Source organism: Vibrio sp. MM46, from assembly GCF_027587135.1.
Taxonomy (GTDB): Bacteria; Pseudomonadota; Gammaproteobacteria; order Enterobacterales; family Vibrionaceae; genus Vibrio; species Vibrio harveyi.
This window is the reverse complement of record NZ_JAPPTO010000002.1, coordinates 287,976-345,646: the sequence shown is the minus strand read 5'-3', so window position 1 is coordinate 345,646 and position 57,671 is coordinate 287,976. Positions and strand designations below refer to the sequence as shown.

The window sequence follows — 57,671 nt, the reverse complement described above, 5'->3', positions numbered from 1 at the left end:
GTCTAGAATATGTTCGTGTAAATATTAATGTACACTTTATAAGATGTTTGTGTGACGCTCTATGTATGGCAAGTAAAGCAGTTTAACTTTAAAATTGGAACCCCGAATAGCACATTTATCGCGCAAATGTATCATTGTTCACGCTAAATGCTGCTTTTTTGCGCAAAAGTTAAAGTTTCATCCAACTTTTCACACCTTAGTAACACATTACCCCGTTATAAAATCTATTTCACAACATAAAATCACCTAACCGTGTTGGTATGAAAATAGTTTCCCGTTACGTCATTTCCGCTTAATATCCATGTTGGGCTTATTACTTTTGGCGTATATGGACAAGTTCTATCACTTTCTCACCCTAGCTAGCATCGGGCTTTATTGGTTCCTAGTGGCTGGTGTCACTATTCGTGTCGTATTAAAACGTCGCGCTGTTAGCGTCTCTCTTGCATGGCTGATGATCATCTACATCCTGCCAGTGCTTGGCGTTGCCTGTTATTTCTTATTTGGTGAGCTTAACCTTGGTCGAAAACGTGCAGAACGGGCTAAAGTGATGTTCACACCGTTCCAACAATGGTTCACTCAGTTAAATGATTGTAACGCGCATGTTCCAGAAGCAATGGGGCGTCATATCTATCGCATTGACGAGCTATGTAACAACCGTTTGGGTCTTCCTGCATTAAGTGGCAACACACTTTCACTTCAGCAATCACCGGATGAAATCCTTCATTCCATCATTGAAGATATCGAAAACGCACAACACAGCATTCGAATGGTGTTCTACATTTGGCACCCAGGAGGCTTAGCCGATTCAGTCGCTTCTGCACTGATTCAAGCGGCAAAACGTGGCGTAGACGTAAAACTGCTTCTTGACTCTGCTGGTAGTCCGCGCTTCTTCCGCAGTCATTGGTATAAGATGATGAAGGATGCGGGCATCGATGTAGTACAAGCATTGGAAGTTAAAATGTGGCGTATCTTCCTGCGCCGTTTGGACTTGCGTCAGCATCGTAAGATCATCGTGATTGATGACGAAATTGCTTATACAGGCTCAATGAACTTGGTCGACCCTGCTTTCTTTAAACAAAGCAGTGGTGTTGGTCAGTGGATTGACATCATGGTGCGAATTACCGGTCCTACGGTCAACGTGCTAAGTGCCATTCACTGCTGGGATTGGGAAGTAGAAACAGGTGAACGTCAGTTACCTAAACACCCAGAGTGCCGCATTGACAACAGCGATGAGTTTCAACATCCAATTCAGGTGGTTCCATCTGGTCCGGGGATGCCGGAGTACTTGATTTACCAAGTACTGACTTTGGCGATCAACCAAGCGAATCGCTCGGTGAGGATCACCACACCTTACTTCGTGCCAAGCTCTGATTTACTCGAAACATTAAAAATGACCGCACAACGTGGCATCGATGTTGAGCTGATCATCCCGCACAAAAACGATTCCATGATGGTGCAATGGGCATCGCGAGCTTTCTACAGTGAGTTGATGGCTGCTGGTGTGAAAATCTACGAATTCTATGGCGGTTTATTGCACACTAAATCGGTGGTGATTGATGATCAATTCTGTCTGGTCGGCACGGTAAACATGGATATGCGCAGCTTGTGGCTCAACTTTGAGGTAACTCTGGCAGTAGATGACGAAGAGTTCACCAAGCAAATGTCGTGGCTGCAGGACACCTACATCCAACAATCACACACTGTTGACAAAGAAGAATGGGAGAAGCGCAGTATCTTCTCTCGTTTCTTGGAACGTGTTTTCTATCTATTTAACCCATTGCTATAACAAATGAGTTAAAGCTAATAAATCTCTACAAAACCGACAGTTCTATGCTGTCGGTTTTCTTTATCTGTTGCACTTTCTCACTATTTTTCGCTCTATGCTCTGACGAGTCGTTTCATTTCTACTTTTCCCTTGCAAACCACCCTTGGTCCATGTTTTAAATATTGAAAATCGTAATTTAGACAGGGAATTTTTATGTCAGAAGGCAAAAAGACCAAACTCGTTACCGCAGGTCGTGATAAGAAGTGGACAAATGGCGTGGTAAACCCACCAGTGCAGCGCGCTTCTACTATAGTGTTTGATACCGTCGCAGAAAAAAACCAAGCGATGATCAATCGTACGAATAAAACCCTGTTTTACGGACGCCGTGGTACAAACACACACTTTGCCTTTCAAGATGCTATGGTAGAGGTCGAAGGCGGCGCAGGGTGTGCCCTTTACCCATGTGGCACGGCGGCGATTTCTAATGCCATCTTGTCTTTTGTCGAAACGGGCGACCATATCTTAATGGTGGATACCTGCTACGAACCTACTCGCGATTTCTGTGACACCATCATGAAGAAGATGGGTGTAGAGACAACTTACTTCGATCCTATGATCGGCGCAGGCATTCGTGACCTTATTCAGCCGAATACTAAAGTGCTTTTCCTTGAGTCTCCTGGTTCCATTACCATGGAAGTGATGGATGTCCCTACCCTAGCAAGCATTGCACACGAACAAGACATCATTGTAATGTTGGATAACACATGGGGCGCGGGGGTGAACTTCTCACCATTCGAGCACGGCGTGGATATCTCTATCCAAGCAGCAACCAAATACATTGTTGGTCACTCAGATGTAATGCTGGGTACGGCGGTTGCGTCTGAGAAGTACTGGGATCAGCTACGCGAGCAGAGCTACCTAATGGGTCAATGTGTTTCTCCTGATGATGCATATCTAGGTCTGCGTGGTATTCGCACACTTGATGTACGCTTACGCCAACACGCGGAAAACAGTCTAAAAGTCGCGCAATGGTTAGCAGCTCGTCCTGAAGTTGACCACGTTCGTCACCCTGCTCTAGAGAGTTGTCCGGGTCACGAATTCTATAAACGCGATTTTACTGGTGGTAACGGTCTGTTCTCATTCGTGTTGAAAAGCTCGTACCCGAAAGCCACCACAGCATTGTTGGATGGTATGAAGCACTTCAGCATGGGTTATTCATGGGGTGGGTTTGAAAGTTTGATTTTAGCTAACGAGCCAAAGAGCTTTAATAGCTTGCGCACAGTGGCGAATCCAAATTTCGAAGGTACATTGGTACGTCTACACATTGGTTTAGAAGATGTAGAAGACTTAATCGCCGATCTTGAAGCTGGCTTTGCTCGATACAATGCATTAGTGCTAGAAAAAGAAGCCTCTTTATAAGCATTCAGAACAATTATTAAATAGCCTCGTACTGCGAGGCTATTTTTTTACCTCTCATTATAGAGTTACTAACTCATTGTCTTAATTAGAATTAACTAACATTCTAATATTCATCAATCCAATGTTAATTGAATCTGTTGATTTTCTTTTGAGTAATCACAGATTAAAACAATGTGCCACAAACGAACTTCTCAACCGCAAAACTTATCTCCTATTTTATAAAACTCATAAGAGGTCATACCACAAGGAGATAGTTTTGAAACTCAGATTCATAACAACAATGCTTTTCGTTTTAAGCACCCTACCTTTTGCATCTGCCAACGCCAGTGGTTACACAGAAACCAAATACCCCATCGTACTTGTCCATGGTTTATTTGGTTTTGATTCCCTTGCCGGAGTCGATTACTTCTATGGCATCCCACATGCTCTAACGAAAGATGGCGCGACGGTTTATGTCGCTCAAGTCTCCGCAACCAACAGCAGTGAAGCACGTGGAGAGCAGCTCTTGGCTCAAGTAGAAACGTTGCTTGCTGCTACAGGCGCGGAAAAGGTCAATTTGATTGGGCACAGCCATGGTGGACCAACAACACGTTATGTTGCTTCTGTACGCCCAGATTTAGTGGCGTCCGTTACCAGTATTGGAGGGGTGAACAAAGGATCAAAAGTAGCTGATATTGTGCGTGGAACGGTTCCTGAAGGCTCCATCAGTGAAGGTGTCGCGGTGAAGCTAGCAGAAGGGCTAGTGACTCTCATTAATCTACTTTCCGGTGGCACTGATCTCGACCAAGACCCACTAGCTTCCTTAGCGGCACTAACCACCGAAGGTTCTTTGGCGTTTAACCAGCATTACCCTGAAGGCATTCCAACCAGTGAATGTGGAGATGGAGACCTATTGGCGTCTAACGGTGTGCATTACTACTCATGGACTGGCTCTTCCAACTTTACCAACCTGTTTGATCCAACAGACGGCGCAATGGTGGTTTTAGGTTTGGCGTTTGATAGTCCAAATGATGGTCTAGTGGGCACGTGCAGCACTCACTTGGGGAAAGTGATTCGTGATGATTACAAAATGAATCATCTGGATGAAATCAACGGGCTGCTAGGTATCCATCATTTGTTCGAAACGGATCCAGTCACATTGTATCGCCAACATGCAAACCGCCTAAAACAACAAGGTCTATAAGAAGGAAGCCATTATGAAGAAAGTCGCTCTCATCACCTTATTCATCGTATCACTCATTGGTGTAGGAGCGGCTTATCTGTTTCCATCGTCTCCACCTTCACAACTTATAAAAGCTCAGTCACAACAGGACACCAGTATTGATCTCTCTTCTCAAAAAGACTTCTTTGAATACACTCTGAGCGGTCTAGGAGAACAAAGCCTTGAAGAAATCAAAGCCAACGTAAAAACTGGTGAATCACAACTAGATTCACTGGATATCAGCGCAGAACTGTTCGAAACTTACCTAGTCTACAAAGAAGCGTTATCCAAGCTAGAACCGTTCGAAGGAAATTCGTTGTCATTAAACGAACTGAAGCAGCTAAATGATGCAATCTTAGCGATGCAAAGCGCGTTTTTTACTGACGAACAAATTGCTCAACTTTTCGATGAAGAAAATCGCTTACGCCAGTTAGCAATAGATAAACTCACCATTCGAGAAACCGAATTAGACGCGGATTCTCAACAACAAATGTTTGAAGAAAACCTCGCCTCTCAACCTAAGTACATTCAACAAAGTGAGCGCAACAACGCGCTAGTGATTGAACTAAATCAGACCTCGGAAATGTCTGCACAGGAAAAGTATTTGGCTCGTGTTGATTTGGTGGGTGAAGAAGGCGCGGAACGACTACAAGCTCTGGATGAACAACGAGCCTCGTTTAACGCATCACTCAACGATTATTTAGAGAAACGTGCGGAGATCATCAACAATGATTTCCTCGGCGAAGAAGAAAAGAAAACAGAAATCGCCGGATTAAGAGAACAAAGCTTCGAGCAAAACCAATGGCGTCGCGTCGAAGCTTTAGAACGGATTCATGATAGTGAATCTAAAAACTAATTCAGTTTTTTAGGACAACCAACAATATGGTCATCGACCATACCTACTGCTTGCATGAAGGCGTAGCAAATGGTCTCACCAACAAACTTAAAGCCTTTCTTTTTGAGGAACTTACTCATCGCTTTGGATTGTTCTGTCGATACTGGCACTTGGCTCATGTCTGTCCAGTGATTCACGATTGGTTTGCCATCAACAAATTGCCATAGCGCCGCTGAAAGGCTTCCGTATTCTTCTATCAATTGCTTTGCCGCTTTGGCATTACTGAATACCGAATTAATTTTGCCGCGATGCTTAACCACGTCGAAGTTTTCAACGATGAATTCGGTACGCACTTCATCGCGTTGAATCAGCTTATCTAAGTCATAGTTTTCAAACGCTTCTCGATAACCTTCACGCTTTTTCAAAATCGTAATCCAGCTTAAACCGGCTTGCGCACCTTCTAGCGTGATGAATTCGAACAATACCGTATCGTCGTGTACAGGCACACCCCATTCAGTATCGTGATATTCGCGTTCAAGTGGATGGTTCATCGCCCATGCACACGTATTCTGTTCCATATTTAATCCTTATAAAAACGCCCCTGACGTTAGCCAGAGGCGCTCTAGAACGTTACTTAAACTAAGTCGTTACTTCGGCACTGCCACCTTGTGGAATAGACGATACAACACTGGCACGACAATTAGTGTCAGTACGGTCGCAAAACCTAAACCAAACATGATGGTTACAGCCATTGGTTTAAAGAAGATATCCGGTAGTAGAGGAATCATACCTAGAATGGTTGTGATTGCAGCCATGCATACTGGACGCACACGACTTACTGCGGCATCCACCACTGCGTCGTACGCTTCTTTACCCGACTTCATTTCAATCTCAATCTGATCAAGCAGTACGATACCATTTTTCAGTACCATCCCCGACAGACTCAAGAAACCCAGTAATGCCATAAAGCCAAACGGCGTATTCAACACCAATAGACCGGTTGTCACACCAATTAATGCCAAAGGTACTGTTAACCAAACAATAAGAGGCTCTTTGATTGAGTTAAACAAGAAGATGGTGATCAAGAACATAAACAAGTAACCCATCGGCATCGTGGTAAACAACGACGCCTTCGCATCACCTGATGACTCATACTCGCCACCCCACTCTAGTGAGTAACCTGGTGGCATTTCGATCGCTTCAATCTGCGGCTGTAGACGTGCTTGCAATGTTGCCGCTGTCTCTTCACCTAGGATATCTGGATCTGCCATTACCGTTAGCATGCGCTTACGGTTCTTACGCACAATGATTGGGTCTTCCCAACGCATGTCGTAACCCATAGTTACTTGTTGTAGAGGAATAAATTCACTCTGCGCTGGGCTCCAAATTTTCATGCCTTCGATGTTACGAATGTCGATACGCTCATCTTCCGGAAGACGCGCAACAATCGGCATCAGAGTTGTACCATCGCGGTATAAACCAATATTCATACCAGAGAAGGACATCGATAAGAAATCATCCACATCCGATTTAGTAATGCCGTAACGACGAGCTTGACTTTCATTAAACTGAGGCTCAAGCACTTGTGTACGTTCACGCCAGTCGTGACGAATGTTCGTTGCTCCCGGGTCGGCGTACATCACATCCATCACTTGTGCAGCAATAGTACGCAGCACCGTTGGATCAGAACCAATAATGCGCGCTTCAATCTTCGCACCGCCACCAGGACCTAATTCAATTTGCTTCAATTTGTAATTGATTTCTGGGTAGTTGGATTTGATGTGCTCTCTAAAGCGCTCCATAAGTGGTGCTAACGCTTCGTAGTTCTCGACACGCGTAGTGATCTCACCATAAGCCGCGTAGCTTTTCTCTGGGGCATAAGTCAGCATGAAGCGCTGCAAACCCTTACCTGCGGTGGTAGTGATATGTTCAACGTGATCTTGCTCAGCAAGCCAGCCTTCCAGTTCTTTCAGCGTATCATTCGTAGCTCGAATATCCGTACCCTCTGGCAACCAAACATCCAACTGGAAAATAGGGGTGGTTGAAGATGGGAAGAAGGCTTGTTTCACATAGGTGAAGCCGTAAACACTCGCCGCTAGACCTGCCACCAAGACAACAACAGTAAACCATGCTCGGCGCATACAGAAGCTTAAGAACTTCTTATACATAACGAAGATGATGCCATTGTATGGGTCATTGTCTTCGCCTTCACCACTCTTAATTTTCTGACCTTTGAAGAAAATATCAGCGAAGAAAGGCGTCAACGAAATAGCGGTAAACCAGCTCAGCATTAACGAGATAAGCAGTACGGTAAACAAGGTACCACAGTACTCACCCGTCGAGTCTTCTGATAGACCGATTGGTGCAAAAGCAGTAACAGCGATAACCGTCGCGCCTAAAAGCGGCCATTTGGTTTGCGTGACGATATCCGTCGCAGCTTGAAGTCTCGTTCGCCCTTTTTGAGTCCCGATGAGTATCCCTTCCACGACGACGATGGCGTTATCCACCAGCATACCCAGAGCAATAACCAATGCCCCAAGAGAGATACGTTGTAAATCGATGGCTAAGTACTTCATAAAAATGAAGGTACCTAGTACAGTCAGTAGCAAGATCAGACCAATAAGCAGACCTGAGCGTAAACCCATAAAGAACAATAGAACGATGATTACGATACCAACGGCTTGAGCCAAACTGATAACGAAGCCACTCACCGACTTATCTACTTCTTTTGGCTGATTGTAGATTTCTGAAATTTGAACGCCTACTGGCTGTTGGTACTTCAGTTCTGCAACTCGACGATCAAATGCCTTGCCAACTTCAACAACGTTGACCCCTTGAGCAAATGAAATCCCCAAGTTCAGCGCCAACTCACCATTGTAGTTAATGATGTTGGTTGGAACTTCTACATAACCTCGTTTAATTTCGGCAACGTCTTTTAAGAAAATCAGACCTTGTGCACCAGACTCGGTGATCAATAAGTCACCTAGCTCATCTACGCTTTGAAACTCACCGGTAGGTTGAATACGAATGTACTCATCACCGATACGGATCGCACCTGCATCAGAAACTACGTTTTGGGTCGAAAGTAAGTTAAAAACGGTTGTCGGAGATAGCCCCAAACTGCTTAACTTTTTCATCGAGATTTCGATGAACACTTGCTCTTGCTGTTGACCAGATACCGAGACCTTACTTACCCCATCAACCAGTTCAAGTTCACGCCTTAAATAATCAACGTAATCGAGCAACTCTTTATAACTGTATCCGTCACCAGTTACCGCAAGCAAAATCCCGTATACATCGCCGAAGTCATCAATCACCGATGGGTCATTGACACCCGGTGGTAATGTACCTTTTAGGTCATTAACCTTACGACGTAGTTCATCCCAAATCTGTGGTAAATCATCCGGACCATAGTTGTTTTTCATGGTCACTGTAATTTGAGATAGACCACGGCTGGAAATGGAGTTCACTTCATCCACGTAGGTTAATTGCTGAATCGCTTTCTCTATCGGATAAGTAACTTCTTCTTCCACTTGTTGTGGCGTTGCCCCCGGATAAGAGGTCACTACCATTGCGTCTTTAATAGTAAAGGCTGGATCTTCAAGACGCCCTAGTCCAAAGAACGCTGCAACACCACCAATCAAGAAGATCAGCGACACCATCCAACTGATTACGCGGTTTCTAATGAAATACGCCGCAATACCCGTTACGTTTTCATCATCTTGTTGAGGCGCAACGTTATTTTGTTCACTCATTGAGTTGCCTCCTGCTTAACCACTTCCACTTTCATGCCTTCTCTCAATCGAGCCACACCTGCGACAACGACTTTGTCATCAAGCTCTAGACCATCAAGAATTTGAACCGATGTTTTTGATGCTTTGCCCGCTCGTACTTGCTTGCGAGTGACGGTATTGTCGCCATTTAGCACCCAAACAAATTTGTTTTCTCGGCTTAAATCATCGCCATCAGCATTGAAAATCGCTTCAATCGGAACATTGATACCAACATTCAATTCCAAGCCAACATTCTCATCTTTAGACGTCACATCAACAGCCATACCGTCAAGAATGTACTCTTGCTCTGGCATAGGCAGTGATAAGGTGACGGTAAATGTGCCAGTATCTGGATCTGGTTCGGTCGTGAATTCTTTGATGTGGGCTTTGTATTCATTACCACTTGGTACACGAACCACCGCATCAATTTTGGCAAGATTTTCCGACGTCGGCGGCTGTTTGACATAGAGGCGATCCGGAAGTTGGATCAGCACTTCAACACGATCAACACTATGAATGTTCACGATGTACTGCCCAACTTGAATATTCTCAAACTGGTCAACGTTGACGCGTGAGATGATGCCGTCAACAGGCGCTTTAAGTTGAGTAAAAGACAGTCGAAGTTTGGCTAACTCCAATTCAGCAAGTGCGATTTGACGTTGTGCTGCAATCTCATCGAATTGAGATTTCGCTAATAAACCTTTTTTCACCAAAGGTGCAGAGCGACGATACTGGCTATCGACGACGGAAAAACGTGCCGAAGCATTATCAACATCAAGCTGATAATCCGTAGGATCCAGTGTGGCAATGACATCGCCTTTAATGACTTTATCACCCTCTTTCACCAGCACTCGGCTCACCTCACCCGCAACACGGAAACTCAAATGCGAACGGTCAGCCGCATTGGCAATAGCAGGGAAATAAAGATTATCATCGACTCGCTTTCCTTCCAGAGAAGCGACTCTCACACGAGGTGTTTCTAGTTCTCTTTCAGGTCCTTTGTCACCACAACCGGCGAGCAATACCGCAGAGCAAAGCGTCGTTAAAGCTAAGATTCCTTTCATGTTACAGCCCTCGCTCCTTAACCCATTCTCGAACCTTAATACCCGGTTCGATCACGTTCACGCCAGAGATAATGATTTGATCACCATCTTGCAGTCCTTCCTCGATTTGCTGCTTATCGTTTAACGCGACGGACACTTTCTCAACAATACCTTGGTCATTGACACGCCAAACACAGGTTTTGCCATCTTCAGTAAATATCGCGGAGCTTGGAATTCGGGTGGCACCTGCATTTTCAGAAACTAAATGCACGTTACCGGACATACCCGGCAATATCCCCACCCCTTCTGGTCGTTCCATTACCATGGTGACTTTGTAACTACCAGTTTTAGGGTCTGCTTCAGTATCAATTTCTTGGAAGGTTAACTCGAAAGAACGCTCTGGGAATGCATCAAACGTCATGGAGGCGTACGCATTTGCACCTTGAGTAAATTTACTTAACAAGTGATCAGGCAGTTGGAACAGTACCTTCATTACTTGGTTAGTCTGAATATTCATGACGCCTTCTTTTGCCGCCACATACTCATGGTTTTCTGCTGGGAGATAAGAAATCGTGCCGTCATAAGGGGCAACAAGTTTGGTGTATCTTAGGTTTGCTTTTGCCTGATTCCACTGGGCTTTGGCCGAGTTGTGATTGGCTTTTGCTGCATCAAAATCTTGTTCCGAGACCACTTGTTCTTTACGAAGCTTTTTCGAACGCTCGTATTGAACGTCAGCAAGGGTGTAATTTGCACGGGCTTGTTTTTCGAGTAGTGAATACTCATCGGGGTTGAGCACGGCAAGCACATCGCCTTTATTGACCATTTGACCTGCGTTTACTTCTATCGATTGAAGCAAACCAGGGACACGAAATGCGAGTACTGCTCGGTCACCAGCTTCTGTAGTGGCAGGAAAATGTCTTTCAAACTGAGCATTGCCTACAGAAACAGTGAAGAGTTTGGCGGGCCGAGATTCGGGTTCAGGGACTGGTGGCAGCTCTTTACCACACCCCGAAAGAACCGTCATGACAGCGATTGGAATGAGCGCTTTTCTCATGTGAATTCATCCATTTAACATCCATTCTTTTTAAGGTAGATGAATTTATGACATTCTTCTAGAGCATCTGAATCTAATTTTTCTTTAAAATGAGCTATTTGAGACAAAAATAAAGCAGACCGAGGTCTGCTTTATCAATAAATTCATAATTAATTATCAGAGCTTATTAAATTCTCTGTTTACGCGATAGGCATCAGAGGTGACATACGCTTCCATACTTCGAATCTTATTATCAAGACGACTGAAGTCGTTTTCTAGCACACTGAGCAACTGATCTGGGCTTTGCCCTTTTTGCCACGGTTTGCTCTTCAATGTATGTTCCTGTTGCGACTTAATGTTTTCGGTATAAGTCATTGGCTGCTTTTCTAACATGAAGGTCATCGCAATGTATGCCAACAAGACAAGGAAAGTACCACCAAGCAAGGCTGCGGAAATCACAACGATACGAATCAACCAAACTTCTGCACCAAAGTAGTTTGCCACTCCGGCACACACGCCGGAGATTTTACCGTTTACAGGGTCACGATACAGTTCTCGTTTACTCATACTTGCGTCTCCACGTTGGGGATTCTGCATCTAGGATACGCTCCAATGTATCAACTCGAGACTGCATCGCTTCCGCTTTCTCAGACAGCACCTGAAGACGCTCTAGATCTTGGCTCGACAGTGCACTATCTGCTTTGCGTTTGCTGCGATAGTGTAAGAAGAGCCATAGTGGAGCGACAAAGATTAAAAAGACAATCAATGGTCCAGTAATAAAAAATGTCGACATAAATGGCTCCTTTCTTATTTATTGTTCGATGACATCTGTTCTTTCAGTTTTGCCAACTCTTTTTCGATTTCATCTTGTGCTTGTAGCTCGGCAAACTCTTGGTCTAAAGATTTTGCGTTGCCAGTTTTTGCGTAAAGATCTGCTTCTGCTTCCATCTCATCAATTTTACGAGAGTACTGTTCGAACTTTGCCATCGCTTCGTTTGTGCGACCTGCATGCAGTTGTTTTTGAACATCACGACGGTTAGATGCCGTTTGGTTGCGAATTGCTAATGCTTGTTGCTTAGCGCGCGTTTCAGCAATTTTGTTTTCTAGTTTACCGATTTCACCGGTTAGCTTCTCGATGGTTTCTTCAACCAACGTTTGCTCAGTATGAAGACCTTTAATGACTTGCTCTAACTTTTGCTTTTCAATCAGAGCTGCGCGAGCCAAATCTTCACGCTCTTTCACTAAAGCTAGGCTTGCTTTTTGCCCCCACTCAGTGATTTGCTCTTCTAGAGCTTCGACTTTGCGAGCCAACTCTTTTTTATCTGCAATCGCTTTAGCCGAGTTAGTACGCACTTCTACAAGTGTGTCTTCCATTTCTTGGATGATAAGACGGATCATTTTTTCAGGATCTTCCGCCTTGTCTAGCAATGCACTGATGTTTGAGTTAACGATATCTGCAAAACGAGAAAAAATACCCATAACGGAACTCCTCTTTTTTCCTATTAAAACTCGACAAGGCGGTTATTCACCTTGTGTCTCCATTTAGATATTACAAGTAGCGTGCCAACTTTTATTTCCCTTAATAAACAGCAAGTTAAGCATTTTGTTGTTGTTGCATACCGTTATGCTATGATGGTTTTTACCAACTGTTGGTAAATTTCACCAACTCCAATACTGTAAATCATGGCAAGATAGAAAATAAGAAGGATTTTATGAAGCAAAACCTCATCGGTGAATCGCCTGCTTTTCTCGCCGTATTAGATAAAGTATCACAACTTGCGCCAATTGAGCGCCCTGTCCTCATAATTGGAGAACGAGGCACAGGTAAAGAACTCATCGCGCAACGTTTACACTATTTATCAATGCGTTGGGATAAACCACTGCTTTCCCTAAACTGTGCGACATTAAGCGAAGGTTTGATTGATTCTGAGCTTTTTGGTCATGAGTCCGGCTCATTTACTGGCTCTAAAGGCAAGCACAAAGGACGTTTTGAACGCGCAGAGGGTGGCACACTATTTCTCGATGAATTGGCGACCGCTCCTCTCCTCGTTCAAGAAAAACTTTTGCGTGTGATTGAATATGGGGAATACGAGCGCGTTGGTGGGCATACTGCATTAAACGCTGATGTACGTTTGGTGTGTGCAACCAATGCAGACTTACCAAAGTTGGCGGAACAAGGCGATTTCCGAGCGGATTTACTCGATCGCTTGGCGTTTGACGTCATCATGCTTCCTCCTTTGCGTGAAAGAAAAGAAGACATTCTCTCTCTTGCCGAGCATTACGCGATCAAAATGTGTCGTGAACTCCAACTTGAATACTTCGTCGGTTTTACGGAGCAAGCGCAGCAATCGCTCCTAGACTACGAATGGCCAGGTAACGTACGTGAACTTAAGAATGTCATTGAGCGTGCCATATACCGTCATGGATTGAACTCAGATCCGATTGAACACTTGATCTTTAACCCATTTGAAACGGGTTGGGAGAACGCATTGGGTCACTCTGCGAGTCAAGAAGAACCAGAAACAACACAAGCCGCACAAAAAGCAGAAATACACTTCCCGTTGGATTACAAGCAGTGGCAAGAAGACCAAGATATTGAATTGCTCAACCGTGCGTTGGAAGAAGCCAAGTTTAACCAGCGTCAAGCCGCAGAGCTGTTAGGTCTGAGCTACCATCAACTAAGAGGCATGGTGAGAAAATATGGCTTAGTTGGTCAAGGATAAACGTCCTTGCACCAAGTTAACTATCATTGCTCTCTAGCGATGTCTCACTCTATCAATTGATCACTATACCCAAGTGACTTCAAGATGCAGGATTCAGAGCGTTGTCTCTGGTTCCCTGTTTAATGAAAGTAAGCAAGGAAGACAACGCTGGATAATAATCGGCTCTTTCCTAGCGGTTTGACACAGCAGCCAGGTCAATAGCACGCTCTCGAAGGGCGAGTTGACTTGGGTATATAATGATAAAACGAACCGCGGTGCGAAAGGCGCTATTGCACGTACGTTGTGAGCAATTTCAAGAGGCAAAACAGGTCAACGACCAGAAATGATACGGTAATTTGATCTAACACCCTGCAGCTCAACGATTTTATGTTTGGAGCGAGTTGGCAAAAGTGATAAATTAGCGAGATCATTTTCGCTTGTCATACCCGATGCTATAACGCGCTGGGAGCAAGCAAAGTCCAATGACCATTTCATATTATGAATGCTTTTATAAGACTATCGCTGAGCCTAATTGGTATTAGCTTACTCACCGCCTGTGGTGACGAAATCGATCACAATGATATTCGAGAGAATGGCTTTGTGTTTTGTGGGCAAGGTAAGCCAACCACATTCAACCCTCAGCTAATTGACAGCGGCATTACAGCCGAAGCATTAAGTCCTCAGCTTTATGACACGCTGCTCACGCTCGATCCTAAATCTCATCAACCCATCGCGAACCTTGCTGAGAGCTGGTCGGTGAATGAAGAAGGCACCGAATATACGTTTAATCTTAAACGTGGTGTTCAGTTCCAAAAGACTTCATGGTTTACACCAACTCGACCATTCAACGCGCAAGACGTGGTATTTAGCTTTAAGCGAATCATTGATGTAGACCATCCGTTTCACGACGTCGGTGGTGGTTTTTATCCATGGTTTGCAGGTTTAGATTTCCAAAACCTAGTTAAAGATGTGATTGCGCTGGATGACCACACGGTTAAATTTGTTCTGACTCAACCTAACTTTGCTTTTTTGGCAAACATTGCCACCAGCCATGCTGTGCTTCTCTCTGCAGAATATGGTCAGCAGTTAGCAGCAAAGGATGAGAAAGCACAAATTGATATGCTGCCTATCGGTACCGGTCCATATCAACTAAAAGAGTATCAAGTGAACGACTTGATTCGTTTAGAGCGCCATCCTAAATACTGGAAATCGCCGGCAAAAATGGAGCAAGTCGTATTCGATATTTCCCACCGTGGTACGGGCACACTCGCTAAGCTACTGAGAAATGAGTGCGATGTCTTGGCTTCACCGATCTCTAGCCAAATCCCGATCATCCAAGAAACAGAAGAGCTGGAATTAACCGCAACACCTGCTAACAACGTGTCCTTTATTGCGATTAATACTGAGCACCCTGCTCTGCGCGATGCTCGAGTTCGCCAAGCCTTGAATCTGGCGATCAACCGCCAGAACATTCTTGACTCGGTTTATTACGGTACGGGGACTCAAGCTTATACACTGCTTCCACCAAACTCTTGGGCTTACCAAAAAGACAGCGTGAAAATACGTTATGACCGTAATTATGCTTTAGCCCTACTTCGAGAAGCAGGTTACGAGAAAGGTCTGCAACTGACGATGTGGGTCCCATTAGAGCCTCGCGCTTTCAACCCTAGCCCGCGTAAAACCGCAGAGCTTATCCAAGCTAACTTTGCCGATATCGGTGTTGAGTTACGCCTACTGACCGATGATCGCTTTGAGCGCACACAGCTCGAAACCATCAACGATGTTGATTTGCTCTTAACTGGCTGGATTGGTGATACTGGCGATCCTGACAACTTCTTCCGTCCGTTGCTTTCTTGTGAATCTGAGCGGGTGGGTTTAAACGTTTCAATGTGGTGTAACGATGATTTTGACTTCCTGCTCGATCTCGCATTAGAGACACAGCAGCAGCGTTACCGCTTGAACCTATACCGCCAAGCGCAGAATATTCTGAATGAAGAGTTTCCAGTTATCCCATTAGCTCACGGCGTTCAGTTCCGTGTTCACGATAAATCGCTGAAAGGTTTTAAATCGAGCCCTTTCAATGCGCAACCTTTTGATAGAGTTGAGAGAATTCATTAATGTTTTGGTACGCCGTAAGACGTCTTAATCTATTTGTCATCACTTTGATGATTCTCACTTTGGTGGGCTTTTCACTCTTGCGTTTAGATCCAACATCTCATTGGGCAAATGTAGAGTTTTGGTCGGGCTGGCAAAGCTACCTAGTCGAGTTGTCTCAGCTCAATTTCGGTATCAGCAAAAATGGCAACCCAATCTATGAAGAGTTAGCGGTCGTGTTCCCTGCAACGCTAGAGCTGTGCTTTTTCGCCTTTGTTGTGTCACTGCTGATCGGTATTCCACTCGGTACAATAGCGGGCATGAAACAAGGCAAATGGTTAGATACCAGCATCTCGTTCGTTTCTATGTCTGGTTATTCCGCCCCAATTTTCTGGGTTGCGCTGATGTTGATTATGGTCTTTTCACTTCAATATCATGTCTTCCCTGTCGCGGGACGCTATGATCTTCTTTACGAAATTGACCATGTGACAGGCTTCGCCATTATCGATGCATTTATGGCAAAAGGTGAATACCGAGCTCATGCGCTACAAAGCGTTATTGAGCATATGGTTCTTCCTTGTTTGGTTCTGGCTCTAACACCAACCACACAGGTCATTGGTTTGATGCGTGCATCAGTGGCAGAAGTGATGAGCCAAAACTACATCCGTGCGGCGCGAATCAAAGGTTTATCAAACCGTGAGATCGTGACACAACACGTATTACGCAATGCGATTCCACCCATCATTCCAAAGGTTGGGGTTCAGCTTTCAAGCATGATTACGTTAGCTATCATTACTGAGTCTATCTTCAACTGGCCAGGCATTGGGCGCTGGCTGTTGGACGCTCTTTCGAATCAAGACTATGCGTCAATTCAAGCTGGTGTCATGGTTCTGGCGACCCTTGTTTTAACTGCCAACATCCTTTCGGATTTGATTGGTGCCATGATCAACCCTCTGGTGAGAAAGGAATGGTATGCTAACAAATAACGTCTATCAGGAAGAGCGCATTCCGACTCAGTTCGAACGATTCTGGCGTAGCTACCGCGCGAACAGCTTGGCAATGTTTGGCTTGTGGTGCTTGATCTTCATTGTGCTGATCACCATTTTTGCACCTTTAATTGCCCCTTATGATCCTCAAGCTCAATCTGGCGAATTGCTTGTGCCGCCATCATGGGCACCAGCTGGCACGGTTGACTACTTCCTAGGGACTGACGATTTAGGTCGTGACATTCTTTCGCGCCTTATTATGGGCTCTCAACTGACGTTCGGAGCTGCAGTTGCAATTACGGCGATAGCAGCGTTGATCGGTTGTTTCATTGGTGTTTTAGCCGGCATGACTAAAGGCCTGCTCTCCAGTACCCTAAACCACTTGCTCGACACCGTGATGTCTATTCCATCACTACTGCTCGCGATCATTTTCGTGGCATTCTTAGGCTTTGGTGAGTTCAATATTCTTCTGGCCATCTGCTTAGCTCTGATCCCACGTTTTATCCGTTCGGTCTATATTGCCGTGCATACCGAGGTTGAAAAAGATTACATCATGGCAGCACGTCTGGATGGTGCGAACGATTTTTATCTGCTGTGGAACTCCATTCTACCTAACGTATTAACGGTTATCGCCGCAGAAATTACCCTTGCACTGTCAGTTGCTATTCTAGATATCACTGCGCTTGGTTTCCTCGGCTTAGGCGCTCAAGCACCAAGTACTGAATGGGGAGCAATTCTAGGTGACTCTGTTGAGCTCATTTACATTGCACCATGGACAGTAACACTACCAGGTCTCACCATTATGTTTACCGTGGTTGTTCTAAACTTAGTGGGTGAAGGTGTACGCCAAGCTCTCAATGCGGGGATCGAATAATGCCGTTATTAGATATTCGACATTTAACCATTGAAATTGAAACGCCCTCAGGTTTGGTGAAAGCCGTAGACCGCATGAGTATTACCCTGAATGAAGGGGAAATCCGTGGTTTAGTAGGCGAATCAGGCTCAGGCAAAAGCTTGGTGGCCAAAGCCATTGTAGGCGTTTGTAAAGACAACTGGAAAGTGACCGCAGACCGAATGCGTCTTGGCAATATTGACCTGCTTCAACTGACGCCAAAAGAACGCCGAAGAGTGATTGCGCGAGACATCGCCATGATATTCCAAGAACCTTCGACGTGTTTGGATCCCTCAGAAGAAGTAGGACGTCAGTTGATAGAATCGATCCCGTCTCGCTCTTTTGAAGGTAAATGGTGGGAACGCTTTAAGTGGCGTAAAAAACAGGCCATCGCCCTACTCCATAAAGTGGGTATCAAAGATCATAAACGCTTAATGGGCAGTTACCCTTACGAGCTAACCGATGGTGAATGTCAAAAAGTCATGATCGCAATGGCTATTGCGACTAAGCCAAAAATCTTGATTGCCGACGAACCGACAAACGACCTTGACCCAATTACACAATCGCAAATCTTGCGTTTGTTGAGTCGTATGAACCAACTCAACAATACCACCATTGTGTTGATCGGGCACGACTTGACGACCATTACACAATGGGCAAATCGCATTACCGTAATGTACTGTGGTCAATCGGTGGAATCAGCAGATACCGATAAACTCATCGAAGCACCTAAACACCCTTATACTGCTGCGCTGCTAAAAGCGATGCCCGATTTCAATGATTGGATTCCTCATAAACAGAAACTGCAATCGCTGCCAGGCTCAATCCCTCCGTTGCAGCACTTACCGATTGGTTGCCGTTTAGGACCTCGTTGTCCTTATGCACAAAGACAATGTGTCGAAATTCCGCATACCAAACGAATTAAGAACCATAAATTTAACTGCCACTTCCCATTGAACACGGAGAAACATTCATGAGTGCGTTGCTTGAAGTCGATAACCTATCGAAACAGTTTGTCACGCGCTCAGGTCTGTTCAAACGCACAGTCAAAGAGGCAGTAAAGCCGGTCAGCTTCAGTTTAGAGCCGGGGCAAACTATCGGCTTTATCGGACAAAATGGTTCAGGCAAATCGACGCTAGCACGTATGTTAGCTGGCGTTGTTGAGCCGAGTTCCGGTGAGATTCGAGTGAACGGTGAACGTCTCGAACACAAAGATTACTCGACGCGCTGTAAGCTGATTCGCATGATTTTCCAAGACCCAAACACCTCTTTGAACCCACGAATTCAGATAGGTCGAATTTTGGAAGGTCCGTTAAAGCGAAACACGAACATGCCGCCAGATGCACGTATGAAGCGTGTGAAAGAAACCTTACTTCGAGTTGGTCTGCTGCCGGAACATGCGTACTTCTACCCTCAAATGCTCGCAGCAGGTCAGAAACAACGCGTGTGCCTTGCTCGTGCATTGATCCTTCAGCCTTCGATCATTGTGGCTGACGAAGCACTCAACGGTCTCGACATGGCGATGCGCTCTCAGATCATCAACCTCTTCTTAGAGCTGCAAGAAGAGATGGGACTGTCCTTTGTTTATGTATCTCAGCATATTGGGATCGTAAAACACATTACCGACAAAGTGATGGTGATGCACGAAGGCGAAGTTGTGGAGTTTGGTGAAACTAACCAAGTACTTACCAATCCAGAGCACGCTATTACTCAACGATTGGTCGAGAGTCACTTTTACAAAGCGCCAAGCCACTAATCCTTGTCTCTCAGAAAATCGTAAATTACTGACAAAAATAACAAAGCCTGCATCAACGCAGGCTTTTTAGTATTACTGGATATCAAGACGCGACTCGACCCAATTAGCGACGGCTTTCTTGTTTGCGCAGTTCAAAATCAAATTCGTCAGGAAAAAGAACAACACCTTCCTCATTCTGGTTTGGGAAAACCACGACAGAGAGCTCATCGTCTTCTAGGCCGGACGTCCAGCGACTGTGCCACTTGTTCAATGAAATAGCTTCCGGCTCACATTCTTCCCAGTCACCCGTTGCCCATTGCTGTGCAAACTCTTCGTTTGGCCAAACTGGTACACAATCGTCATCTTCTGTGTTTAGCATGACACAACCGTGTTCGTCTTTCAGAATCCACACTTTGCGGTTCGCTACGATTTCTTTTACGCAGTATTTCAAACGCTGCTCTTCATTGTAGCGGTTAATGGTGTCCATCTGCTCTTGGGTTAATGCTTCAGACATAGTCGTCTCCTATTTCCCATAGAAAAATGCCCACCGAAGGGCGGGCATCTAAAGTATAAACTGGTAACAATGAAATTACGCAAGCTCAGTTTGAAGCCAAGGCCAACCTTGCTTCTTACGGCTTAGCGTGTTTTCCATCATTAGCATGCCATCTTTCTCATGCTTAACAAGCTTCTCAGCCCACTCACCTTTGTATAGAAGACGAGTTTGAGCAGTAGTGATGTCTGTTAGCATCACTGCCGCGAATGCTAGGTTGTCGTTTGCACAACGCGCTTCTAGATCAGCTTCTAGCGCATCGATCATGCCATCCACTTGCTCAAGAGTTGCAAGCTCGACCTGACCTACGACTACGTCACGACCGTTGAATGGGTAACCTTTCAGGTCTTTTTCAACAAGCTCAGCAGCAGATAGACCTTCGATGTTTGTCTTAGCAATTAGAAGATCTTTAGTGAATGCGTCAACATCTTGCACATCTGCGATTGCCGCTAGTTCAGCAACAGCGTCTTTGTCTTTTTGAGTACAAGTTGGAGAAGCAAAACCAACAGTGTCAGATAGAATAGCTGACATCATTAGCTTAGCGATTTGAGGTGTGATCTCGTGACCTTCAATCTTGAACATGTTGAATAGTACTGTGTTAGTACAACCAACAGGCCAGATCCATGCTTCCATTGGGTTTACTGTCATCACATCACCTAGACGGTGGTGGTCAACGATACCCGCGATTTCAGCTTCAGCGATGTCGTCTGGTGCTTGCGCTAGATCTGAGTAATCTACTAGCCAAACTGTTTCACCCGCAACTGAAGTACGTAGCTCAGGAACTTCTGCGCCAGCTACTTCTAAGATGTGCTGAGTTTCACGGTTAATTTCGCCCTGACGAATTGGCATTGCTTCAACACCACGCGCCTTTAGAAGTTCAGTTGCAACTAGTGCACTACAAATACTGTCACTGTCTGGGTTCTTATGACCTACAACTAGAATCATGTCTCTTCCTATTCAAGTCAATTTGATGGCTTCCTAACGGGGTGAATTACGTAACGAATTGCACCAAGGAAGCGAGTTTGCTCACAAAGGCGGTTACTTTACCTGAAATTTTGCTTTTGTCCTAATTTCAAAACGTAAAAAAGACTCAATAAATTCACCCGACAAGCACAACACACAGGATTCATTCAATAGAGGTCGTTTATACCCAAGTGACTTCAGGATGCAGGATTCAGAGCGTTGTCATTGATTCGAGAGCAAGGAAAACAACGCAGTGTAATAGCCAGCTCTTTCCAAGTTGTTTGACGCAGCCATTTGTTTGACTAAAAAAGCGAGTCAAAGACACGCTCCCAAAGGGCGCTCCTTGCAAATATAAGGGCCTTGGCTTGTATACTTTGTTGCCGATTCTTGATTTAGACCCACAAAACCTTTAAATCGCCGCCGCGTCTACAAACCAAGTCAGTCTCGCTGAACCTAGCATCTCGAAGTTACTTGGGTATAGTAGTGACAACGAAAAAAGCCCAAGCAATTCAATACTTGGGCTTTGATGAAAAGTCTGGTTTAAAACTGTTCTATCGTGTCGCCAGATTTAAACTCCACTTTCCTATTTTTATAACTGGTGTAGCAGAAGACAATAATAAACTTCAGCGTCATGATGAGAATGATGGTAGGCGCTGGTGCACTGTCAATGAAAAAGCTCAAGTACACACCAAGAAAAGCACTCAGCAGTGACATACATAAGGCAAGCAACACCATGCTGTGGAAACGGCGCGTTAGTAAGAATGCAGTTGCCCCGGGAGCAATCAGCATCGCGATAACTAAGATCATCCCAACAGCCTTAAGTGCAGCGACAATGGCTAACGATAGTAACGAAAGCAAACCATAATGGAGAAACTTAACAGGCAGACCAATTGCTTGCGCGTGTTGGTAATCAAATACGAAAACTAACAAATCTTTTCCTTTGAACACCGCAAACAGCACAACAAGTAAAGCGACGATTGCGGCTTCAATGATGTCCGCCCAACTCACACCTAGTGCATCACCAAACAAGATATGATCTAGGTGGACGCCTACTTCGATTTTGGTCATCAATACGAGACCAAGCGCGAACATGGCAGAAAAGACTACGCCCATAATGGTGTCTTCTTTGATACGGCTATTTTCTTTTAAGTAGCCTGTTGAAAGCGCACAAAATATACCCGCAGCAAACGCGCCAACGGTGTAAGGGATAGCAAGGATATAGGCAATCACCACACCAGGAAGAATCGAGTGCGCGATGGCGTCCCCCATCAACGACCAACCTTTCAACACAAGGAAGCAAGACAATAAAGCCGTTGGAATTGAAACAAGCAAAACAATCAAGAATGCTTGCTGCATGAATGTGAAGGTAAAAGGCATAAGGAGTGTATCAAGCATTTTTGTGCTCCTTATTCATCATAGGCATTGAAGACGCTGATTCACGATTCTTTTTTGCGATTTGTTGCTTGCTTTTACGTCTAATCGCAATTTGACCATGCTTAGGTGCGAAAACAAATGCCATCAAGAAACAAGCTGTTTGCAGTAAAACGATGATCCCGCCAGTCGCGCCATCAATGTAGTAACTGACGTATGCACCAACGAATGAACTTAGAGACCCAATTGCAACAGCGTAAACAATCACGCGTGAAAATCGGTCAGTCATTAAATACGCTGTAGCCCCTGGAATAACAACCATCGCAATAACCAAAAAAGCACCAACGGTCTGTAACGCTGCGACAGTACATGCACTTAGAAGCGTAAAAAACAACACTTTCAATCGGGTCGGGTTCAGTCCGACACTCTTGGCATGGTTCTCATCGAAAAAAACCACCATTAGGTCTTTCCATTTGACGAGCATAACGGCAAGCGAGATACCACCAATAATAACTAACTGGAATGTATCGGTCGGCGTGATGGCGAGCACATTACCTAATACAATAGTTTGAATATTCACCGCGGCAGGGAAAAGAGAAACTAAAAATAACCCCAGACCAAAAAAAGACGTAAATATCAAACCAATGATGGCATCTTCTTTTAATTTGCTTCTTTGGCTCAAGAACAACATTCCAGCGGCAGCAAGACCACCAGACAAAAACGCGCCAAAGGCAAAAGGTAAGCCGAGCATATATGCACCAGCAACCCCAGGAACGATCGAGTGAGAAAGTGCATCACCAATGAGTGACCAGCCTTTCAACATTAGGTAAGTCGACAGAAAGCCGCAGACACCGCCAATCAATGCACTCACCCACATGGCATTCACCATGTAGCCATAGTGAAAAGGTTCGAGTAAATAATCCATAAAAATGAACTCCTTACTTGTCTGGACGCGAAACCGGAACAGCTTGCTGCTCACCATACATAACAACTGGACGTTCGTGGTCAGACAATACTGTCAACTTACGCTCATCATCATCTTCATGAAGATCTTTACCGCCAAGGATGAAGTGTCGAAGGACGCCACCAAATGCAAGTTCGAGGTTTTCAGGAGTGAAGATTTCGCTAGTCATCCCGGAAGCAAGCACTGTTCGATTGATCAATACGGTGCGGTCACAAAAATCTGGCACACTACCTAAATTGTGCGTGGATACCAGCATGACTTTGCCCTCATCACGTAAGTCACGCAGCAACGCCATGATTTGTTCTTCCGTTTGAACGTCGACACCAGTAAAAGGTTCATCCAGCAAAATAACGTCACTCTCTTGCGCCAATGCTCGCGCAAGAAAAACACGTTTCTTTTGTCCGCCAGAAAGTTCACCTATTTGGCGTTTTCTAAACGCGGTCATGTTCACGCGATCAAGTGCAGCCGTCACCATGTCATGATCGGTTTGCTTTGGAATGCGGAGTAATCCCATATGACCATAGCGCCCCATCATGACAACATCTTCAACCAGAACAGGAAAGTTCCAATCGATTTCTTCGCTTTGCGGTACGTACGCGACAACATTCTGTTTTAGAGCTTTTTTTGCCGGCATACCAAGGATCTCAACCGATCCTTGGCTAACCGGTACAAACCCCATAATGGATTTGAATAACGTCGACTTACCGCTGCCATTCACACCAACAAGAGCCGTAATTGATCCTTTTGGAAGAGAAAAACTTGCATCATATAGCGCGGTATGACCGTTGCGATAAGTGACACTAATGTCTGATACTTTAATTCCTGCCATTACTGTTCTAGACCCTCTGCGATTGTGTTTGAAGTCACTTTCAGTAAGTCTAAGAAGGTTGGCACTGGACCGTTTTTACTGCTCAATGAATCCACGTACAAGACACCTGCATATTTAGCCCCTGTTTCACGCGCAACCTGCTGTGCTGGCTTTGCCGATACCGTGCTTTCACTGAATACCGCAGAGATCTGATTTGCACGAACTTCATCAATAACGCGTTTAACTTGTTGTGGCGTACCTTGCGAGTCTGCATTGATTGGCCATAGGTAGAGTTCTTTAAGACCGAAGTCTCGAGCCAAATAGCTGAATGCCCCTTCACTTGTTACCAACCAACGTTTGTCTTCTGGGATTTGAGCCACTTTTTCACGAATAGGCTGAACCATATCCATGATCTGCTTTTTGTATGCTTCAGCATTCTTTTGGTAAGTCTTTGCATTAACACTGTCGTATTTCACTAGTGCATCACGAATATTATCGACGTATATCAGAGCATCACTTGGAGACATCCAAGCATGGGGATTAGGTTTGCCACTGTAAGGACCTTGAGCGATGCTCATCGGCTGCACACCCTCGGTCACAATCACACTTGGCACATCATGAAGATTTTTGAAGAACTTTTTGAACCACAGTTCTAGGTTCAAACCATTGTACAGAATAAGATCCGCGCCTTGAGCGCGTCGAATATCACCAGGGGTCGCTTGATAGTTGTGAATCTCAGCGTCAGGCTTAGTAATCGACTCAACAACAGCCGCATCACCAGCTACGTTTTGAGCCATATCCGCAATAATGGTGAAAGTTGTCACTACTTTAAATTTCTCGGCTGCCATTGCTGCCGTGCTTAATCCAAGTGACATCATAGACAAAAGTACAACCGCAGGTTTGGCAAAAGAACCAATTTTTAATCTCATCCCTGTTTTCTCCAGAAGGCAAATAGTTACTTTGAAAAGATAGAAGGATTCTACCTTTCATTAGCATTACTGTAAATGATAATAGTTATCATTTACAGTAATTTTAGCCTTTATTTCTGAAAAGGACGAGATTGGCTCACTTTTCCAATTACATTGCTGTCACGACAGCCTTAGCATTTAACCCTTTATCTAAGCTGACTAGCAATAACTGACATGGCTCTTGATTGAGCTTCTCCCCGGTCCAGTAATCATACCAATCTGTTGGTTGGTCTGCGGTAAGCGTAAATTCTGTCGCATCATCGTTCGCGTAGTTGAACAAACAGTGCAGATCATTCTTAGATGTTAGTGGCAGAAAAGCATGGTTCAAACCTAATGCGGTAAACTTAGCCGATTCTTGATTACGGCGTTGACGCAGCATCAGTTTCGCTAGCGTCTTACTCGCAAATGGGGTGATTTCTGGTAGAGGGTCACCGGAAAGCAGTAGACCGCCACACGCTAGCAGCACGTTACGATGGAATTGATAATCTTCACGCGAGGCTGCTTGGTTAGGTAATGAAGTGAACGTTGCGCAATCTGGGTCGATTTGCCATAACTTGCGATGCTGCCAACTGCGGAAGAAGGTCTCTTTAGCAATTTGCTCAAAGCGATGGCTATGGCGCTCTACATCGTCAGACACACGCATGGCATCGACTAAGCCCAGAGAAGGCCACATTGGTGCGTTACAACCCAATAGCCATGCATCTCCTGCCCCTTTAGCGATCGCTTCCATACCCATACGGTAGGCTTCTACACCGGTTACGCCCGATTGACTGCGCTTACCTTTTAAAGTGCCCCAATAGTTTGCGTCTAATTTGAATAGCTCAACACCCCACTCTTCGCGCATGACAGATACGACGTGAGTTAAGTGATCTTGGACTTCAGGGTTTGAAGTATCGAGAATGTACCAAGGTGTACAACGCCAACCACCATAGGTGACATCTTCAGCTTTCAGAAGCTCTCCGTCTTCGTGACGCACAAACCAATCGGGATGCTTTTTGAAGATTTCTGATTCTGGCTGGGCAATGAATGGTGCCATCCAAATGGCTGGTTTTTTACCTTTTGCACGAATGTTATGAATCAGCTCTTTTACACCACCAGAGAACTTATCTGAAGGCGTTAGCCAATCTCCCATAAATGCTTGGTAGCCATCATCTAGCAGTACCCATTCGAGCTCAGCTAGGTTGTCTTGCATACATTCCACGTTTTCCAAAACGTTGCCTTCGGTCACGTCCGCGTAGTAGGCATACCAAGAGCACCAACCAACCGGAGCGTCTTGCATTACTCCGTTACGTGCTGGGTGATGTTCTGCAATCATCTCACTGTATTCTTGATACAGCTCAGATAACGAACTCCCACGTAACACAACAACCGATTCAAGATGGTTATGTTCCCAGTCTGCAACTTGCGTCCTTTCACCATCGATTGCTGCTGAAAGTACCCAATGTTCACCATGTTGCTTCACCTCAAAGTAACCAGCAAAGCGACGGCAAGTAGTGAAACCAAATAAGGTGTAACCTGCAGAGTCTTCTACAGCTAAATAGTTGTAGTAACGCTTTGGTGCGCTCTCAGGGTAAATACGGTAGGAATTGTTGTTATCGGGGCAACGACCAATGTCGATAGGTTGAGAAATGGTACCGCTGGTCTGTGCCAACATTTGGAAGCCATCACCGATAACGGTTGCGCCTTGCTCATAGAGAAAAGGCATTTGAAACAAGACTTCACGGTCAGTAAAGGTTTTATTGTGTATCCCGGCAAAAGAAAAGTGAATTTGGTTGCCGACGATTTCGAATTGAAGATCGTTATCACTTACTGAGATCTCAGTGTGATTGGCCAATTGAATGGTCTGAGCCATAGAAAATCTACTCACTTGATTATTATTGTTTAGTTTGGCTCATTATCCTCCGCTTCTGCTGCTCAATTCGTTATCGACGTCACGAATCTGTTGCTCTTGAGCAAGCCCAAACTCGGTATTGAGAGAATGCTCACTGAAATTTGGTCAAAAAAATACCAGCCCGAAGGCTGGTATTTTATTTAAAGCTTAGTGCTCTGATTAAGCAACTTCGATTGGACCACCGAATGAAGTAACTGGTGGAACTTTACCAGTGAACTTCTCGAAGTTTACGATACATGTATTCGCAGAAGTCGCCTGTGCTAGCTCAGAAGAACCGATATCTTGAGTTAGAGTGTTAGGGTCACCGTAAGTACAGATTGCACCTACTTTCTCGTTTAGAGGACCATACCACGCACCTTCTTCGATACGGATAACACCACGTGGGTAGCTGTCAGTAAGTACAGCACCAGCAAGAAGCTGACCACGATCGTTAAATACGCGTACCAAGTCACCGTCTTTGATGCCTTTCGCTTTTGCATCAGCCGGGTTGATGTATACAGGCTCACGACCTTGAACAGCGTAAGTTGCACGGAAGTCTTCAGATTCACACATCTGAGAGTGCAGACGCTTGTCTGGGTGGCAAGACTGTAGCCAGTACGGGTGTTTGTCAGAGCCAGGACCACCGTGTGAACGTTCTGATTTCTCGAACCACATAGGGTGTTCTTGACAGTGTTCGTAACCGTAACGACCGATCTTACGAGAAGTGATCTCGATGAAACCAGAAGGTGTACCCAGTGGGTTGATTTCTGGATCTTGACGGAAGTCAGCGTGACGAACCCAAGGCTTACCTTGACCGAAGTCTAGTACGCTCTTCTCCCAGAACTCATCAAATTCTGGCATTTCGAACTTACCGTCGTTCGCTTTCTTACAATCGTTGTACAGGCTGCGGATCCATTCCATCTCGCTCATGCCACGAGTGTACTCGTCGCGACGACCAAAGCGTTGAGTCAGTTCACTCATGATTTGGAAGTCTGGCTTAGATTGGAACAATGGGTCCACTAGACGATGCATAGCAATCAAACCTTTGTTCGAGTAAGAACCGTACACGTCGATGTCGTTACGTTCCCACTGAGTACATGCTGGAAGCACGATATCAGAGAAACGACACGTTGCAGTCCAAGCGAACTCAACCGTTACTACTGTTTGTAGCTTCTGGAACGCTTGCTTCATGCGGTTACGATCTTGGTGGTGGTGCCATGGGTTACAACCCGAGATCACCATCATCTTGAAGTCTGGAAGTTTAACTTTACCACCGTTGTAGTTGATCTCTTTGCCTGGTTCTAGCAGACAGTCGATCCAACGAGCAACAGGGATAGTACGGCTGTAACCGTTAAAGTCGTTGTTGTCCCACTTCGGCTTCATACCAGTATCTAGGTTACGAGGGAAACCACCAGGACCCGCGAAACCAGTTGAAGGTACACCGATACTTGAGTAGTGGTGACCGTAAGAGATACCACCGCCAGGCAGACCAATTTGACCAACCATTGCTGCAACTACTGCTGCTGCCCAGTATGGTTGCTCACCGTGCTCTTGACGTTGGATACACCAACCCATAAGGATTTGTGTACGACCGTTCACTAGCATGCGTGCGAATTCACGAATCTTGTCCGCTTTCACGCCACAGATAGGAGCAGCCCACTCAGGTGTCTTAACAACTTTATCTTTCGTTTCACCTTGAACGTACTTGATGAAATCTTCGAAACCTAGACAGTAAGTTTCAATAAACTTCTTGTCGTATAGGTCTTCGTTGTACAGTACGTGCGCAACAGCAAGCATGAATGCTACGTCTGTTAGCGGGTTAATGTATAGGTGATCGTTCTCTAGGTAACGTTGAGTCTTGTTCTTAACTGGGTCTACAGAAAGAACATTGATCTCGCCTTTCGCTACTTTTTCCTTCAACTGCGCTAGGTAGTTGAAAGATTCGTGCGTTTCACAGTTCCAACCTACTTGCAGGTTTTTCACTGGGTCATTTGCCCAAAGAATGATGTTGTCTGAGTTCTCTAGAATTTCAGACCAAGACGTACCTTGTGCATAAACTTCTGTTGAACCAAGTACGTAAGGCATGATGGTTTGACCTGCACCAGTCGAGTAGTCACCTACTTTAGTGATGAAGTTACCGTGCATACCTACAGCACGTTGCATGTGTGCCGTACAGTTGTTGAACGCACCAGTTTGGTTCCAACCAGTTTGACCTGCGTGTAGAGCCCATGGACCGTATTCTTTCTGAACACGTTCTAGCTCACGGTAGAACAGATCTAGAGCTTCGTCCCAAGTTACACGGATGAAACGGTTGTTACCGCGCGTCTCAGCGCTGTATTTGTGCTTCTTCAGCCAATCTAGACGAACCATTGGGTAACGAACACGTGATGGGCTGTAGATGATGCCCTTGATGCCGTTCAACATTTCTGTTGGGTTCTGGTCTAGTTCTAGCGGTTTGATCTCTTGAACTTTACCCGCGTAGATGTGGGCGCGGAACGCGCCCCAGTGTGAACCTGTTACTTTCCAAGTACCAGTAGTCTCAGCTGCGTTTGCAGATGCTGAAGCCAATAAGCTTGGACCGATAACTGACGCTGCACTTGTGGTTGCTACACCTTTAAGAAAACTTCTTCGTGTAATAGCCATTTAATTTACTCCAATCCGACGCTTATTAGTGGTGACCTTCAGCATAATCTGAAGAGTGCTTCTGTAGGTACTTCAAGATCAGTGCTTCACTGTCTGTATCTAGGTTAACGAACGCTAGCATACCGTCGAACATACCTGGCCATGTGTTCGCATCGAAGTGCGCTTCAGCAGGTTGTGTGTGACATACAGAACAGTTAGTTTTGTAAGCTTCTTTTGATTTTTCCCATACAGGGTTGATGTCGTTCAGCATAGATTCTTTCTTGATCCATACTTTCGCAGCTACTTTCTCCCAAGGAAGACCTGTTAGCTCATCAACTTTCTTCTCACCAGCAGTCACAACGTTAGCGTCTGTTGATGCTTCTTTTAGTAGTGATGCTACTGCGATGTTCTTACCGAAGTCTTCTTGAATTACACGACCGAAGCCTTTCGCTTTACGCCAGCCATCGATTTCAACTTCAACGTAATCGCCTTTCTCTTCAAGAACTTTAACAGTCGATGCTGGGTTTAGAAGACCTGCTTCTTTAGCACCTTTATCGTCGAAGTAGATTGGTAGGTGACGAACACTTACAAGTTGTTGACCTACACCGTAGTCAGTGTTTGAAGTCATACCTTCAAGGTCACCAACGATACCACCAATGCTATCCATACCTGCTGGTAGGTTGTGTGCGATACCTTTGTGACAGTCAACACAGCTTTGGTCTTTCTCAGCTGCTTGTTTCATTTGGATACGAGCCGTTGGAGACATTTGCTCGAAGTCCATAGAATCGTAGTTGTGACAGTTTTTACACTCTAGAGATTTGTTTGCAGAGAAACGATCCCATTCGTGTTTAGCAAGTTCGATACGGCGCTCTTCGAAAACACCCGGTTCGTCGTAGTTGCCAAATACTTGTGCAAATACTTCTTTAGATGCTTGCATTTTACGAGCGATCTTATCTGTCCAGTTGTGTGGAACGTGACAGTCAGGACATGTAGCACGAACACCAGAGTGGTTTTTCCAGTGAACCGTGTCTTGCAGTTCAACGTATACGTTGTCACGCATAGTGTGACAGCTAATACAGAATTCTTCTGTGTTGGTTGCTTCTAGTGCGGTGTTAAAACCACCCCAGAAAATAACACCAGCGATGAAACCGCCCATAGTCAGCACGCCAAGGCTGATATGAACTGCCGGGCGCGTCATCGTACGCCACAGTTTAATGATTAATGATTTCATTATTTGCTCTCTTAAAATCTTTTCAAAAGTGTGGTTGTGAGCTCACTGGCTTACATGCCGTGTGCGCCTGGAGGACCAAAGAAGAACACTTGTAGTGCCCAAACGATAAATCCGTAGCCACCTACGAAAGCCACACTCAGAATTGGGAAGAGAACAACTGCAATGAAGAGGAAAGACTTCCACTCCAGGGAGCGTTTTTCACCACTCTCAATTTTGTTAACATCACTCATACATTTGCCTATTTTGTATCTAGTGTTATTGAAAAGCCTGCGTTACCAAGCTTAAGTTTTTTACAATCTCTATTGGAAAATGTTAGACCATACTAATAGTAAGGTTCAATCAAATCTGACGCTCCAGCCCTTGTTATCCAACACTTTTTTGAGCTCATCCAGAGATGTGTTTGATTGATATTCTTTGTGAAAGAATATTAATAGATGTGAAAAAATAAGTCTTTTGCAAACATGTTAAGAATACAACATGAGATTAACTTTGTTTACATTTTTATGGATTTTTTCGTGCTACTAAATCGCTATTTTTTCGACTAAAGACAATGCTTTGTGATCTTTATGTTAAGAAAACTTCACGAAGTCCTAGCGATCATTTTGTCGATGAGATTGCGAAAAAACAGAGCTTAGCAATTCATAAACCTATGCCACTTCGTTAGAATCAAAGCATTGATTTTGGGAGAAGGTTTATGAATCAAGTTGTCGATATAAATTGGTTTGAGCTTGCACTTTTTAGTTTGATTCTTATTGTTCCACTCACCATCAATGCTCGCTATAAATTAGGAATTGCGAAAGATACAGCAATGAGTGTTGTGCGAATGACAGTGCAACTCATTTTGGTTGGTGTGTATCTGGAATACCTTTTTAAGCTAAATAGCTTACTCGTAAATTTACTGTGGTTATCCATTATGGTTGTCGTCGGAGCAAGCTCAATTGTGGGCAAAGCTAATCTTCCGAAGAAACCACTCATGCTCCCACTGATTACTGGCTTGTCTTGCAGTCTAGTCCCTCTTCTTGCCGCTATCACTTTAGGTCTCGTAAAGCCAGAACCATTCTACAATGCCCAATACATGATTCCGTTAGCAGGCATGCTGTTAGGCAATAGCTTAAGCAGCAATATTGTCGCGTTGCAGAACTTATTCACCGCTTTCGAACAACGCAAGTCAGAGTACGAGGCAGCCATCTCATTGGGAGCCGCTCCTAGGTATGCCTCCTTCCCTTTTCTTCAAGAAGCCCTTCGCAAATCCCTTGCGCCAATTCTTGCTTCTATGGCGACAACAGGCTTGGTGACGCTCCCTGGTATGATGACAGGTCAGATCTTAGGTGGTGCTAGCCCGATGGTCGCCATCAAGTATCAATTGGTTATTATGCTGGCGATTTTTGTCATGCTCAGTGTGTCTGTAGCGATCACTTTAGAGATGACACTAAGTTGTGTACAAACCAAAGAAGGACGTATTAAAGTGAAGTTTATCAACAAGGAAAAAACATAAAACCGGTCACTTCGTCATCACATAAGCGTCTCATTTTATGAATTTTTCTCGATCAAAAAAGATACTCACGATCTTTGAGACAGGTTATCCACAGAAAATGTGGATAAACCCCAAAAACCCATAAGCAACCAGAAACATAAGCGCAACTTTGAGACCACTGTACACTGCGAAATTTAATGGTCACTGATTGGTCATTGAACCGTCATCTTACTCTTCTAAAGTGCAATTAAACGACATAGGGAGAGCACCATGGATAGGTTAGCCGTACGAGAAAACTTCGATGAGTTGCAGTCAGATTCGCCCGTTGATTGGCTGACTCAGGAACCGGTAGAAATGACGTCTCATTGGATTCCAAACGAATATGGCATCAACGAAGAATTGGTTTAAACATCGGTTGAGCGAAGTTTAGATAAAAGAAAGGCAAGCCATTTAGCTTGCCTTTTTTAAAAGTTATTTCAGATGCTTGTCTTCATCACGTAGATAAATCATCCAATACCACATGCCAACGAAGACACCACCACCGATGATATTACCGATTGTCACAGGGATTAGGTTGTTCACTAAGAATCCCATCATGTTTAGATCCGCGTAATCTGCAATGTTTGCACCTGTCATTTGCCAAAACGATTCAGGTGCGAAGTATTTAATACCGATCGCCATTGGTACTTGGAACATGTTAGCGATACAGTGCTCAAAGCCAGCAGAAACGAACATAGCTACCGGCAAGATCATTACGGCGATTTTATCAGTCAATGTGCGACCACTGAACGTCATCCAAACTGCGATACATACCAAAACGTTACACATGATGCCCAGCGCGACAGCTTGGAAAAAGCCATGATGCAGTTTGTGCTGCGAAATGGCCATCGCATTCAAGCCCACTTGACCACCGTCGAACATGTACTGTTTGGTGATCAGCATACACACAACAAGCAAAACCGCACCAACCATGTTACCGAAGTACACAACCAGCCAGTTTTTCATTAAGGCTTTCCATGAAATCTTGCCGCTTGCACGTGCCACCAGCGTAAGAACTGAGCTAGTAAAAAGCTCGCCGCCGGTTACTACCACTAAGATCAGACCAAGACTGAATGCCAAACCACCAATAAGACGTGTAATGCCCCATGGAAGATCACCAGCACCTGTGGTTACGGTTGTATAAAAAATAAAAGCGATACCAATGTGAAGACCTGCTGAAATTGCCAACAGGAAAGATTTCATTGGAGCTTTAGTTGCTTTGCCAACACCTACTTCGGCGGCACGTTCAGCAGCCTGAGGTGGTAATAATGAGTCAAACTGATTGAAGTTCATGGAAGTGTAACATTTAGAAACAATTAACGAGGCGCGGATAATCGCTCCATTTCCAGACTTTTTCAAGGGCTATTTTTCATGTTTACCAAATTTGTTGTTGTTGAGAGAGTAATCGATAAAATTCAACTATGAGTTATTGTCCTAACCATTATTAATATTTGGGTCAAATGTTTACCGTAGAATAAAATTTCCGCGTTATATCAGAGCTATAGCGCTACACTTAACATTTCTAAGGGTTTTCTATTGCTCAACCTTAGTTTTCAGACTAGCTTGGATAAAAAAGTACGAAGGAATTACCTATGAAATATTCAGCTGACCATATCGCCGAACTGAACCTACTTCTTCAATTCGATTTAAGCAGCGCAGCAACAGGCATCAAAGTCCACAAAGAAGCTTCTGAAGAAATGCAGGCAGCCGTTGCTCGTCTGTACGAAAAACAACTATGTACACAACCTGATGGCGGTTATCTAACTGACGAAGGTATCGAAGTTGCAGAACACGCAGATAAAATTCTTCGAGTCCTTTCTGCTGAATAACGATATTTAAATAAACCAGTATCGGAATTAAAAAAGCCACCGCAACGGTGGCTTTTTTGATAATTAAATTTATCTAGACTCACTATATTAAGCAATGAGCTTTCTCATTTTTCCAAATGGTTGAATTTTATCATACGCCCAGTTAAAGCCCGTTGCATAAAATAAGAAGAAAATTAAGAAGCCCGCTTCTAACGCTAATGCCTGTAGCAGAGTGATTTCCAAAAACCACGCGATCACCGGAATAGACAAGAAGATTAATCCACCTTCAAACCCCAAAGTGTGACCAATGCGCATCGCTAGACTGCGCTCTTCACGGTTTGGACCAAACCACTTGTCAAAGTACAAGTTATAAATGTAGTTCCAAACTACGGTGTAAAGACTCAGACCAATACCCACCACTGCTAAGTCACTGGATCCCTTCCCTGTTATTAAAGAAGCAGCAGGAATAATGATCGCCAATGCAATCATTTCAAATAGTACAGCGTGAAAGATACGTTCGTTACGAGTCATGATGTTTTACCTAAATAGTTCTACTCAATGACTGGCATTTTATCTATCATTAAGATAAGTAAAAGTTAGGTACCATCGGTTAAAACGATATGTTTACTATTGAACAACTACAAGCTTTCGCCACTACATCAGAAGCTGGTTCTTTCTCCGCAGCAGCCCGTAAGCTTGGACGAGCACAATCGGTGATCAGTCAGCACATCATGAACATGGAACTTGATTGCGGCGTGGACCTTTTTGATCGAACTGGTCGTTATCCAAAACTGACGGAGAAAGGTCATGAGTTAATGCCTTACGCACTTGCAACGCTTAGCCAACTTGACCGACTGAATAATAAAGCGTCTCAACTTTTTTCCAGCCCTGCAACCAAGCTTGTCCTTGCTGTTGACGAAGGGATTCCGCTCACCCGCCTCCCGATTGCATTGAAAAATTTAGAAAAAAAGTTCCCAAGTCTACAGGTAGAATGCTTGACCGCATCCAGCCCTGACATTATTGAACTAATTAAATCAGAACGTGCGACAACGGGCATCATCTTAAGTGACTTACAAATGCCTAAGAATGTTGATTTATCTAACCTAGGGCATATTGGTTTTGATGTGTTTGTCTCATCACAACACCCTTTAGCAATACAGCCAATCCGAAACATCGACGAGCTAAAGCAACATCGTCAACTGGTAATCCGTTCAAAGAATGAAGACGTGAGCGGTCTTAATCAGGCGTTTAGCCCAGATATCTGGTACGCTGATGATTACTACATATTATTAGAACTGGCGAACAAGGGATTTGGCTGGTGCTTTCTTCCTGAACATTTGGTGTCTTACGCACCAAATACCTTAGTGAAACTTGGCGAAGAATTCACAAAACTGGCATGGCAAGTCAACATTGATTTGATACAACATCAGAAATGGCATTCCGATCCCCTGCATCAACAAGCCAGATTAGAGTTACAAACCCTGTTTGAGTAGTCATCAGGGCATACCGTAGGAACATACAGATGGCAAATATATTGATCGTGGGCGCAGGCTGGCTAGGAGCGCCACTTGCACAAACTTTAGCTGACCAAGGACACCATGTTACGGTTACCCGTCGTAGCCAATCTAGGCTAGATGAACTTCCAATCACTTCCGTACGAACGGCTCAACTTGACCTTAGCGAACCAATAGCTCAACAAAAAATTGTCGAACTGATCAAACAAGAACAAATAGAACGCATTGTCGGATCGTTTCCTCCAGGTTTTCGCAAAGGAAACGGACAAGAATACGCACAGCAATGGCAACGTTTAGTTGAAGCCGCAAAAGTAAGTGGTGTGGAAAAGCTTTTGATGGTCAGTTCAACGACGGTCTATCCAAATTTGCCCGTCGATATGAGAGAGGAAGACGCCACATTCGCTTTAGCGCAAGACAATCCGCATTTCTCTGATAATGCACGTATTATGCTGCAAGCCGAGCAATACGTGATGGACTCCGGTATTGACTACGCTATCGTTCGCTGTAGTGGTTTGATTGGTGCCGACCGACACCCGTCTCGCTTTGCGTTGCGATTAAAACAGGTCAGTCGCAAAGCGCCAGCGAATATGGTGCATCAAAACGATGCTGTTGCGGCAACGGCTTTCGCGCTCAATCAAATTGAAAATGAGGTAGTTAATGCGACCACGCCAAATACCGTCAGCAAAGCTGAGTTTTATCAAGCTGCCATTACGCAAAGTGATTTAGACATTGCCCTTCCGCCAGTCACCGAAACCGCCGATAAGCGAATCCTTGCAGACAAACTTATCTCGCTTGGTTACCAGTTCCAATTCACCTCAACGCTGGACGCACTATGAAACTCTATCAACACATTGAAACCTTGTGGGAGTACATGCAACTCAAGCATAAGCTAAAGCCTGCTGACTGCCTATTTGTAATGTGCAGTAATGACTTACGCGTAGCCGAACACGCCGCTAAGCTTTACCATCAAAAATTTGCGCCACTCATTGTATTTTCTGGTGGCGAAGGGCGTTTTACGGATGGTTTATTTGAGAGAAGTGAAGCTGAGATTTTTGCAGATATCGCCAAGCTTGCAGGCGTACCGAACGAAGCAATATTGCTCGAAACAAAGTCGAGTAACAGTGGCGAGAACGTTCGCTTCACTGAGCTGTTATTGAAAGAAAAAGGGATTAGCTGTGACTCTCTGATTTTGGTTCAAAAGCCATTTATGGAAAGACGCGCCATTGCAACCTTTGAAAAACAGTGGCAATCGCCTTATTCACAGCTTCAAGTCACGTCCACAGCGCACCCTTTCTTTGAATATATCAACGAAGAAATGCCATTAATGATGGTGCTTGAAGCGCTCATGGAGGATTTTTCTCGTGTGAAAACCTACCCAGAGAAAGGCTTTCAAACAAAACAAGAGATTCCTGCCCACGTTGAGTCTTCTTATCAAGCACTTCGAGAAAAGTTTGAGTTTGGTCTCGCGTAATCCTTCACTTACGGACCAACAGCTAGACAGTAAAAAGCCACCGAATTCGGTGGCTTTTTCTTATCTAACTCTTATCTAGACTGGCTTACTTACCAAGTGCTTCTTTATAATGCTGGCGACAAACGGATACGTAACGATCGTTACCACCGATTGCGACTTGATCACCTTCTTTGATTGCAACACCGTGCTCATCAGTACGGATAACCATGTTTGCCTTGCGACCACAGTGACAAATCGTTTTGAGTTCCACCAACTTGTCTGCCCAAGATAGCAGGTACTTGCTGCCTTCAAAAAGTTCGCCTAGAAAATCGGTACGAAGACCATAGCAGAGTACAGGAATATGCAGCTTATCAACCACTTCTGTTAGTTGGTAAACCTGTTCTTTCGACAAAAACTGACACTCATCAATTAGGATACAGTGACGTTTTTCAACTTCATGCAGTGCCGCGATCTCTTGGTAAAGGTTGGTATCTGGACGGAACAAATGCGCGTCTGATTGCAAACCAATACGAGAGCTCACTTTACCTACGCCGTAGCGATCATCTAACGCTGCTGTGAAAATCACAGGCGTCATGCCACGTTCTTGGTAGTTAAATGAAGATTGAAGAAGAGTTGTCGATTTACCCGCGTTCATTGCCGAGTAATAGAAATACATCTGAGCCACAGAGCACTACCTTCGTTAAAGTTTAGAATTTATAAAAGCTTGTAAAGAAAAGGGCTGAATCATCAGCCCTTTTAAAAGATTCAATTACTTACGTCGCCACGTTGTGCCTTCTGGACCATCTTCCAGAACAATGCCCATTTCCGTCAGCTTGTCACGAGCCATATCTGCGTTAGCCCAATCTTTTGCTGCACGAGAATCGTTACGTAGCTTAATTAGTGCTTCGATTTCAGCCACTTCATCGTCGTCACCTGCATCACCTTTTAAGAATGCTTCTGGATCTTGGTGAAGAATACCGATCACATCAGCCAGTTCACGCATTAGCGCACCTAGCTCGCTCGCTTTCTCTAGGTTTTCTGTCTTCAGACGGTTTACTTCACGCGCCATGTCAAACAGTACTGAGTAAGCTTCTGGTGTGTTGAAGTCATCGTTCATCGCTGCTGTAAAGCGAGTTACGTATTCTTCACCACCCGCTGGCGCAGCATTTAGATCCAGACCACGTAGAGATGTGTATAGACGCTCAAGAGACGCGCGTGCTTGGTTTAGGTTATCTTCGCTGTAGTTTAGCTGGCTACGGTAGTGACCAGACATTAGGAAGTAACGAACGGTCTCAGCATCGTAGTGACCTAGAACATCGCGGATAGTGAAGAAGTTACCTAGAGACTTTGACATCTTCTCACGGTCTACCATTACCATGCCGCTGTGCATCCATGTGTTCACGTACTGAGTGTCGTGTGCACAGCATGATTGCGCGATTTCGTTCTCGTGGTGTGGGAACTGAAGATCAGAACCGCCGCCGTGAATGTCGAAGTGGTTGCCTAGGATTGACGAGTTCATAGCAGAACACTCAATGTGCCAACCTGGACGACCTGGCCCCCATGGTGATTCCCATGTTGGCTCTCCCGGTTTAGACATCTTCCAAAGTACGAAGTCTAGCGGGCTACGTTTTGCTGTTTCGATATCGACACGAGCACCAGCTTGAAGCTGGTCAAGATCTTGCTTAGACAGTTTTCCGTATTCGTTGAACTTGCCCACTTCGAACATTACGTCGCCGTTGTCTGCAACGTAAGCAAAACCACGCTCGATTAGCTTTTCAACCAATTCGATGATTTCAGCAATGAACTGAGTCGCACGAGGCTCAACGTCAGGACGTTTCATGTTTAGTGCATCAAAGTCAGCGTGCATTTCACCGATCAAACGTTCAGTAAGTGAATCACAAGACTCGCCGTTTTCTGCCGCGCGTTTGATGATTTTGTCGTCGATATCAGTGATGTTGCGTACAAACGTTAGATCGTAACCAAGGTAACGTAGGTAACGAGAAACAACATCAAAAGAAACGAAAGTACGACCGTGACCAATATGACAGAGATCGTAGATGGTAACTCCACAGACATACATGCCAACTTTGCCGGCTGTAATTGGTTTGAATTCCTCTTTCTGTCTTGTGAGTGTGTTATATATCTTTAACATGATCTCTATCTATGATTGTGAATGAATAACAAGAACGCCGAGTATAACAACTCAGACCTTATTAGGTAATAGCAATTAACCGATAAAACGATAATCGGCTAAACTTCAAGCACAAAACTATGAATTTGTTCTTCCTGAGTTTTTAAAGCGTAATAACTTAGGCTAGAATCGCAGTTTCAATACAACACAGTAAAGGAAAGTAGCATGATCACCCTTCACACTAATTTTGGTGACATCAAGATTCAACTAAACGAAGAGAAAGCGCCAGAGACAAGCGCAAACTTCCTTCAGTACTGCCGCGACGGTTTCTACGACAACACTCTTTTCCACCGTGTTATTGACGGCTTCATGATCCAAGGTGGTGGTATGGAGTCTGGCCTACGTGAAAAAGCTACACGTGCACCTATCAAGAACGAAGCAAACAACGGTCTTAGCAACAAAGTGGGTACACTTGCTATGGCTCGTACTATGGAGCCGCATTCAGCAAGCTCTCAGTTCTTCATCAACGTAAACAACAACACGTTCCTAGATTTCCGTAGCGAAAGCCTAGATGGTTGGGGTTACTGTGTATTCGGTGAAGTAATCGAAGGCATGGACATCGTAAACAAGATCAAAGGCGTTAGCACTGGTTCTTACGGCATGCACCAAGACGTACCTCTAGAAGATGTAATGATCACTGGTACTACAATCGAAGAGTAATTCTTTAGAATTGCCACCAAGAGATAAGTTTGTGGGGAGGCTTCGCCTCCCCTTATTTCTATGACGACATTATTTATATCTGATCTTCATCTTACCCCATCACGTCCGGACATCACGGAGTGCTTTGTCACGTTCATGCGTACAGAGGCGATCCATGCAGATACTTTGTATGTGCTCGGTGATTTGTTCGAGTTTTGGATTGGTGACGATGATGACACCCCTTTCGCAGACCAGATCCGCGCTGAATTTAAAGCGCTGACGGATTCTGGTGTCCCTGTTTTCTTCATCCAAGGCAACCGAGACTTCCTCCTAGGTAAACGCTTTTGCAAAGAAACCGGTATGACGTTGCTCGACGACGTTTGTACGATTGACCTCTATGGTCAAAAAGCCGTTATCTTACATGGCGATACACTTTGCATTGATGATGTGAAATACCAAGAGTTTCGTAAAACCGTTCATAAACCATGGCTTCAATGGTTGTTTAATCGAATTCCTTGGTTCGTTAAGAAAAGAATTGTCACCAAGGTTCAATCAGACATTCGAGATGATAAAAAAACCAAGTCTCTCGATATCATGGATGTAAACCAAGGCGAAGTTGAACGTGTTATGTCTCAAAACTGCGTCAACTTGATGATTCACGGTCATACACATCGTCCAAATACACATTTTTTTGAACTTAATGGTGCTAAAAACACCCGCATCGTTTTAGGTGATTGGTATACCCAAGGCTCAGTTTTACAAGTAAATTCTGACGGTTTTGACTTACAAACACGACCGTTTGACACAGAATTGAAGTAAAGCTTGTCGAGCGTGTAGAAGATTGACGCGTAAAGCATAGAAATTTTACAAAAAATCGCTATCATCGTAATACTAAGTTAAACAGAACAAAGTACCGCATTGAAGTATTCATACGTAGCTCGTCAACCGATACTAGACAGAGAAAAGCGTACCATTGGGTACGAGCTTCTCTTTCGTGACGGTCCGAAAAACACCTTTCCAGAAGTAGAACCAGAGATGGCGACTAGCCGACTTTTATCTGATCACTTCTTGACGACTCACTACAGCACACTAGGTGATAAACTTGGCTTTGTTAATTTTCCATACCAAAGCTTAGTCAACCTAGTTCCTACTCTATTTCCTAATGAGTCGTTAGTTGTAGAGGTGCTGGAAGATTGCGAACCGACAGATGAGCTACTTCATGCGATTAAACATCTGCACGCATCTGGTTATCGTGTCGCATTAGATGACTTCGTTCCGACCAAGGCTTGGAAGCGCTTCTTACCATACGTCGCTATCATTAAGTTTGATATCCGTTTGGTGCCTATAGACAAAGCTGCAATCTATATTCGTTCTCTCGGACATTTTGGTATCGACTTCTTAGCAGAAAAAGTCGAAACCTATGAAGAGTTTGAGCAAGCGATGGATGCTGGTTTTAACTACTTCCAAGGATACTTTTTCAGTAAGCCAGAGATGATTCAGAAGAAACGCCTCAACCCAGCGTTTTTGACGGTTATACAACTGTGCAAAGAAATTGCAGATAAACCTATCGATTTCAATGAGGTAGAACGTCTGTTTTCTATTGATGTGACTTTGTCTTATAAGCTGTTGACTTACGTAAACTCAGGTTACACGCTCACAACTAAGATTAAGTCTTTCCGTCAAGCTCTGGTTTACCTTGGTGAAGAGCGCTTAAGACGCTTTATTTCTCTTGTGGCGATTGCCTCTGTGCACGAGGATAAACCTGACTCTCTCTATTCGTTAGCGATTCAACGCGCACGTATGTGTGAGATTTTGTTGAGCCAGATGAAAACCAAGTATGATCCGGGGCAAGCATTCCTGACAGGTATGTTTTCACTGCTGGACTCACTACTCGATCAGCCACTATCCGATGTAATCAGCGACATTCCAGTCGATGAGGAAATCAAACAAGCACTCACCAGTCGAAAAGGTGTATTAGGCTACCTACTTTCAATGATCATTGCTTACGAGAAAGCCGATTGGGAAACGACGGAAAAGTACTGTAACGCGCTCAAACTGAATGAACCACAATTAGCGAAGGCGTTCAGTCAATCCACTGCGTGGGCCCAAGAACTGCTGTCTCAAACGCCCTAAATCGCTATAATGCCCCAAAAGAATACCTCCAGCCTCACTGATATGCCCAAGTAACCTCGCGATGCTACGTTCAGCGAGAATAAGTTGGGTGTAAAAGGTTGTTTGTTTTACCGCTTAATTAATCGAGATTTCATTTTATGGCTTCTTCTTGTCCTTGCGGGTCTAACCGCACCTACTCACAGTGTTGTGAAATCGCCCACAATAACCATGCTGACGTCATCACTCCAGAGCAGTTGATGCGTTCTCGCTATAGTGCACATGTGTTGGGTCTAGTGGATTACGTGGTAAAAACATATCACCCAAGCTGTAACGCAGAAGAACAACGTGAAGGCATTGCCCAGTCCATCGATAGCGATTGGTGCAAGCTTGAGGTAGTCAAAACTGAAGCGGGTAGCAACAAGAATGAAGGTTTTGTTGAGTTCAATGCGTACTTTAATGAAGACGGCAAACGCTACTGCATGACAGAGCGTTCTCGCTTTGTAAAAGAAGAAGGACTTTGGTACTACATTGACGGCACATTTCCTGAAGAGCCAGAAGACGAACTAGAGCAAGATCCACGCTTAAGCCAGCCAGTAAGTAGCCTAAAAGTAGGTCGCAATGACCCGTGTATCTGTGGAAGTGGTAAGAAATTTAAGAAGTGTTGTGGGTAAAGCATCCATACCTAGCTTATTAAACTCGATTTAATTGGATTCTTGACATCGCTTAGGCTTGTCGAAATGACGTGAATATATGTACCTGTTTGAAGTAGATAACTCTACTGCAAGCACCATTAGAAAATATACCGTCATTCTGAACAACGAGGGACGAGCGTGATTCAGAATCCAATCGCCACTCGCACTGTCGCCGAGGTTTACCCCGAACCAAGAACACTAAATTAAAAAAGCCCCTAGACTCCCGAGTCATAGGGGCTTTCATTTATCTATAGCAGGCTTATTTATGACGCTCTTTCAGTTTATTCACCACGTCATTCATCGATAGACCTTGGTCCTGAAGCAATACCAGCAAGTGGTAAATCAAGTCTGCTGATTCACACACTAACTCCGCCTTATCGCCCGACGTCGCCGCAAGCGCGACTTCAACGCCTTCTTCGCCCACTTTTTGCGAAATACGCTTGGTGCCACGGGCATAAAGACTGGCAGTATAAGAGGAATCTGGGTCGGCACTCTTGCGGGCAGCCAATAGCTGCTCAAGTTGATGAAGCCACACCATTTGTGACTCCTCTTGAGGGTCCACATCCCAGCAAGTTGTGTTACCCAAGTGACACGTAGGACCAATGGGATTCACTTTCACCAGTAGCGTATCGTTGTCGCAATCGAGCTGAATGTTCACCAATTGCAATACGTTGCCAGAGGTCTCACCTTTCGTCCAAAGACGTTGCTTGGTACGAGAGAAAAACGTCACTTGACCTGTTTCGCCCGTTTTTGCCAACGCATCTTGGTTCATGTAACCCATCATCAGCACTTGGCTTGATTGGAAATCTTGTACGATGGCAGGTACCAGACCATCCACCTTTTCCCAGTTGATTCGCTCAGCTAGCGAACTTACTTCGGCGGCTTTCACACTCATAGTCGTACCTCAATGCCTTGTTGTTTCAAATACTGCTTTAGTTCACCAATATTGATGACTTGCTTGTGGAATACCGATGCGGCAAGCGCGCCATCCACATTTGCTTTTTGGTAGGCTTCTGCGAAATGCTCCATGGCACCTGCACCGCCCGATGCAATCAATGGCACGTTACACACTTCACGCACCATATTCAGTTGTTCGATGTCGTAGCCGTTACGTACACCGTCTTGGTTCATCATGTTCAGCACGATTTCACCAGCGCCGCGCTTTTGTACTTCTTGCACCCAATCACGCGTTTCCCATTGGGTCGCTTTGGTGCGTTCTTCATCACCAGTAAACTGGTAAACCTGATACTTGCCCGTCTCTTTGTCGTAGTATGAATCGATACCAACGACGATACATTGCACACCAAACTTATCAGCAAGGTCAGTAATTAACTGAGGGTTAGCCAAGGCAGGAGAGTTAATAGATACCTTATCTGCACCAAACTCAAGAATGCGCGCCGCGTCTTCTGCTGATTTAATACCACCAGCCACACAGAACGGGATATCAATCACTTCTGCAACGCGAGCGACCCAACTTTTATCGACGACACGACCATCACTTGAAGCGGTAATATCGTAGAACACAAGCTCGTCAGCGCCTTCTTCAGCATAACGCTGCGCTAGAGGAACGATGTCACCAATAATTTCGTGGTTGCGAAACTGGACGCCCTTCACCACTTGTCCATCACGAACATCAAGACATGGAATTATTCGCTTTGCCAACATGCAAACGCCTCCTCTGCTGTGAACTTACCATCTAACAATGCACGACCAACAATCACGCCAGCAACACCGCTGCCTTTTAGTGCTTCGATATCCGCTAATGAACCGATGCCACCTGAAGATTGGAACTGCACTTGCGGGTACTGTTTACATAAGTCGACGTAAAGCTCAACGTTTGAACCTTCTAGCGTACCGTCACGAGAAATGTCCGTGCAAAGCACATGCTGTAGACCTACCGTCAGATAATCGTTGATCAATGCTTCGATAGTCACGCCTGAATCTTCTTGCCAACCAGAGATCGCTACCTTACGCGTGCCGTCTTGATCGATGTTGATGTCTAGCGCGAGAACAATTTTCTCTGCACCGTATTTTTCCATCCAACCTTTCACAAGCTCTGGCTGTTTTACCGCTGTAGAACCAACGACAACGCGCTGCGCACCGGCTTCTAACAGATCAATCACGTCCTGCTCTGTACGCACTCCACCACCAATTTGGATGTTCGCTGGCGTACTTGCTAATAGCTTTGCAATCAAATCAAGTTGACGTGCTGTCGTGTCTTTCGCGCCAGTTAAATCCACTAAGTGTAGCCAGTTAGCACCCGCTTGGTGGTACAAATTAAACTGCTTTGCTGGATCGACTTTGTACTCGGTAACTTGACCGTAATCACCTTGATAAAGGCGAACCACCTGTCCTTCAATTAAATCAAGAGCTGGAATAATCACACTAAATCCCTTTTATAATTCTAAGAAGTTTTGAATAAGCTTCGCGCCCGCTTTTGAAGAACGCTCAGGGTGGAATTGCACACCGTAGTAGTTACCGCTTTGTACTGCTGCTGTGAACGGGTTGCCGTATTCACACTCAGCAATCGTGTACTCCCCGACAGGCATTGCAAAGCTGTGTACAAAGTAGAAGTACTCACCTTCTTCAATGCCTTTGAACAATGGGTTACCTGCTTTTGCAGACACTGTGTTCCACCCCATATGCGGCAGCGGTAAATCGCCGGTTTGTAGCAACTTCACTTCGCCATCACAAAGTCCAAGACACTCAACCAACTCATCTGCTTTCTGCCCTTTCTCTTGAGACACTTTGCCCAATAGTTGCATGCCTAAACAGATACCTAGCAAAGGCTTTTCTACCTGTTTTACCAAGCTGATAAGATCGCGCTCTTCTAGGTTCTTCATCGCTTCACTGGCAGTCCCCACTCCCGGTAGAAATAACTTGTCAGCTGCCAATACAACTTGTGGATCTTTTGAAATAGTTACGTCATAACCTAGGCGTTCAATGGCAAACTTCACCGAAGAAACGTTGGCACAGCCAGTATCGATAATGACAACTTTCTGTTCTGTCACTGTTTTTCTCCTTGCTAACGTGAGCCTTAAAGCACGCCTTTACTACTTGGTAGCTCAGTGCCTTCTACTTTGATTGCTTGACGTAAAGTACGACCAAACGCTTTAAACAAGCTTTCAATGATGTGGTGGTCATTATTGCCCGCAGAAGACAGGTGCAGCGTACACGCTAGGGTGTCAGTCAGAGAACGGAAGAAGTGAACCACCATCTCTGTTGAAAGATCACCCACTTGCTCACGGCTAAACTGCGCGTCGAACTTAAGGTAGGGACGACCTGATAGGTCTAGCGCACATTGTGCTAAACACTCATCCATTGGCAGGCTGAAACCAAAGCGACCAATACCACGCTTGTCACCCAGCGCTTCTTTCAACGCCTGACCCAAGGCAAGAGCGGTATCTTCTACTGTGTGGTGATCATCGATGTGAAGGTCTCCTTCCACTTTGCACACCATTTGGAATCCACCGTGCGTCGCAATTTGATCCAACATGTGGTCGAAGAAACCAAGACCCGTTGAGATGTCATTACCGCCTTGCTCATCAAGATTAACCGCAACTTTGATGTCCGTTTCTTTCGTGGTACGAATCACTTCAGCAACACGAGCTTTCACCGTCAGATCTTTCAGGATCTGTTTCCAACCCATGGTTTCTGGGTTGTATTGAATACCACGAATTGCCATATTTTCTGCAAGTTGAAGATCGGTTTGACGATCACCAATCACAACAGAGTTTTGAAAATCAACTTTGCCACCTTGTAGATACTCTTTTACCAAGCCCAATTTAGGCTTACGGCAAGAGCAGTTATCTTCATCAAAGTGAGGACAAATCAGCACGTCATCAAACTTCACACCTTGAGACTCAAAGATCTCCATCATCATGTTGTGTGGTGCATCGAAATCTTCTCGTGGGTAGCTGTCGGTACCTAGACCATCTTGGTTCGTTACCATCACTAGGCGGTATCCGGCATCCTGCAACGACAACAGGCTTGGGATAACAAATGGCTCTAGTTTTAGCTTATCTAAACGATCTACTTGAAAATCAACCGGCGGCTCAACAATTAAGGTGCCATCACGGTCGATAAAAAGGATTTTTTGTTGTTTGCTCACTCGAACTTCCTTATTGCTATATCTTTTTGGCGCTCCCGCTATTGAGCGAGAGCGATAAATACTTTTTCTACTTATGAGTAGTAGTTTCTGATAAATCCGAGTGTTTTTTCGCACTCGTCGCGGTTACCCACACTGATACGTACACAGTTCTCGATTGGTGAGTTACGTAAAATAATGCCCGTATCCCAAGCGGCTTTGAAAAGATCATCACCATCTGGGAACTTCACCAATAGGTAATTTCCCCATCCTTCAAAGACTTCCAATCCCGGAATCATTGACAAACCAACTTGTAAGTAAGCTCGGTTTGCATTCAGGTCGAGAACTTGAAACTTCGCTCGCGCTAGACCTGCTTCAGACAGCGCTTGAGTAGCAATTTCTGCCACTGGAACCGGTACTGGATATGGTGCGATAACTTTAAGAAGTACATTAATCAGCTCTTCGTTCGCAAGCGTAAATCCACAACGCAGACCAGCAAGCGCGAAAGCTTTCGACAGAGTACGCAGAATTGCTAGGTTCGGATATTGCGCCAGCAAATCTACCGTTGACGCTTCTGGACAAAAATCAATGTACGCTTCATCCATTACAACGATTGCTCGGTCTTTTGTCATCTCAAGCAGAGACACAATGTCTTCACGCTTAACCAAGTTACCTGTTGGGTTGTTTGGCGAACATACGAAAACCAGTTTCACGTTATCCAGATTGGCTTCGATGCCTGCAAGGTCTAGTTGCCAATCTGACGTCAGTGGTACGGTTTTGCGCTCAACACCGATGGTTTCGGCACTGATAGCGTACATACCGTAAGTCGGTGGACAGTAAAGAATCGCATCTTCACCCGGCTCACAGAAAGCACGAATCAGTAGCTCAATGCCTTCATCTGCACCGCGAGAAGTCAGCGTTTGTTCTGGTTTCACACCCGCATACGCCGCGTAAGCGGAAATCAGTTCTTTCGGTTGGCATTCGCTGTAACGATTAAGACGAGCAAAGTCTGTTTTGTATTCATTGTTAAATGGTGATTCGTTGGCATTTAGCCATACGTCACCAGTACCGCCAATTCGGCGAGCCGATAAATAAGGGGTAAGTTTTTGGACTTGTTTACGCGCTAGCTTTTCCATCTCAATATCCTCTTACTTCGCTGCCAATTTTTCTACACGGATAGTCACCGCACGTTTGTGTGCATCTAAACCTTCTGCTTCAGCCATAGTGACTACTGTAGGGGCAAGGTTCTTTAGACCATCAGCAGATAGCTCTTGAATCGTCATACGCTTAGAGAAGTCCGCCAAGCCTAAGCTTGAATAAGTACGTGTGTAACCATAAGTAGGAAGAACGTGGTTAGTACCCGATGCGTAGTCACCTGCTGATTCAGGCGACCAATCACCAAGAAAAATAGAGCCTGCGTTGTCTAATAGAGGCAGAAGCTCGCGTGGGTTCTTAGTCTGAACAATTAAGTGCTCAGGACCGTAGTAATTTGAGATTGAAACCGATTGAGTCAGAGACTCAGCAATAATAATCAAACTTGAAGCTAATGCTTGCTCGGCAATGTCCGCACGAGACAACTCTTTAAGCTGACGTTGAACAGCATCCGTCACTTGATCTGCAAGCACAGGAGAAGGAGTCACAAGAACCACTTGAGAGTCAGGACCGTGCTCTGCTTGGCTTAACAAATCCGCTGCAATGAAATCTGGGTCTGCCGTTTCATCAGCAATCACTAGCACTTCTGATGGGCCCGCTGGCATATCAATCGCCGCACCACGGAAATCATTACTTACCTGACGTTTTGCTTCTGTCACGTAAGCGTTACCTGGACCAAAGATCTTATCAACTTTAGATACGGTTTCTGTTCCGTAAGCCATTGCTGCGACGGCTTGACCACCGCCGACATTGTACACTTCATCAATGCCACACAGTTTTGCTACATAAAGGATCTCGTCAGCAATTGGGGGTGGAGAACAAAGCACCACTTTACGACAGCCTGCAATTTTTGCAGGAACCCCAAGCATCAAAACAGTCGATGGCAATGGCGCACTGCCACCGGGAATGTACAAACCCACTTTTTGAATTGGGCGCGTTACCTGTTCACAAACTACACCCGGTTGAGTTTCTACTTTGATTGGCTGCGGCTTCTGCGCTTTGTGAAACTTAGCAATGTTTTCATACGCTTGCTCCAGTGCGTTCTTCATTTTTTCAGAAAGACGCGCAGATGCCTCATCGATTTCTTGAGTTGATACACGGATAGATTCCGGCTGCACTCGGTCAAACTTCTCAGTTAGCTCCAATAATGCAGCATCGCCTTCTTTGCGAACTTTTGCGATTACTTCAGAAACCGCGGCAGTGATATTCGCACCTTCTGTAATTGCAGGACGTTCTAGGATTGAGTCTTGCTGCGTTTCACTTAGCGATTGCCATACGACTGTTCTCATTGCGATTACTCCATCATTTTTTCAATTGGTAGTACTAGAATTGAGCTGGCACCCAGTTCTTTTAGCTGTTCCATGGTTTCCCAGAACAGGTTTTCAGTACTTACCAAGTGAACCGCAACTTTTTGCTTGTCAGCAGATAGAGGCAATACCGTTGGGTCTTCAGCACCAGGAAGTAGAGCTTTGATTTGGTCTAGCTTCTCTGCAGGTGCGTGTAACATGATGTACTTAGACTCTTTCGCTTGCTGTACGCCTTGCATGCGGGTAAGAAGTTTTTCGATTAGCGCCACTTTGTCTGCATCGAATTCGCCAGTACGTTGAATCAGTGTCGCTTTTGATTTGAAGATGATTTCAGCTTCTTTAAGACCGTTCGCTTCCAGTGTTGCACCTGTAGAGACCAAGTCAGCGATGGCATCAGCAAGACCAGCGCGAGGAGCAACTTCTACTGAGCCTGTCAACATACATGTTGAGAATGGAACACCCGCTTCATCCATATAAGCTTTTAACAGCTGCGGGTAAGTTGTAGCGATACGTTTTCCAGCTAAGTCTTGAGGACCGTTGTACTCTTCGTCTTTATCAATCGCGATAGATAAACGGCAACCACCGAAATCAAGTCGACGAAGTTGAACAAATTCAGACGGTTCACCCAGTGCTTTGCGATCAAGACGAACTTCTTCTAATTCGTTTTCACCAATAAAGCCCAAGTCAACCACGCCATCCATAATTAGACCTGGAATATCGTCGTCACGAACCAAAAGCAAATCAATTGGCATATTTTCAGAATGAACAACTAAGCGCTCACCCATTACATTGAACTTCACGCCACATTTTTTAAGTAGAGCTTGGCTCTCTTTGCTTAGACGACCTTTTTTCTGAATTGCAATTCTTAAGCGTTGTGTTTGCATTGCTTTATCCCTGTGCCAGATTCGGTAATTAAAATATTTTATAAACCAGTAAAACTAAAAAACCCTCGAGAGATGTTGGTCTCCCGAGGGTTTGAAATCTGTTTTCACTTTGATTTTCACCTCCGGGAGTTTCCTATCTCCCGGGTATGCGTGCATCTCCCGAAAGACTAGACTGGGTGATGGTGGTGATGAATGTTCATTACAAAATTACGCATACTTATTTAAGGCTCGATTGTGTTGCTTCGTTAACAACCACACTAACTAAGCTGCTAACTTTTTTCAACCTTTAATTTTAAAAAAATACGAATTGTATAATACAAATAAAAAAGGAGGCCGAAGCCTCCTGTTATTTTAACATTTAATTCAAAGAGTTATGCACTCTGACAAGATGCCATTTTTGACTTCGAAAGCCATGACAAAATCGCACAAACGATAACGAATGTAATCGATGCTGCGATGAAAGAGAACGCAATTGAAGCCGTCATACCAAGAGCAATAAAGCCTACACATGAAACAAGCGCGACTGATAATGCATAAGGTAACTGAGTTGATACGTGATCGATATGGTTACAACGTGCACCAGTCGATGACAAGATAGTCGTATCTGAGATTGGAGAACAGTGGTCACCGAATACCGCACCAGCAAGAACCGCACTTAGCATTGGTAGCATAAGCGCTACATCTGTTGCGCCAGCCATATCGCCCGCGATTGGTAGCATGATACCGAACGTACCCCATGAAGTACCTGTCGAGAACGCCATTAGACCAGACAGCAAGAATAGGATAACTGGCAGCCAGTGTGGGTTGATGTTGCCTTGTGCCATTGTAGATAGGTAAGAACCTGTCTTCATGTCACCGATAACAGAACCGATAGTCCAAGCAAACACTAGGATTAGGATTGCACCAAACATTGATTTAGCACCAATCCAAAGCGTACGTGCAATCTCAACCATTGGTAGACCTTGCTTCAGCACCGTAAATAGCGCGACAGCAAGACCAAGTAAGCTACCGTAAATTAGAGAAGTACCAACATCAGTATTCTCAAACGCACCTAACAAAGCAAATTCTTTGCCATCTGCTGCTAGTGCTTGACCACCGGTGTAAAGCATTGAAGCAATCGTTGCCACAATAAGCGTAACGATTGGAAGAACTAGGTCAGAAACCTTACCCTTCTCACTTTCACGGATATCTAGCTCTTCATTTAGCTCATGCGCTTCTTGAGTATCATTTTCTTTATCTTTATCGAAACCACGGCCTTGAGACGCCGCGATTTCGTGATCACGCATCTTACCAATATCCAAACCAAACCATGCCACTGCGAATACCATTAGCAGAGCAAACACAGCGTAGAAGTTCATTGGGATAAGGCGAACATAAGCGCCTAGTGCAGAATATTCTGTGATGCCATGTGACACCAAGATACCACCGATAATAGTAATGATGTATGCACCCCAGCTTGATGCTGGCATGATCACACACATAGGTGCTGCTGTGGAATCTAAGATGTACGCTAGCTTAGCGCGAGAGACGTAAAAGCGGTCAGTTACTGGACGAGAGATCGCACCAACAGCAAGACTGTTAAAGTAATCGTCGACAAAAATGAATACGCCAAGGAAAGCTGCAAGAAGTTTAGAGCCACGTTTACTTTTTACACGTGTTTGCGCCCATTCAGCGAAAGCACGAGTACCACCAGAAAGTGTTAACAACGCTGTTGTCATACCTAAAAGAATAAGGAAGCCAACAATACTCATGTTCCAAGTATTGATACCACCGTCTTCAATAAAGACAGAAGAAACTTGAGAACTAACATAACCTACCGTATTACCGATAGACCAATCGTTAAGAAGTACCGCACCCAGCACGATACCAACACCAAGAGAAACTAAAACACGTCGAGTTAGAATCGCCAGCGTCAGCGCGACAATAGGCGGTAATAACGAAACAGGAGAATGTGCAAAATCTATTAAATTCATGATCTTCAAAAACCAAAGTTTGGCTAGAGATCTACTGCAGACAAGTCACGTAGCATACGGTACGTGCTCATGTTGAACTTAGCGACAGGGAAGCGAACACTTCACCCAACCCTACAGTAGCGCTCCATAGTTTAATGTAAATATACTATGGCAGTGTTGTTCCTTTCAGAGACAACCCCAGCAAGTGGTTTCGATAGCCCCACTTACTTCGGCAATCTTCGCCTTCCACTATTATTCATTGGCATCACCCCAATAATAGCTACTCTTCGAGACTGCACCTCTACGGCAATAACAAACAATTAACCGCTAATCGTACAAATTAACAACAATTTATCTGCAATATTGCATCAGGTGGTTGTCATTGTACCTATGAAGCCTCCCATTGCAACACATCAAACTAAATTAAATGAATAAATAATCGCGATTTCGATTTATAAATGAAATGTGACCAAATCATACATTGCGCAACTGCAATCACTTCAACCTTGTCCATTATGAAACTTTATTACTACTATTAAATACGCCATAGTTTTACGTGCAACAATAAATGAATGAAATATGACAGTGATAGCATTTGCCATCTAATCCTTTTCTGTCAGAAAAAGGGAAATTTAATTCAAGCTATAAATAAACATGATAGCGATCGAGAAAAAGACCGTATCTATTAAGTAAAAATTGTCTGAAGTGGCTAATTAAATTTCAAATTGATTAATTAATATTGTTAGAACCCGAAAAAACTAAAGAAATTTAATCTAAATCATGAATTAGCATTTGCACATATCAGAAAGATAAAGTTAAATATAAGGACTCTATGTTTATTTCTAGATTCACATTTAATTTATCTTATCGATAAGCGATGTAGAATCTTTTAACCTATTAATAGGAATCGTCATGTCAGAGCTGACTAAAACACTTCTAAATATCCGTAGCCTTCGTGCATTTTCTCGTGAGCTGACTCTAGAACAATTGGAAGAAGCTCTAGATAAACTAACTATCGTTGTTCAAGAGCGTCAAGAAGCAGAAGAAGCAGACCGCGCAGCACAAGCTGAGCAAGAAGCTAAACTGGCTGCTATCGCTGAGCAAATCGCTCAAGACGGTATCGATGTTGAAGCGCTAATTAGTGCACTTGCTGGTGAAACAAAAACTAAAGCAAAAACTAAACGTGCTCCTCGCCCTGCTAAATACAAATACACTGACGTAAGCGGTGAAGAGAAAACTTGGACAGGTCAAGGTCGTACACCTTCTGCAATCCAAGAGCAACTAGATGCAGGTAAATCTCTAGATGATTTCCTAATCTAAGAATAGATTTATGAAATTTTAAAAAGGTTCCCTATGGGAGCCTTTTTTATTTGTCTGTAAATAGATACAAAAATGGCGCATTTTGAATGCGCCATTTTTTGCGTATGTGAGAAGTTGGTTAATTCAACAGAATCTATTAACGTTCCCAGTATGCTTCTTCTAAACTATCTTCGCGCTCAGGAAGACCACGAGAAAGACGTGGTGAATGCTGCACTAACACTTCGTAACTCGCGCGGTTTGCGTATTTACAAACTTGAGAGAACGAAGAGTAAGTTAAATACTCATTGCTGTGCTTGCTAGAGTTAGGCACATTTTCTTTGTGGTATTTATTTGCAGCCATATCGTGAAGTACTGCTGACAATGCTGCATCACCTGCGCCATTAGTATTTTTAATTTTTTCTGGGCCACCCATGTATGGGGAGATATGTGAATATACTTTGATTGCATTTTCACATGAGTCTTTCTTTGCAGGTCGGCTAAATTCAAAACGGTTGAATTCGGCAATAGAACCAGGAAGCAGCGGCAACGACGTTTCACGCTTCGCGCTTTCTTCTGTATAACCCGCCATAAATAGACCAACAGGACCTGCTGTACATAACACAAGGTCAGCCCACTCAAGCGTCTTATCCGACGCCGCTAGCGGATCAGATTCGCCCGTTAGCGCTTCCGCTTCGTCTTCATTCATTGCAACAACGGATACATTGTCACGAATAAATTCTTGCCAGAATGTTGGGTCATCTTGAATAACAAATTTAGTTCCTAGTGTTAGTACCACAGGAACATCATGTTTCTTCGCGTATTCAATTGCACGCATCGTTGCTTCCGGCATTGGGTCGCCTTCTTTACAACGAACTAGGTAAGCAGTCAGTACTAACGCAGACGCGCTCTTGAAGATTTTCTCAGGGATGTTGTCTGGGTGAAGTTGGTTCATTTGACCTTCACTGATTGCGAAAGTACGTTCACCATCTTCTGTAATCAGAGCGAAACAGCGACCGATGGCACCTTCAACACCTTGTAGGTAGTTCAGGTCCATACGGCTAGAAGTGTTACATAGGTAGCGGTAACCGTAGCTACCAATTTTGATGTCCTGACTCATTACACCCAAAAGCGTTGAACGGTCATCCGCTAACACAGAATAGTTGTGTAGCGTGTTACCAATTGTGCCACCAGCATACTCATTGGTAATTAAGCATTCTTCTTTTAGCTGTTGGTATAGCGCTTCTGCAGTCGCGTCATCAATTACCAACGAGTGTCCTTTACTCAAACCGTACTTTTCAATCACATCCGTTGTAACTTTCGCTTCAATATCAACCAGCGTTTGGTCAATGCCGATGATGTGAGTGCGCGTCATCTTTTTGCTTTCTTGTGCTTGGCTCACCAATGGGTCACGAGCATGAACAGGAAAATAGTGCTTCGATTTGCGTTGTCCAGGAAATTTCATATTGTTAGTCTGAGTAAGGGGATGAAAAGGAGAACGGATTCTATACCGCCGTCATTAAAGCAGCAATAAAGGCAATTATAGCAAACGTTTGCAGTCCGCTTTTTTCTTTCAATCGCCCTATTCGCCTTCCATGAAACCAAGATCTGGCAGTTGTTCGAGGTGTTCACTGTAACGCTTAAGGTCGAACTCCCCACCGTTCTTCATTACGTCAAAAATCTCAATAGACATAGCACACGCCATCATCGCCACCGCATCTTCACGTGGTGTGCCTGTCATCATTAGACGCATCAGCGTTTCTTTCACCTTAAGTGGATTACCATCTTCAAGTTGATTTTCAACAATTTCAATCAACTCAGCTTCTTGCATAAATTGGTTTTCTTCAGTCATTTGATTTTTCCTCTTGGATTTTTGCCAACTATGCCATATATAACCCTTCTATACTTATCGAATTTAATACTCACGTTCGCATTTGGATAAATTTAAGCCAAAATCGAAGTGTGATTTCGATCTCGGATCTGTCACCGGTCAGTGGATTCTGGTAGAATCTGCGTCCCGTTAATTTTAGTGGTGTTTAGTAATGTCTGATAACAGCCAAAAGAAAGTCATCGTCGGTATGTCCGGCGGCGTTGATTCATCTGTTTCTGCGTATCTTCTAAAGCAACAAGGCTACCAAGTAGAAGGCCTGTTCATGAAGAACTGGGAAGAAGATGACAACGAAGAATATTGTACAGCAGCAGAAGATCTTGCTGATGCGCAGGCAGTATGTGACAAGCTAGGCATCCACCTACACACTATCAACTTTGCTGCTGAATACTGGGATAATGTATTTGAATACTTCCTTGCGGAATACAAAGCAGGTCGTACACCAAACCCAGACATTCTTTGTAACAAAGAAATCAAATTCAAAGCATTTCTAGAATTTGCGGATGAAGTGCTTGATGCAGATTACATCGCAATGGGTCACTATGTGCGCCGCTCTTTCCCAGAAGACGCTTTACCTGGTGAAGAACAGGAAAAACCACAAATGCTACGTGGTCTAGATGGCAACAAAGACCAGAGCTACTTCCTATACACATTAAGCCACGAGCAGATTGCACGTAGCCTATTCCCTGTTGGTGATTTAGAGAAGCCAGAAGTGCGCCGTATCGCAGAAGAGCAAGACCTGATAACAGCGAAGAAGAAAGATTCTACCGGTATCTGTTTCATCGGTGAACGTAAGTTTACGGAATTCCTAGGTCGTTACCTTCCTGCTCAACCGGGTAATATCGAAACGCCAGAAGGCGAAGTGATCGGTCAGCATCAAGGTTTGATGTACCACACATTAGGTCAACGCAAAGGTCTTCATATCGGTGGTCGTAAAGGCGGTGGCGGTAACGAAGACCCATGGTTTGTTGGTGAGAAAGATCTAGAACGTAACGTTTTGATTGCGGTTCAAGGTAAAGACCACCCAATGCTGAAATCAGAAGGTCTACTTGCATCACAACTTCACTGGGTAGATCGTGAGCCAATTCGCGATGTTATGAAGTGCACAGTGAAAACTCGTTACCGTCAGGAAGATATTCCTTGTACAATCATCCCTATCGATGATGAAAACATTAAAGTGATCTTTGACGAGCCACAAATTGCTGTAACGCCAGGTCAATCAGCCGTGTTCTATAAAGATGACGTGTGCCTTGGTGGCGGCATCATCGAGCAACGCATTAAATATTCTCAAGCTTAGGAGTCGTTACGTGGCGAATACACTTTATGACCGTACTATCGCTTTTGCAGGTATCTGCCAAGCTGTTGCTTTGGTTCAACAGGTAGCGAGAGACGGACATTGTGATCAAGATGCCTTTGAAACGTCAATTAACGCCATTTTGAATACTAGCCCAGCCAACACTATCGGTGTTTTCGGTCGCGAAGCCGACCTTAAGCTGGGTCTTGAATGCTTGGTGAAAGGGATTGATAGCACCCCATCTGGAAGTGAAGTCACTCGCTACATCATCAGCCTAATGGCATTAGAGCGCAAGCTATCGAGTCGTAACGATGCAATGTCACAACTTGGTGACCGCATTCAAATGGCTCAGCGTCAAACGGAACATTTTGAATTGCTAGATGATCAAATGATCAGCAACCTAGCGAGCATTTACTTGGATGTAGTCAGCCCTATTGGTCCTCGTATTCAAGTAACTGGTACTCCATCTGTACTGCAACAAACCGCTAACCAGCACAAAGTTCGTGCGTTGTTGTTATCGGGTATTCGTAGCGCAGTACTCTGGCGTCAAGTTGGCGGTAAACGTCGCCACCTGATCTTCGGACGCAAGAAAATGGTCGAGCAAGCACAAATCCTTCTTGCTCGAATGTAATAAGGTATCAAGTAAGCAGCTCGCGTTTATCGCGAGCTCATTTTTTTCGACCAAAACAAATCTCGCGCAAACGTTTGCGCAATATTCGTGACAATTGCCACAGTTATTGGTATAAAGCTCACGAAATTTAGAAACCCAATTCAGGAGAACATCATGGAACTGTCAGCATTGACTGCTGTTTCACCAGTAGACGGCCGTTACGGAAGCAAGACAATTGCGTTACGCGAAATTTTCAGTGAATACGGTCTACTAAAGTACCGTACTATCGTTGAAATCCGCTGGCTACAAAAGCTTGCTGCTACTGCTGAAATTGCAGAAGTGCCAGCGTTTAGCGCAGAAGCAAACCAATTCCTAGACGACCTTGCTGCAAACTTCTCTGAAGAAGATGCACGCCGAATCAAAGAGATCGAGCGTACAACTAACCACGACGTTAAAG

The 57,671-nt window shown here is 44.5% G+C and carries 56 protein-coding genes, 1 riboswitch and 1 other annotated feature (1 of these 58 only partly in view); of the genes, 24 read left to right on the top strand and 32 right to left on the bottom strand.

The genetic code is table 11. From position 1 onward, the window contains the following. The first annotated feature begins 328 nt into the window (after positions 1-328). From cls to OH459_RS03535, 4 genes are all read left to right on the top strand, one after another. A complete protein-coding gene (gene cls, locus OH459_RS03550) occupies positions 329-1,786 on the top strand; it encodes a cardiolipin synthase (RefSeq protein ID WP_005450675.1) in 1,458 nt (485 codons plus the stop codon). A gap of 192 nt (positions 1,787-1,978) precedes the next feature. Continuing rightward, on the top strand, positions 1,979-3,184 hold the full coding sequence (locus tag OH459_RS03545; RefSeq protein WP_005450676.1) for a cystathionine beta-lyase: 1,206 nt from the start codon (positions 1,979-1,981) through the stop codon (positions 3,182-3,184). A 280-nt stretch (positions 3,185-3,464) separates the two neighbouring features. Next, complete coding sequence (locus OH459_RS03540) at positions 3,465-4,367, top strand: esterase/lipase family protein (RefSeq protein ID WP_009698161.1); 903 nt, start codon at positions 3,465-3,467, stop codon at positions 4,365-4,367. 13 nt (positions 4,368-4,380) lie between these two features. Next, positions 4,381-5,241 carry a lipase secretion chaperone gene (locus tag OH459_RS03535; RefSeq protein WP_269985667.1) on the top strand — a complete coding sequence of 287 codons (861 nt, stop codon included), beginning with the start codon at positions 4,381-4,383 and terminating at the stop codon, positions 5,239-5,241. On the opposite strand, the gene OH459_RS03530 is transcribed toward OH459_RS03535, so the two are convergent. The 7 genes from OH459_RS03530 to pspA all read right to left on the bottom strand — a co-directional run bounded on the left by OH459_RS03530 (position 5,238) and on the right by pspA (position 12,548). Beyond that, positions 5,238-5,798, bottom strand: a complete 561-nt coding sequence (locus OH459_RS03530; RefSeq protein WP_005450686.1) for a DNA-3-methyladenine glycosylase I — start codon at positions 5,796-5,798, stop codon at positions 5,238-5,240. The genes OH459_RS03535 and OH459_RS03530 overlap by 4 nt on opposite strands. A 69-nt stretch (positions 5,799-5,867) precedes the next feature. Then, positions 5,868-8,975, bottom strand: a complete 3,108-nt coding sequence (gene vmeI, locus OH459_RS03525; RefSeq protein WP_005450688.1) for an efflux RND transporter permease subunit VmeI — start codon at positions 8,973-8,975, stop codon at positions 5,868-5,870. Further along, positions 8,972-10,057 carry an efflux RND transporter periplasmic adaptor subunit gene (locus OH459_RS03520; RefSeq protein WP_269985663.1) on the bottom strand — a complete coding sequence of 362 codons (1,086 nt, stop codon included), beginning with the start codon at positions 10,055-10,057 and terminating at the stop codon, positions 8,972-8,974. The genes vmeI and OH459_RS03520 overlap by 4 nt, the downstream gene beginning before the upstream one ends. Position 10,058: 1 nt before the next feature. Further along, complete coding sequence (locus tag OH459_RS03515) at positions 10,059-11,090, bottom strand: efflux RND transporter periplasmic adaptor subunit (RefSeq protein ID WP_005450692.1); 1,032 nt, start codon at positions 11,088-11,090, stop codon at positions 10,059-10,061. Positions 11,091-11,246: 156 nt separating this feature from the next. Further along, complete coding sequence (gene pspC / locus OH459_RS03510) at positions 11,247-11,636, bottom strand: envelope stress response membrane protein PspC (protein ID WP_005450693.1); 390 nt, start codon at positions 11,634-11,636, stop codon at positions 11,247-11,249. Further along, entirely contained in the window at positions 11,629-11,862 is a 234-nt protein-coding gene (gene pspB / locus OH459_RS03505; RefSeq protein ID WP_005450695.1) for an envelope stress response membrane protein PspB, read from the bottom strand. Before pspB ends, pspC begins: the two co-directional genes overlap by 8 nt. Positions 11,863-11,876: 14 nt before the next feature. After that, complete coding sequence (pspA, locus tag OH459_RS03500) at positions 11,877-12,548, bottom strand: phage shock protein PspA (RefSeq protein ID WP_005450697.1); 672 nt, start codon at positions 12,546-12,548, stop codon at positions 11,877-11,879. A gap of 233 nt (positions 12,549-12,781) precedes the next feature. Here pspA and pspF point away from each other — a divergent pair, with 233 nt between their 5' ends. The 6 genes from pspF to OH459_RS03470 all read left to right on the top strand — a co-directional run bounded on the left by pspF (position 12,782) and on the right by OH459_RS03470 (position 19,499). After that, positions 12,782-13,792 carry a phage shock protein operon transcriptional activator gene (gene pspF / locus OH459_RS03495; protein ID WP_269985658.1) on the top strand — a complete coding sequence of 337 codons (1,011 nt, stop codon included), beginning with the start codon at positions 12,782-12,784 and terminating at the stop codon, positions 13,790-13,792. A gap of 477 nt (positions 13,793-14,269) precedes the next feature. Further along, the gene (gene sapA, locus OH459_RS03490) at positions 14,270-15,889 is read left to right on the top strand and encodes an ABC transporter substrate-binding protein SapA (protein WP_005450700.1); all 1,620 of its coding nucleotides are present in this window, start codon (positions 14,270-14,272) and stop codon (positions 15,887-15,889) included. After that, a complete protein-coding gene (locus OH459_RS03485; RefSeq protein ID WP_005450705.1) occupies positions 15,889-16,851 on the top strand; it encodes an ABC transporter permease in 963 nt (320 codons plus the stop codon). Before sapA ends, OH459_RS03485 begins: the two co-directional genes overlap by 1 nt. Beyond that, entirely contained in the window at positions 16,838-17,725 is an 888-nt protein-coding gene (locus OH459_RS03480; protein WP_005450707.1) for an ABC transporter permease subunit, read from the top strand. Before OH459_RS03485 ends, OH459_RS03480 begins: the two co-directional genes overlap by 14 nt. Further along, positions 17,725-18,720: a peptide ABC transporter ATP-binding protein gene (locus tag OH459_RS03475; RefSeq protein ID WP_005450708.1), complete on the top strand. Its 996-nt coding sequence runs from the start codon at positions 17,725-17,727 to the stop codon at positions 18,718-18,720. Before OH459_RS03480 ends, OH459_RS03475 begins: the two co-directional genes overlap by 1 nt. Then, on the top strand, positions 18,717-19,499 hold the full coding sequence (locus tag OH459_RS03470; RefSeq protein ID WP_005450710.1) for a peptide ABC transporter ATP-binding protein: 783 nt from the start codon (positions 18,717-18,719) through the stop codon (positions 19,497-19,499). Before OH459_RS03475 ends, OH459_RS03470 begins: the two co-directional genes overlap by 4 nt. 103 nt (positions 19,500-19,602) lie before the next feature. Here OH459_RS03470 and OH459_RS03465 read toward each other — a convergent pair whose 3' ends face one another. The 10 genes from OH459_RS03465 to torE all read right to left on the bottom strand — a co-directional run bounded on the left by OH459_RS03465 (position 19,603) and on the right by torE (position 31,055). Next, on the bottom strand, positions 19,603-19,992 hold the full coding sequence (locus OH459_RS03465) for a DUF2750 domain-containing protein (protein WP_005437260.1): 390 nt from the start codon (positions 19,990-19,992) through the stop codon (positions 19,603-19,605). 75 nt (positions 19,993-20,067) lie between these two features. Beyond that, on the bottom strand, positions 20,068-20,973 hold the full coding sequence (locus OH459_RS03460; RefSeq protein WP_005450712.1) for a manganese-dependent inorganic pyrophosphatase: 906 nt from the start codon (positions 20,971-20,973) through the stop codon (positions 20,068-20,070). 558 nt (positions 20,974-21,531) lie between these two features. Continuing rightward, complete coding sequence (locus OH459_RS03455) at positions 21,532-22,386, bottom strand: metal ABC transporter permease (RefSeq protein WP_005450714.1); 855 nt, start codon at positions 22,384-22,386, stop codon at positions 21,532-21,534. After that, positions 22,379-23,287: a metal ABC transporter permease gene (locus tag OH459_RS03450; RefSeq protein ID WP_017819516.1), complete on the bottom strand. Its 909-nt coding sequence runs from the start codon at positions 23,285-23,287 to the stop codon at positions 22,379-22,381. The genes OH459_RS03455 and OH459_RS03450 overlap by 8 nt, the downstream gene beginning before the upstream one ends. Positions 23,288-23,300: 13 nt before the next feature. Beyond that, positions 23,301-24,155 (bottom strand): manganese/iron ABC transporter ATP-binding protein, encoded by an 855-nt coding sequence (locus tag OH459_RS03445; RefSeq protein ID WP_005450718.1) that lies wholly within the window; start codon positions 24,153-24,155, stop codon positions 23,301-23,303. Continuing rightward, positions 24,155-25,063, bottom strand: a complete 909-nt coding sequence (locus OH459_RS03440) for a metal ABC transporter substrate-binding protein (RefSeq protein ID WP_005450720.1) — start codon at positions 25,061-25,063, stop codon at positions 24,155-24,157. Before OH459_RS03440 ends, OH459_RS03445 begins: the two co-directional genes overlap by 1 nt. Positions 25,064-25,211: 148 nt before the next feature. Then, a complete protein-coding gene (locus tag OH459_RS03435) occupies positions 25,212-26,954 on the bottom strand; it encodes a glycoside hydrolase family 36 protein (protein WP_269985645.1) in 1,743 nt (580 codons plus the stop codon). Between the two features lie 198 nt (positions 26,955-27,152). Beyond that, positions 27,153-29,615 (bottom strand): trimethylamine-N-oxide reductase TorA, encoded by a 2,463-nt coding sequence (gene torA, locus OH459_RS03430; RefSeq protein ID WP_005450724.1) that lies wholly within the window; start codon positions 29,613-29,615, stop codon positions 27,153-27,155. Between the two features lie 25 nt (positions 29,616-29,640). After that, positions 29,641-30,825, bottom strand: coding sequence for a pentaheme c-type cytochrome TorC (gene torC / locus OH459_RS03425; protein ID WP_005450726.1), 1,185 nt, complete (start codon positions 30,823-30,825; stop codon positions 29,641-29,643). 50 nt (positions 30,826-30,875) lie between these two features. Continuing rightward, positions 30,876-31,055 carry a trimethylamine N-oxide reductase system protein TorE gene (torE, locus tag OH459_RS03420; protein ID WP_005450728.1) on the bottom strand — a complete coding sequence of 60 codons (180 nt, stop codon included), beginning with the start codon at positions 31,053-31,055 and terminating at the stop codon, positions 30,876-30,878. A gap of 464 nt (positions 31,056-31,519) precedes the next feature. On the opposite strand from torE, the gene OH459_RS03415 reads away from it, so the two are divergent. Then, complete coding sequence (locus tag OH459_RS03415; protein ID WP_029789470.1) at positions 31,520-32,320, top strand: ABC transporter permease; 801 nt, start codon at positions 31,520-31,522, stop codon at positions 32,318-32,320. Positions 32,321-32,569: 249 nt separating this feature from the next. Next, complete coding sequence (locus tag OH459_RS03410; RefSeq protein WP_005450732.1) at positions 32,570-32,707, top strand: hypothetical protein; 138 nt, start codon at positions 32,570-32,572, stop codon at positions 32,705-32,707. A 63-nt stretch (positions 32,708-32,770) separates the two neighbouring features. On the opposite strand, the gene focA is transcribed toward OH459_RS03410, so the two are convergent. Then, positions 32,771-33,631: a formate transporter FocA gene (focA, locus tag OH459_RS03405; RefSeq protein ID WP_005450735.1), complete on the bottom strand. Its 861-nt coding sequence runs from the start codon at positions 33,629-33,631 to the stop codon at positions 32,771-32,773. A 299-nt stretch (positions 33,632-33,930) separates the two neighbouring features. On the opposite strand from focA, the gene OH459_RS03400 reads away from it, so the two are divergent. Beyond that, positions 33,931-34,167, top strand: coding sequence for a TIGR02647 family protein (locus OH459_RS03400; RefSeq protein ID WP_005430269.1), 237 nt, complete (start codon positions 33,931-33,933; stop codon positions 34,165-34,167). A gap of 87 nt (positions 34,168-34,254) precedes the next feature. Here OH459_RS03400 and OH459_RS03395 read toward each other — a convergent pair whose 3' ends face one another. Further along, on the bottom strand, positions 34,255-34,677 hold the full coding sequence (locus OH459_RS03395; protein ID WP_005450737.1) for a PACE efflux transporter: 423 nt from the start codon (positions 34,675-34,677) through the stop codon (positions 34,255-34,257). 89 nt (positions 34,678-34,766) lie between these two features. On the opposite strand from OH459_RS03395, the gene OH459_RS03390 reads away from it, so the two are divergent. From OH459_RS03390 to OH459_RS03380, 3 genes are read left to right on the top strand one after another with little or no spacing between them, the layout of a single operon-like run. Beyond that, positions 34,767-35,639: a LysR family transcriptional regulator gene (locus tag OH459_RS03390; RefSeq protein WP_005450739.1), complete on the top strand. Its 873-nt coding sequence runs from the start codon at positions 34,767-34,769 to the stop codon at positions 35,637-35,639. A 29-nt stretch (positions 35,640-35,668) separates the two neighbouring features. Further along, positions 35,669-36,496 (top strand): NAD(P)H-binding protein, encoded by an 828-nt coding sequence (locus tag OH459_RS03385; RefSeq protein WP_009698172.1) that lies wholly within the window; start codon positions 35,669-35,671, stop codon positions 36,494-36,496. Next, entirely contained in the window at positions 36,493-37,131 is a 639-nt protein-coding gene (locus OH459_RS03380) for a YdcF family protein (protein ID WP_050936167.1), read from the top strand. The genes OH459_RS03385 and OH459_RS03380 overlap by 4 nt, the downstream gene beginning before the upstream one ends. An 85-nt stretch (positions 37,132-37,216) precedes the next feature. On the opposite strand, the gene OH459_RS03375 is transcribed toward OH459_RS03380, so the two are convergent. Together OH459_RS03375 and cysS are read right to left on the bottom strand one after the other, a co-directional pair. Beyond that, positions 37,217-37,795 carry a thymidine kinase gene (locus tag OH459_RS03375; protein ID WP_005450744.1) on the bottom strand — a complete coding sequence of 193 codons (579 nt, stop codon included), beginning with the start codon at positions 37,793-37,795 and terminating at the stop codon, positions 37,217-37,219. A gap of 84 nt (positions 37,796-37,879) precedes the next feature. Continuing rightward, the gene (cysS, locus tag OH459_RS03370; RefSeq protein ID WP_005437232.1) at positions 37,880-39,262 is read right to left on the bottom strand and encodes a cysteine--tRNA ligase; all 1,383 of its coding nucleotides are present in this window, start codon (positions 39,260-39,262) and stop codon (positions 37,880-37,882) included. Between the two features lie 204 nt (positions 39,263-39,466). Between cysS and OH459_RS03365 the strand changes: the two genes are divergently transcribed. The 4 genes from OH459_RS03365 to OH459_RS03350 all read left to right on the top strand — a co-directional run bounded on the left by OH459_RS03365 (position 39,467) and on the right by OH459_RS03350 (position 42,723). Further along, positions 39,467-39,961: a peptidylprolyl isomerase gene (locus OH459_RS03365; protein WP_005437228.1), complete on the top strand. Its 495-nt coding sequence runs from the start codon at positions 39,467-39,469 to the stop codon at positions 39,959-39,961. Positions 39,962-40,021: 60 nt separating this feature from the next. Beyond that, on the top strand, positions 40,022-40,759 hold the full coding sequence (gene lpxH, locus OH459_RS03360) for a UDP-2,3-diacylglucosamine diphosphatase (protein ID WP_026138395.1): 738 nt from the start codon (positions 40,022-40,024) through the stop codon (positions 40,757-40,759). Positions 40,760-40,858: 99 nt separating this feature from the next. Beyond that, positions 40,859-42,073, top strand: a complete 1,215-nt coding sequence (locus OH459_RS03355; RefSeq protein ID WP_009698175.1) for an EAL and HDOD domain-containing protein — start codon at positions 40,859-40,861, stop codon at positions 42,071-42,073. 137 nt (positions 42,074-42,210) lie between these two features. Next, a complete protein-coding gene (locus OH459_RS03350) occupies positions 42,211-42,723 on the top strand; it encodes a YchJ family protein (RefSeq protein WP_050907663.1) in 513 nt (170 codons plus the stop codon). 280 nt (positions 42,724-43,003) lie between these two features. On the opposite strand, the gene hisIE is transcribed toward OH459_RS03350, so the two are convergent. The 9 genes from hisIE to tet(35) form a co-directional block, all read right to left on the bottom strand. Then, positions 43,004-43,639, bottom strand: coding sequence for a bifunctional phosphoribosyl-AMP cyclohydrolase/phosphoribosyl-ATP diphosphatase HisIE (gene hisIE / locus OH459_RS03345; RefSeq protein ID WP_005450749.1), 636 nt, complete (start codon positions 43,637-43,639; stop codon positions 43,004-43,006). Continuing rightward, positions 43,636-44,409 carry an imidazole glycerol phosphate synthase subunit HisF gene (hisF, locus tag OH459_RS03340; protein ID WP_004749837.1) on the bottom strand — a complete coding sequence of 258 codons (774 nt, stop codon included), beginning with the start codon at positions 44,407-44,409 and terminating at the stop codon, positions 43,636-43,638. The genes hisIE and hisF overlap by 4 nt, the downstream gene beginning before the upstream one ends. Continuing rightward, positions 44,391-45,128, bottom strand: a complete 738-nt coding sequence (gene hisA / locus OH459_RS03335) for a 1-(5-phosphoribosyl)-5-[(5-phosphoribosylamino)methylideneamino]imidazole-4-carboxamide isomerase (RefSeq protein ID WP_050907664.1) — start codon at positions 45,126-45,128, stop codon at positions 44,391-44,393. Before hisA ends, hisF begins: the two co-directional genes overlap by 19 nt. Positions 45,129-45,140: 12 nt before the next feature. Further along, positions 45,141-45,755 carry an imidazole glycerol phosphate synthase subunit HisH gene (hisH, locus tag OH459_RS03330; RefSeq protein WP_017819522.1) on the bottom strand — a complete coding sequence of 205 codons (615 nt, stop codon included), beginning with the start codon at positions 45,753-45,755 and terminating at the stop codon, positions 45,141-45,143. Positions 45,756-45,781: 26 nt separating this feature from the next. Continuing rightward, complete coding sequence (hisB, locus tag OH459_RS03325) at positions 45,782-46,855, bottom strand: bifunctional histidinol-phosphatase/imidazoleglycerol-phosphate dehydratase HisB (RefSeq protein ID WP_269985511.1); 1,074 nt, start codon at positions 46,853-46,855, stop codon at positions 45,782-45,784. A 71-nt stretch (positions 46,856-46,926) separates the two neighbouring features. Next, a complete protein-coding gene (gene hisC / locus OH459_RS03320) occupies positions 46,927-47,967 on the bottom strand; it encodes a histidinol-phosphate transaminase (RefSeq protein WP_017188198.1) in 1,041 nt (346 codons plus the stop codon). 12 nt (positions 47,968-47,979) lie between these two features. After that, positions 47,980-49,272, bottom strand: coding sequence for a histidinol dehydrogenase (gene hisD, locus OH459_RS03315; protein ID WP_009699819.1), 1,293 nt, complete (start codon positions 49,270-49,272; stop codon positions 47,980-47,982). A gap of 5 nt (positions 49,273-49,277) precedes the next feature. After that, a complete protein-coding gene (gene hisG, locus OH459_RS03310; RefSeq protein ID WP_005450765.1) occupies positions 49,278-50,174 on the bottom strand; it encodes an ATP phosphoribosyltransferase in 897 nt (298 codons plus the stop codon). Between the two features lie 53 nt (positions 50,175-50,227). Further along, positions 50,228-50,366: a sequence feature (His leader region), on the bottom strand. 179 nt (positions 50,367-50,545) lie between these two features. Next, a complete protein-coding gene (gene tet(35) / locus OH459_RS03305) occupies positions 50,546-52,147 on the bottom strand; it encodes a tetracycline efflux Na+/H+ antiporter family transporter Tet(35) (RefSeq protein WP_038897437.1) in 1,602 nt (533 codons plus the stop codon). A 109-nt stretch (positions 52,148-52,256) separates the two neighbouring features. Beyond that, a riboswitch (Lysine riboswitch) is annotated at positions 52,257-52,438 on the bottom strand. Between the two features lie 600 nt (positions 52,439-53,038). On the opposite strand from tet(35), the gene OH459_RS03300 reads away from it, so the two are divergent. After that, complete coding sequence (locus OH459_RS03300; protein WP_005450770.1) at positions 53,039-53,446, top strand: H-NS family histone-like protein; 408 nt, start codon at positions 53,039-53,041, stop codon at positions 53,444-53,446. A gap of 136 nt (positions 53,447-53,582) precedes the next feature. On the opposite strand, the gene OH459_RS03295 is transcribed toward OH459_RS03300, so the two are convergent. Together OH459_RS03295 and OH459_RS03290 are read right to left on the bottom strand one after the other, a co-directional pair. Beyond that, a complete protein-coding gene (locus tag OH459_RS03295; RefSeq protein ID WP_005450773.1) occupies positions 53,583-54,887 on the bottom strand; it encodes an inosine/guanosine kinase in 1,305 nt (434 codons plus the stop codon). Positions 54,888-55,004: 117 nt separating this feature from the next. Beyond that, positions 55,005-55,274, bottom strand: a complete 270-nt coding sequence (locus tag OH459_RS03290) for a hypothetical protein (RefSeq protein WP_005450775.1) — start codon at positions 55,272-55,274, stop codon at positions 55,005-55,007. 190 nt (positions 55,275-55,464) lie between these two features. Between OH459_RS03290 and mnmA the strand changes: the two genes are divergently transcribed. The 3 genes from mnmA to purB all read left to right on the top strand — a co-directional run. After that, positions 55,465-56,607 (top strand): tRNA 2-thiouridine(34) synthase MnmA, encoded by a 1,143-nt coding sequence (mnmA, locus tag OH459_RS03285; protein ID WP_005450776.1) that lies wholly within the window; start codon positions 55,465-55,467, stop codon positions 56,605-56,607. Between the two features lie 10 nt (positions 56,608-56,617). After that, positions 56,618-57,235: a high frequency lysogenization protein HflD gene (hflD, locus tag OH459_RS03280; RefSeq protein WP_017819156.1), complete on the top strand. Its 618-nt coding sequence runs from the start codon at positions 56,618-56,620 to the stop codon at positions 57,233-57,235. 153 nt (positions 57,236-57,388) lie between these two features. Further along, positions 57,389-57,671: the 5' portion of an adenylosuccinate lyase gene (purB, locus tag OH459_RS03275; RefSeq protein ID WP_005378198.1), read on the top strand. Its footprint extends 1,088 nt past the window's final position; 283 of the gene's 1,371 nt are visible here — the first part of the coding sequence; the start codon lies at positions 57,389-57,391; its stop codon lies off the right edge, out of view.

Bases quoted from the DNA above. Each gene is read 5' to 3' on its own strand.
- OH459_RS03465 (WP_005437260.1), bottom strand. From the start codon at position 19,992: ATGTCTGAAGCATTAACCCAAGAGCAGATGGACACCATTAACCGCTAC.
- hisF (WP_004749837.1), bottom strand. From the start codon at position 44,409: ATGTTGGCAAAGCGAATAATTCCATGTCTTGATGTTCGTGATGGACAA.
- OH459_RS03540 (WP_009698161.1), top strand. From the start codon at position 3,465: ATGCTTTTCGTTTTAAGCACCCTACCTTTTGCATCTGCCAACGCCAGT.
- OH459_RS03450 (WP_017819516.1), bottom strand. From the start codon at position 23,287: ATGGATTATTTACTCGAACCTTTTCACTATGGCTACATGGTGAATGCC.
- OH459_RS03435 (WP_269985645.1), bottom strand. From the start codon at position 26,954: ATGGCTCAGACCATTCAATTGGCCAATCACACTGAGATCTCAGTAAGT.
- torA (WP_005450724.1), bottom strand. From the start codon at position 29,615: ATGGCTATTACACGAAGAAGTTTTCTTAAAGGTGTAGCAACCACAAGT.
- OH459_RS03390 (WP_005450739.1), top strand. From the start codon at position 34,767: ATGTTTACTATTGAACAACTACAAGCTTTCGCCACTACATCAGAAGCT.
- cls (WP_005450675.1), top strand. From the start codon at position 329: ATGGACAAGTTCTATCACTTTCTCACCCTAGCTAGCATCGGGCTTTAT.
- OH459_RS03515 (WP_005450692.1), bottom strand. From the start codon at position 11,090: ATGAGAAAAGCGCTCATTCCAATCGCTGTCATGACGGTTCTTTCGGGG.
- OH459_RS03395 (WP_005450737.1), bottom strand. From the start codon at position 34,677: ATGACTCGTAACGAACGTATCTTTCACGCTGTACTATTTGAAATGATT.
- pspF (WP_269985658.1), top strand. From the start codon at position 12,782: ATGAAGCAAAACCTCATCGGTGAATCGCCTGCTTTTCTCGCCGTATTA.
- OH459_RS03520 (WP_269985663.1), bottom strand. From the start codon at position 10,057: ATGAAAGGAATCTTAGCTTTAACGACGCTTTGCTCTGCGGTATTGCTC.
- torE (WP_005450728.1), bottom strand. From the start codon at position 31,055: ATGAGTGATGTTAACAAAATTGAGAGTGGTGAAAAACGCTCCCTGGAG.
- lpxH (WP_026138395.1), top strand. From the start codon at position 40,022: ATGACGACATTATTTATATCTGATCTTCATCTTACCCCATCACGTCCG.
- torC (WP_005450726.1), bottom strand. From the start codon at position 30,825: ATGAAATCATTAATCATTAAACTGTGGCGTACGATGACGCGCCCGGCA.
- hisIE (WP_005450749.1), bottom strand. From the start codon at position 43,639: ATGAGTGTGAAAGCCGCCGAAGTAAGTTCGCTAGCTGAGCGAATCAAC.
- OH459_RS03545 (WP_005450676.1), top strand. From the start codon at position 1,979: ATGTCAGAAGGCAAAAAGACCAAACTCGTTACCGCAGGTCGTGATAAG.
- OH459_RS03385 (WP_009698172.1), top strand. From the start codon at position 35,669: ATGGCAAATATATTGATCGTGGGCGCAGGCTGGCTAGGAGCGCCACTT.
- OH459_RS03410 (WP_005450732.1), top strand. From the start codon at position 32,570: ATGGATAGGTTAGCCGTACGAGAAAACTTCGATGAGTTGCAGTCAGAT.
- cysS (WP_005437232.1), bottom strand. From the start codon at position 39,262: ATGTTAAAGATATATAACACACTCACAAGACAGAAAGAGGAATTCAAA.
- OH459_RS03470 (WP_005450710.1), top strand. From the start codon at position 18,717: ATGAGTGCGTTGCTTGAAGTCGATAACCTATCGAAACAGTTTGTCACG.
- OH459_RS03350 (WP_050907663.1), top strand. From the start codon at position 42,211: ATGGCTTCTTCTTGTCCTTGCGGGTCTAACCGCACCTACTCACAGTGT.
- OH459_RS03485 (WP_005450705.1), top strand. From the start codon at position 15,889: ATGTTTTGGTACGCCGTAAGACGTCTTAATCTATTTGTCATCACTTTG.
- OH459_RS03290 (WP_005450775.1), bottom strand. From the start codon at position 55,274: ATGACTGAAGAAAACCAATTTATGCAAGAAGCTGAGTTGATTGAAATT.
- OH459_RS03300 (WP_005450770.1), top strand. From the start codon at position 53,039: ATGTCAGAGCTGACTAAAACACTTCTAAATATCCGTAGCCTTCGTGCA.
- hisC (WP_017188198.1), bottom strand. From the start codon at position 47,967: ATGGAAAAGCTAGCGCGTAAACAAGTCCAAAAACTTACCCCTTATTTA.
- OH459_RS03460 (WP_005450712.1), bottom strand. From the start codon at position 20,973: ATGATTCTAGTTGTAGGTCATAAGAACCCAGACAGTGACAGTATTTGT.
- pspB (WP_005450695.1), bottom strand. From the start codon at position 11,862: ATGTCGACATTTTTTATTACTGGACCATTGATTGTCTTTTTAATCTTT.
- hisG (WP_005450765.1), bottom strand. From the start codon at position 50,174: ATGCAAACACAACGCTTAAGAATTGCAATTCAGAAAAAAGGTCGTCTA.
- hisD (WP_009699819.1), bottom strand. From the start codon at position 49,272: ATGAGAACAGTCGTATGGCAATCGCTAAGTGAAACGCAGCAAGACTCA.
- OH459_RS03295 (WP_005450773.1), bottom strand. From the start codon at position 54,887: ATGAAATTTCCTGGACAACGCAAATCGAAGCACTATTTTCCTGTTCAT.
- OH459_RS03535 (WP_269985667.1), top strand. From the start codon at position 4,381: ATGAAGAAAGTCGCTCTCATCACCTTATTCATCGTATCACTCATTGGT.
- OH459_RS03455 (WP_005450714.1), bottom strand. From the start codon at position 22,386: ATGCTTGATACACTCCTTATGCCTTTTACCTTCACATTCATGCAGCAA.
- OH459_RS03445 (WP_005450718.1), bottom strand. From the start codon at position 24,155: ATGGCAGGAATTAAAGTATCAGACATTAGTGTCACTTATCGCAACGGT.
- pspA (WP_005450697.1), bottom strand. From the start codon at position 12,548: ATGGGTATTTTTTCTCGTTTTGCAGATATCGTTAACTCAAACATCAGT.
- OH459_RS03530 (WP_005450686.1), bottom strand. From the start codon at position 5,798: ATGGAACAGAATACGTGTGCATGGGCGATGAACCATCCACTTGAACGC.
- vmeI (WP_005450688.1), bottom strand. From the start codon at position 8,975: ATGAGTGAACAAAATAACGTTGCGCCTCAACAAGATGATGAAAACGTA.
- focA (WP_005450735.1), bottom strand. From the start codon at position 33,631: ATGAACTTCAATCAGTTTGACTCATTATTACCACCTCAGGCTGCTGAA.
- OH459_RS03400 (WP_005430269.1), top strand. From the start codon at position 33,931: ATGAAATATTCAGCTGACCATATCGCCGAACTGAACCTACTTCTTCAA.
- OH459_RS03380 (WP_050936167.1), top strand. From the start codon at position 36,493: ATGAAACTCTATCAACACATTGAAACCTTGTGGGAGTACATGCAACTC.
- OH459_RS03475 (WP_005450708.1), top strand. From the start codon at position 17,725: ATGCCGTTATTAGATATTCGACATTTAACCATTGAAATTGAAACGCCC.
- OH459_RS03480 (WP_005450707.1), top strand. From the start codon at position 16,838: ATGCTAACAAATAACGTCTATCAGGAAGAGCGCATTCCGACTCAGTTC.
- pspC (WP_005450693.1), bottom strand. From the start codon at position 11,636: ATGAGTAAACGAGAACTGTATCGTGACCCTGTAAACGGTAAAATCTCC.
- sapA (WP_005450700.1), top strand. From the start codon at position 14,270: ATGAATGCTTTTATAAGACTATCGCTGAGCCTAATTGGTATTAGCTTA.
- OH459_RS03440 (WP_005450720.1), bottom strand. From the start codon at position 25,063: ATGAGATTAAAAATTGGTTCTTTTGCCAAACCTGCGGTTGTACTTTTG.
- mnmA (WP_005450776.1), top strand. From the start codon at position 55,465: ATGTCTGATAACAGCCAAAAGAAAGTCATCGTCGGTATGTCCGGCGGC.
- OH459_RS03415 (WP_029789470.1), top strand. From the start codon at position 31,520: ATGAATCAAGTTGTCGATATAAATTGGTTTGAGCTTGCACTTTTTAGT.
- OH459_RS03365 (WP_005437228.1), top strand. From the start codon at position 39,467: ATGATCACCCTTCACACTAATTTTGGTGACATCAAGATTCAACTAAAC.